Here is a 57,671-nt window from a genome sequence, read left to right as displayed (position 1 = left end):
ATGAGTACGTACACCTGGAAAATGCTCTTTAAGCATAGGAGGTAGTGTAGGTGGAACCCAGTCACCACTCATTAAAATATGGCGCAAAGACGCTGTGCTCTTTCGATTTTGGTATACCAATTGGTCGACGAGCATACCAGCAGATACTGGTACCGTATCCCAAATACTGATGCCGAACTTTTCTACACATGCTAACCAGTGGGCAGGCTCTTTCGCTTGATCTTGTTGCGGAAATACAACCCGGCCGCCACAGGCGAGTAAGCCAAAAATATCGTAAACTGAAAGATCAAAGCTTAATGCAGAGACAACCAACACACTATCGTGATTAGTAACGGCAAAACGGGCGTTAATGTCAAGAATGGTGTTTACAGCCATCCTATGCTCTATTGCCACACCTTTCGGTTTTCCTGTAGACCCTGAAGTAAAAATAACATAAGCCAAGCGTTTTGACTGAACATCATTTTGCCATTTTGAAGGTTCCTCTGGCACAACGACAAGCTTATCTATATCAATGAATTCCTTTATATGCGCTAATTGGCCCGATGCTTCCTGCCCTATAAGTATGCGGCACTGTGCTTGTTCAAATATGCCTTCACAGCGAGCACAGGGCCAGTCAACCTCTACGGGTAAATACGCCCCACCAGCCATAACAACAGCGAGTGTTGCGATCGCTTGTCCACGACCTTTTGGCAATCGAACAGCAACAAGCTCTTCTGCCGTAATCTTTGGTTTTATTATCTTAGCCAAGCTAGCTGCTGAGTCAAATAGCGAACGGTAGCTAATCTCCCCTTGTTCATCACACACTGCAATAGCCTCTGGCGTTCGAATCACAGAGTCAATAAATAGTTCATGGAGTGTTTTGTCACTATCGCAATCACTAATAAAGCTTTGTTCTGGCTTTGTCTTTTCCTGCAATGCTAAGGTTTGTGCATCATTCATCAAAGGATAAGATTCTATTGGTAACTCAGGGTTTGCAATGATGGCTTCAATTATATTTTTGTAATGTTGAGATAACGAAACGATTCTATCGTGTTGAAATAAATTTTTGTTATAAGTCCAAACTGCGTGAAATTCACCTTCCTTCTCAACAATCGCTAACTCTAAATCAAATCGACTTACTTTCGCCTTGATATTTAAGGGTTGAATTTGCAACCCTGGTAATTTAAGCGTTCTTCCATCGATATTCTCATAAGAAAATTGAATTTGAAATAATGGCTCATGACTACTACTTCGCTCTGGATTGACTCGCTCAACAACCTTTTCAAATGGTGCATCAGCGTGGCTCAACGCCTCACTCATCATAGCTCGACTATGCGCTAAAAATTGCGTAAAAGGTTCCTTTAAGTCTACTTTGAATCTTTGTACTACGCTGTTCACAAAGAGTCCTATCATATTTTGACATTGCAAGTTTCTGCCAGAAACAGGTGTACCAATAGCAATGTCCTGATGATTACTATACCTTGCTATTAACGCTGCAAACACCGAGTTTAACAACATAAAGGGGGTAACATTAAAAGCTGAACAAATGTCCTTTACACCTTTATATACTGTATGTTCGAAGGGCTGATCTAAAGACCTTCCCTCAAAAGTTCTTTGTATTGGCCGTTTATAACACAAATTTAAACTGTGAACTTGTGGTAATCCTTCAAGTTGTTTGTCCCAATACTCTAGCAAACTAGGCATAGCTTGAATGTTAGCCGGGTGCTTTTGCCAATGAGCGAAGTCAGCATATTGGAGAGTTAACTCTGGTAATTGTGGAGATGTACCTGTCACCTTAGCGCGATACAACTCTCCTAATTCTGCAACAAAAATATCGGCAGACCGACCATCTGATGTTATATGGTGTTGCACGATAATTAACGTATGATGCTCTTTATCATGTTTTGCTAGAATGCATTTCAGCAATAAGTCTTTCGATAGATCGAAATGAACGTCGGCCTCGGTTGCGATCAAGTTAAGCACTTCATTTTCATTAGATGCTATTTCAACCTGGCTTAATACTAATTTTCGTCCTGGCTGAACACTCTGGTATACCTCTCCTTCATGCTCACAGTAAACACTATGTAAAATTTCATGCCTTTCTATCAAATCATTTAATGACTGCTCTAGCGCTGCTGAATCAAGTGTACCTTTCAAGTCCAACGCGACGATATTGTGATAATGATTTGACTGTTGCTCTAGAGCATCTACAAAATATAAACGATTTTGAGCATATGAAGCTTTTAATAAGCCTTGCCTGTTAACAGCAGTGATATTACCCGAGTCGAAAACATGGCTTGATAAATAGCTAATCAGCTCTTCTTTCAACGCTCCTATGCGTTTAGCTATTTCTGGTGTTATTGCATCAGCTTTACTCTTACTTTTTAGTTTTCCATCTGCTAAAAATAGCTGTATTCCCAATTGATTTAATTCTGACAAGAAAACTTGTACATGTTCAAAATTATTATTAGTTTGCATTTTACCACTCCATCTCAACTGCATGCTCAACCTCTTCAACGCTATCGTTTAATGATTCAAGTAACTCTGCAAACTTAGTAGGGGTTGAATGTTCAAATAAATCTTTCACTTTAATATCAATCTTATACTTACTTTTTATTTGGTTAACCAAAACCATAGCCGTTAAGGAACTTCCCCCAACATTTAAAAAGTCATCGGACATCGACATATCTTCAAGTGATAGTATTTCACACCAAATATTTTTCACTTCCTGCTCTAATTGGCTTTTTGGCAGAACCATCTCTGTTTTTTCCAATAAAGGCTGAGGGAGCGCTTTGACATCTAATTTACCATTTATAGTCAGTGGCAATGCCTCTACATAAATGAACGATGACGGCAACATCCAATGTGGTAATTTCCCCTCTAGATGAGAATCAAAATCAAACATATTGCTGCCGTCACTTGAGCTATAATAGGCAACAAGTTGTGGTTCACCCTTTTCAGGCTTATGTACCACTACAGCTACCTCTTTAATTTCAGGTAGCGTCATTATTTGAGCCTCAACTTGTGCAGGCTCTATTCTGTAGCCATGTATTTTTAATTGTGAATCTATTCTTCCTTTATATTCGACATTTCCATCTTCATTTAGCAGTGCTAAGTCACCTGTTTTATAAACCTTTTCAGGGCCTCTAGGTGTTTGTATCACGGGGTATTTAACTTCATTTAACTCGTTATCTAAATACCTCGTCCCGACACTAGCTCCAAATATAACCAACTCGCCGACTTGACCAACATCAACAATCTGGCCGAGCTTGTTTATTATGTAGCATCCAGAGTGACTTATCGGTTTACCTATCGTCAACTTTTTGCCTGCAACATATTTATCACTTAACGCGTAAATAGTTGCTTCTGTAGGTCCGTATAGATTAAAAAACTCAAACTGATTTCCCCATTTTTGAGAGAGCGATGGAGAACAGGCCTCTCCCCCAGCGCTCACTACTTTGACATGTGGCCAATCTCCTACTGGCGTAGCTGCCGCAAGGGCTGTTGGGAAAATCAAGTGAGTTAGCTTGTGTTCTTCGATATAAGGAGCTAGTTCTTCATGTGTCGGGCATATATTAATTGAAGCCCCCGCAGTGAGCCCTGAAAAAATTACGCCTGAAGCGGGATCAAAACTGAAGGAGAACACATTAAGTAACCGGCTATGCTGATCCATTCCTAGTAATTTCTGGTCATGCTTAACAAAGTTACCGAGCGCATTGTGGCTGACTTCTACACCTTTAGGTTTACCTGTAGAACCTGAAGTATAAATCACATAAGCAGGTTGTACTGAGGTAGGTTGCAATTCTAGCTTTACATTGTCGGTAGAGTACTTGGCTAAAAGTACTTTTCTAAAAGCCATATCTGTTGGAATAACTCGTTTATACGACAGAAAATTAAACTTCTGTAACAAAGCCTGCTCCGTCAGAATAATGTCTATTTCGGCGTCTGACGCAATATTTTCCAAATAATCTTCTGGTAAATCTGGAACAAGAGGAACGTAAGCGCCACCAGCTTTTAGTACTGCAAGCATTGCTATAACAAAGTTAGTATTGCGCTCAGCACAGATTCCGACGTACTGTCCAGGTTTTACCCCTTTGTCGATCAAGCACGCAGCATATTGATTTGCCGTATCATTCAATGTTTTGTAGTCTAACTGAGCGTCTTGTGCAACGATTGCAACTTTGTCTGCAAACTTATCAGCCATCTTCTCTACCGCTTCATGAATATAGTTTGCACTTTCAGTAGGAAACAAAGACAAGCTATTTAACTTTTCATAATGTTTCCACGAAGAAGAAGGCCATTGAGCCAGTGGTTTTTCAGAATTATTTACAGTCACAGCGCTGAGCGCTGCTAATTTATCTGCCCAATTACAGATGGTATCATTTTTGAAAAGAGACTTTTTATATAGCCACCGAACCTCTAGCGCTTCTCCAGTATCTACAATAGTAAAATGCAGATCTAAATCTTGAATACCGTACTCTTGTGAAATATCAGTCCAGACTACCTCGTTGAGTTGGGGCTTTGGCGATGATTTTACTAAAAAGTTTAGAGCTACCTGACACAAAGGTGTAAATCCGTATTGACGCAGTGGAGCCACACTTTTGACAACCTCATCATGAGCGATGTTTAGGTGCTCAACAGCCCTTTTAAACCACGCGTGACTGTCTGATATCAATTCTGAAAAGCTAGCGTTAGCTGATAGGGTGGTACGATAAATAATGTTTTGGTTAAATAAACCGATCAGATTTTCCGTTTGATTATTACCTCTCCCTGCAAACGGACATAACATCAAGATATCATCTTCGTTGCTTAGTTGGGCTAATAGTAAAGCTATCAGTGGCTGAACGACATTAAACAAAGAGTGCGCTTCTCTTTGTGCCAACTCTTTTAATCCTCTATACACTTTACCGCCAATCACTTGTTTATGATAAGCGGCTTCATTATTGACCAACTTTTCCCTCGCAAAGTCCAAAGGTAAGCTATGAACCAAGGGTGCTCCTGCCAGTTCTTGCTGCCAAAACGATTTGCTTTTTCCTATATCTGCCGACGTATTTTTCTCGTTATACCACGCCGCGTAGTCACAATATTGTATATCTAATTTTGGTAGTTTTGGCGTATGACGATCGTGTGTCCAATTATATAATTGGCTAAATTCATCAAACAAAATATCGATTGACCATGCATCACAAGCCAGATGATGAACCGTTAACAATAAATAATACTCGAGTGGTTCAAATTTTAATAACCGACTTCTTATCAATGTATCTGAACTGAGATCGAAATTGCGCTCTCCTTCAATTCGTTTATGCTCAGCGAGCGCTTCAAACCTTAGGTTTGGACTTAGATCACTTAGATCTACAAACTCATGTTGTAAACTGATATCAGGGTTAACTTGAGTAATCAATTTGTCATCGCGTTTCAAAAACCGAGTTCTCAACGATTCATGACGCTCAACGATCGAGGTCAATGCATCAACAATAGCTTGTTGATCTACCGTACCCTCAAGTTTTAGCGTGACTGGAATATTATATTTGCTCGAATTTTCTTCTATCTGACATGCAAGCCACATTGAGCTTTGCATTGGAGTCGGTTCAACATCAACCTGTGCATTTACCTTGTCGATAATATGTTTCTCTGAATTGGCCGCATCAATTACACGAGCGAGATCTGCAAGTTGAGGGTTTTCGTAAACAGACGTCAATGAAAGCGATTTACCGAATTGGCGTTCTATTAACGCGATCAGTTTAGCAATAACGAGCGAATGTCCTCCTAGCGAAAAAAAGTTATCATCTGCAAATACTTGTGAAACACCAATCAACTCTTTCCATATATTTGCAAGTTCAACTTCTGTATTTGTAGATAAAGGTAGTCGTTCAACAAAAGCCGTATCTTGTAATGTATCCATTAGTCGCTGTTTGTCTACTTTACCATTGCGAGTAACAGGTATTTCTTCGATTACTTTAATGATGTTAGGAACCATATATGCAGGCAAAGACTGCTTCACTTTAGCGCTAATCACTTCGTTTATATTTTTTATTTTCGAAGAATTACACTTAACAAAGGCGACCAACTGCTCACCTGTAGAGCATGTTATTTTATCAACTACCGTTCCTGTGACTTCAGTTAAAGACAGTATTGCAGCTTCTACCTCTCCAGGCTCAATCCGATAGCCTCTAATTTTAATTTGCTGATCACGTCTACCTAAATAACGCAAACTTCCGTCAGGGCTCCAGCAGGCTAAATCTCCTGTTTTGTAAACTCGTTTAGAGTAGCCACCTAGATCAACCACTGAAAATTTATCACGATTTAACTGCTCACGATTTAAGTACCCTTTAGCAACTCCTTTACCCGCGATCCATAATTCTCCAACAGCATTGCAAGGTTGCAAGCTACCTTGCTCATTGACCACATACGCTTCATAACCATCTATTGGAACGCCGATAGAAGCGTCACTCGAATCAAGAGTTACCTCATGAAAAGTCACATGTACTGTAGTTTCGGTAATTCCGTACATATTAATCAAACGTACTTGTCCGTCATGCTGACTTTCAAGCCAAGGAAGAATTTTCTGTTTATCTAATGCTTCACCACCCAACACAACATAACGAAGCTTGTGAGCTTTACCTTGCTTCAGCATTTCATCTGCAAATAAGTAAAATACTGACGGGGTTAAGCTTAATAAGGTTATTTCATTGTCTGTAATATATTTAGTGAGCAAACGAATATCTAACTTAAGTGGCTCTGGTACTATGTATAACGTAGCGCCGTTGGTAAGCGCTGAGAAAATTTCCCACACTGAAAAATCGAATGATGTAGAGTGGAAATTAGTAACTCTGTCTTGTTCATTCAAACCATAGTGACGGTTACAGCCTTTGAGTAATGCAAATACATTACTATGACTTATCGCCGCCGCTTTAGGGTTACCAGTTGAGCCTGAAGTATATATAGCATATGCCGTACTTTCAGGGTGTATAACAATATTTGGATTGCAAGTCGCATACTCTCTTTGCAAGATGTCTGACAAACTGACCGATGTCCAAAAGTCTTCATTTAACTCACTCAAAACCAGTGAAATCTTAGCATCGTTCACAATGTATTGACGGCGAGCTTGAGGTAGTTTTGGATCAATTGGTAAATAGGCAATACCAGCTTTAAGAACCCCTAGAATAGCAATGACTGACGCAATACTTCGCTCAATACACACCCCAACAAATTCATCTGCACTTAACTTTTGCTTAATTAAGAAATGAGCAACTTGGTTTGCCTTTTCATTAAGAGCTTTGTAGCTGATATTTGAATCAGCACCTTCAATAGCGACTTTGTCTGGATAACGCTCTGCTTGATGCTCTATCAATTTATGTAAGAGCTCTCCTTCAGACTGATCTAGTGCTATAGGTATCACTCTGCTTCTGTCTAAATCCAGTTGTTCGCATTGAACTTCAACATTATCGAGTACTTCCTCCAACAACTGCAAATAACTTTGAGCAAAGGAAGCTATTGACGTCTCGGTAAATAACCTATGATCGTAATGCCAATTAACTAATGATTTCTTATCTCCCCTTTTTATCATTAGTTCTAGGTCAAATTTACTCGTGGTTTCACCAAGTGATACGGGAGTGAATGTTACTGAATCAAGCAAAATATCATTGATAGAGTAATTATCTAAGCTAAAAAATAATTGAAATAAAGGTGAGTGACTCATTGCTCTGTCTGGGTTAACACTTTCAACTACTTTTCTCAAAGGGACATCTTGATTCGACATCGCTTGTTGTATTTGCAATTTATTATTTTCGAGCTGTTCACGAAACGATATATTGCGACTTATTGAACTCTTAATCGCTACGCTATTTGCAAATAAACCAACCAAATTTTCGAGCTGCTTGTGGCTTCGGCATTCAACCGGCGTCCCAATAACCACCTCTTTTTCGCCGCTATAGCGACTAACTAACACAGCCATTAAAGTTTGCAGCAAAATAAACGGTGTCACAGCATTTACTTTGCAAAACGCATCAATGCGCTGGTTCATTTCTGCCGAGAGCTCTGTCGTGAACATCTTTCCATCGGTTGACTTTATTGCAGGTCGTTGAAAGTCACACTGAAGAGAATGAAGCGGTGGATACTCCTGTAAGTTATTTAACCAATAATGTAATTCATCGCTGTGTTTTTTCAACTGTTCTGGGCTGTTTTGCCACGCGACGTAATCGCTATACCTGATAGGCAGTGCTGGCAATGACGCTTCTCTACCTTGCGAGATCGCTTGGTATACTTCCACGAACTCTTGAGTAACAATTGATATTGATTTCCCATCAACCACACGGTGTGGCAAATTAAACAATAACCAACCACTTTTATCATCGATTGGAACATGAATAACACGAATCAGCGGTGTACCATCTAACGCAAACTGATGCTTCTGTTCATTCAATAAAATACTTTCTATATTTCCACTTTCACTGCGCACAGATACCGAAGCAAGATCGACAAACTGTTGTGAAACTTCCCCTTCATGTTCATCAAAGCGTAAGCTCAACATTGGATGTCTATTAACCAAATAATGAATAGTTTGGTTTGCTACATTAATATCCAGCTGCCCTTGATAAGAAAAAACCCGGCATAAATTGTACTGACTATGATCAGAATATAATTGTCCAATAAAGTGCAAACTTTGTTGTTGCATAGACAGCGGAAAGCCATTATCCACATTAACTACAGCAATCTCATCGGTTTGTTTGACATCACTTATATGTTTTTGCAAAAAGGCCACGATAGCCGGTTTATGCTGCTTGATCATCGCCAATAGCTCAGGTTCTGGCGGTGCATCACTGTGAATTTGAAGGTTTTGTTGGTTTAGCGTAATCCGTAATCCAGCCGCAACGCTTTTCTCTAATATTTCTTTAATTTCCATCTTTACTACCTTCAAATAATTACGATTTGCTGTTGTTTAAGCTCTTCAAGAACTAACATTGGTACAGCGCCGGTACCAACATTGATAACCCCTGTATCACATTTGCGCACTAACCTTGCCCAAGCACCACTGTAACGATCTCTCATACCATATACGGCCAAAACCATGTCATTCTCGATTAATTCTCCCCTATCAGGCAGATAAACTTTTGACGCTGGGCTATAGCGCTGCACAAGCCAATCATCCTCAACACACGCTCTTTCTATTGCCTCCAACCATTGGGTTTGCCCGCTGTACTTACCAACCACAACATCACTCCCCTTACTAGAAGCTGATTTTTTCAATACGTAATCTTGACGGTGTAGCTTAACCTGTTCCAATTTGTCGATATGACGTTCTTGCAGTAACGAATTCAACCTAGCCGACCAAGGAATGTACCGCTCAATAAATGCAATATCCTCGTTACTTGCTTCACCGGAGTTCTTGTAGTCATGGAGCAAAGGCATCACTAACTTGTTACCAAAGACTTGGTGTAACGGAGAGTCAGGGAAAACCAGGTTTTTAGCTAAATAGGCTGACATCAATTGTGCATTTAACAATCCTACCTTTTGATTTTCCAATCGAGGAGTTACCGTAAATACGGTATCAACTTCACTTTCTTGGTAAAAAACTTTCCCCTGTGAAGAAAAATCAAGTTCTTGCCATTCGTGGAAAAAAATAAGACGCCCATGGTCATATCCACCTTTTTTGACCGAACCAAATACCTGCTCAAGTGCACTTTCAAAGCTAAGCCATTCTTCACTTCTTTCAGCTTCAGTTCCAATCAAAATAATGCCCGTTGCATTTTCTCGCTTCATTTCGAGAATACAGTCAATTAAACTGCGGAACATCTGAGGCGTAACTTGACGGTAATATAGTTCGGGCTCGCTTTGCTCTTCAAATTCAGCAATACGTGCTCTCACCCTTGGCTCTAACCAGTCAGCCTCCCAACCACCTATCACTGTACCTAAGTTAGCTTCCAGCATAGTTAATTGTTCGCCATCACAATGAATATCGAATCTAAACATTAGTTCGGCAGGATTGGGGGCGTAATCCCTCATCACGTCAAAAAGCAAAGGTGACTCATCCAGCAATTCAATAAAAGTCTGTTCATCAGGTAACATGCTCTGAATTGCTCGCAGTACAACGCCTGGGTAACCCAAAATAAGACCTTCGAAATCTAAAACTAACTTTTGAGACACAACTAATGGTAAGTAATGTAACTCCTCATGAAATCCCATAAACTTAGGTAAGCCATCCAAAGTAAACGGTAATACATGACCGGTATGAGTTCCTTTTCTTGTATAAAAATCGCTCATAGCTGCAAATGTTTCAGAATAAAGCATATTGGTAGCGCTTTTTTTTGCATCGCTTGCAGTATTGGATATTTTAGCAAGAGGACTTTTGTCTTCCAAAACTACAAATACACTAGCTCCTTGATGCGTATTAACGACACCATGCCTATGATTTACGTCTTCAGCTCGAACTTGTGCCCCTGCATAATGTCCTTCAACTGAAAATAATCCCCATACAGGTAAAAACTCTGAAACATTGGATAAGTAATCTGCACCAATTACGCTATCAGGTTCACAATACTCTTGCGCTATCCACTCTGGACTTCCCAAAAGTTGTAAGACCAGCTTTTGCCATTCTGCCTTATCACAAAATCGTCCAATATAGACATCAACACCATGAGAAGAATCTGTTTTTTTGAGGACAAACCGATCTTGATAACATAATAATAAATCTTTTATAGAGCAGGCTTTTCCGTCAAAACTAACCGCGGGACTATCTAGTTTTACAGTATATGGAATGCTGGAATCAACAAAGTCTCGAAGTAAATCAGGAAGGGAGTTTTTAACATCCTCCTCGTGAAATAGCGCCATCATTGCTTTATTACCGAGTAACTCAAACATAGGGCTATCAGCACTTATAACATACCCTTCAATTACCGCTCGGGTGATATTAAAAGCTAACTCAGGGTAAGCACTTAAATTAGGCATAACTAGCGCATTAAACGCCCTTCCTTGATAAGTTAATGTATTGTCTTGTTCAAATGTAATTTGATGTGGGTCAGTTCCAAAAAGAACCTCGCCTCCCAAGTAATCATTTTGCGACTGATACATCTGCTGTAGTTGTTGTTGAAATAACTCTTCTAAGTGAGGCTCCATTGGCTTAGAAACAAACAACACATTGCGACTTTTGTTTGCCAACGATAATCTTTCTATCGCCGCAGAAAAGTGATTAAAAAGATTTTTTAAGAAAGGCCTCGCAGCAAAATTACTCCTGTCGATTGGTAAGAGCTTTTCGACAGCGTCTAAAGTAGACGCCTCAAATAAATCTATTTCCCAGCCACCAATTGAACAACCAACATTTGCTTCTAACATCTTAACCGTACCATTACTGATAAGGGTGTCGTGTCTAATAAGCAAGTTATCATAATTCACTTCTTGCTCTGAAAATAGAGAAAGTAAGAATTGCCCTTGACCGAAGTAATCTTTCCAACTTTGCAAGTTTTCAACAAAACAATAGTCAACAACATGGCGTATTAACGACTCAAAGTTTTGTACGAATGTTTCAAACTTAGAAGTAGTGTTTTGATCAATCAACAAGGGCCAATGGCTTAATGGATATGTATTTAATCCACGCTGAGCAAATTCTGGAAAGCGACGCTCTGACAAAGCAGAAACTAACGGTGCCAATTTCGATTTATTTTGAACAAGTTGATCGGTTAATTGACCATAAGAAGCAGCAAGCTTATAGCTGTTTTCTCTTGCTGCAATATCAATTGAGTGATGTTCTCCAACTTCTTCGGTCTGACTATTTTGTTCCTCTAATACCGCAAATTCCAACGCCCCAGTTGCAGAGTTAATCACTCCGTTCCCTTCCTCAGTTGAGTCAATACTAGCTCTTACAAAAGCGCCACAATAACTATTTTCAAAGCCAAAAACCCCCCAAACCGGCGTATACTTAACCACTTTACAGGATTTATCGGCGGCTAAGAATTTGTCCGCCTCACAATATTCTTGTGCGACCCAATGTGCATTACCACAGAGTATTTCTATTAATTCTTGCCACAATTCTGGCTCAGTAAAACAACCTACATATACATCCTTACCAGCTAGAGAACTGGACTTTTTAATGACAAAATCCGAACGTCGTGCGCTCAAAAGTGATGCTAAATCGCTAATTCGTCCCCGAAACTCTACTTTTTCTTCATCCATTGTGACGGTAAAAGGTATATGCCTATCAACAAATTCACGCTCATTACTAGCCAGTTTTGCTTTTACTTGAGGTTTATGAGGTAAAGCGAGTAATGCTTTTTGACCGAGTATTTTATAAATAAAACTATCAGGAAAAACTAAATGTCCGCTAACCTCAGCGAGCGTTAGAGAAACACCAAGACTAGCACCAGCCATCAGCAATCCGTTAATCACCGTACCATTAAACCGGACTTCACCCTCTTCCCCAAAACTAATCCCCAGGCTTCCGCTGGTTAAAATAACCTCTCCAGCCACATAATCTGAACTATTAACGTAATATTCTTGTAATTGTTTACCAATCAGTCTTAGTAGATCCTGCGGAGGCTCTCGTTCAAAAACAAAAAGAATATTACCTGTATGGTAAGGTGTTTTAAGTCTTTTAATTTGTGTTGCCAAGCTATTAAAGAGCTTTTCAAATATCAAGGCTGCTGCAACAGAATCAGAATCAAGACCAGTCATCAAGTGCAATGCATCCGCCATTCGCCGTTCAATTAAACTCAATTCCCAACCACCAATCGCAGTGCCTGCATTGACTTCCAATAATTTGATCTCATTGCCACTTACCATCACATCATGCCTAACAAATAAATTGTAAGGGTCCAGTGTTGCCTCCTTGAGAATATTTAGAACTACAACGGGGAGTCCAGTGTTATCAGCAAACTTTTCGGCATCATCACCAAAATATAGCAAGAGTGACTTCCACAATATTGGACCAATTCCTTTTATGAATTTATCAAAGCGTTCTTCCCACTTCTGCGAGATAACTAATGGCCACGGACTTATCTCAAATAATTCTAATTCGGCCAGAGCAAATTTTGGAAAAGGTCGTTGTTCAACTTCAGTCGCTACTTTTACAGCTTTATTTTTATCTTTAGCAAGCTCTGCAACTAATTTTTCATGACTTCTTGAGTAAAAATGACACTCTTCTTTTTCGATATCTTGGTTATTCATAGTGATAAATTCTGTTTATTTTTATTTTCAACACACTTCGTATCGCCGTCAAAACTGACTGAGTACAAAACATCTTTTTATTTCTGTTAGATCACAGTTATACTGCTATATTCGCTCGCGTCACTCGTCAAATTTTGATAGAAAGTACGTTCATCTAATAGCGAGGCTATCGTTGTTATCCGACTATCAGCCAAAAAATCTGCTACCGAAAACTCGATAAAGTCAAAGTGCTGATTAATCTTTCGTACTAACCTAACCACATGCATAGAATTTCCACCCAGCGAGTAAAAGTCTGTTTCTACGCATACATTTTTATTGATTCCATCAAGTTCACTGCACCATAGAGAAACAAGTATTTTCTGAGTCTTTCCTTGAGCCAAAGTTGGTTCAACAATCATTTGCCTGCTGAAGCTTGGTAACGCCTTAATATCAATTTTTCCGTTACTGGTAAGCGGCATCTCATCGAAAACCTCAAATCTAGAAGGGACTAAATAGTCGGGCAGTATTTTTAGTAGCGCATTTCGTATATCAACAAGAGAAGCTATTTCGTTTAGCACTAAATATGCAGCAAGCTCTTGCTCTCGCCCGTTATCAAATGCACAAACGAAAGCTTGGTTAACCTCTGGCAATGAACACAGCGCCCCTTGAACCTCTGTTGGCTCAACTAAAGTCCCTCTAATTTTAATTTGGTTGTCAATTCGGCCTATATAATTCAGACGACCCGAGCCGTCTAAACGAACCAAATCTCCAGTCAAATAAAAGCGCTTCCCTTGATATGGATGCTGTTGACAAACAAAAAAACGTGTTGCAGATAACTCAGGTAAGTTGTGATAATCGTTTGTAACACTGACACCGCTGATTACTAGTTCTCCGATAGCTCCCATGGGTAACAATCGATTATTTTCGTCAACTACAGCATGGATATAATTGCTTAAACTTTTCCCTAAGGCTAAGCGGCATCGTTCACTAGCCTGACTGTCGACTCTGTTTATACAGGACCAAATTGTTGCCTCTGTTGGTCCATAGCAATTGAATAATGTACCACTTCGCTCAGACAGTAATTGCTGCAAATGTGTATCTAGAGCCTCACCACCTGTTAATAGAGTTAAACGCTTACCTCCTTGCCAGCCTGATTCTATCATTTGCCGCCACCTTGATGGGGTAGCTTGAATAACATCGACTTCATGTTGTTCGATATACTCTTTTAATAATAAAGGGTCAGCAGCTTGCTCATCACTAACGAGTACACAACGATCTGCTCTAATTAGAGGCGCTAGCCATTCTAGAAGTGAAATATCAAAAGAATTAGTAGTTAAGGCCAACCAAGTTTTCGCATTACCTAAGTCTAACGCCAATAACATTGCGTTTAAAAAGTTGTTTAAAGCACCGTAGTGTATCGGCACCCCTTTGGGGCTTCCTGTCGAGCCCGACGTATATAAAATATAGGCCGTTGCATCTGGATGAAATTGACGGATTGGCAGCGCTTTTGTTGTTGAAGCGACTAAATCATAATTCTCAATATCACGCACTTGTATCAAAGTCGAACACGACAACTTGCTCGCTCGAACTTCATCTTTGGTAATAATATGACTAATGCCACTGTCTTTAATAATGTAAGCTAATCGCGTGTCATTAAAATTTATTGGCAAAGGAACAAATGTTACCCCCAGTAGCATCGTGGCAAGCATACTACATTGCAACACTTGACCACGCGGTAACATAATCCCAACCACATCTCCTTGAGTGACACCAGCCGCTAAAATTGACTTTGCAAAGTGGGTGCACAGCTCACCCACTTGCTTATATGACATCACATCCTTTCCCATTACGAACGCTATACTTGTCGAATCAAAATTTTGATAAATTGCTGCAAGGAAGTTTTTCTCAGCATTTTGTACACGACTGCTTTTGTTCCACTGGACCAGTTTGCTTGAATCTAATCTGCTAAGTAAGTTTAACTCGTGTAGGCTGGCTTCTGGGGTTGACACAAAGGTATTTAGCAACAGTTCAAAACTATTCTGCCATTGCTTGATTGTAGTGCTATCGAATATAGCTTGGTTGTATAACCAACTAAGTTCTAACCCATCCGACATGGTGTTTACATGAAGTTCTAGATCATACTTCACAGCACTATGTTCATGCACTAATCGTTCACTGCATACTTCCCGTAATGTCATATTATCGAAACTATATTCTTGATAATTAAACATGATCTGAAATATAGGTGCATAGCTCGAATCATGAGCCGTGGCTAATTGTTCAACTAATTGCTCAAACGGTGTCGACTGGTGAGGTAAAGCGTCGAAGAGTTCAGACTGTATAGAGCTCATCCAATTCACAAGTGACTCATTGTGCTTAGCCTGAACTCGGATTGGCAGCATATTAATAAATACACCGTACACTTTTTGCAAGCTAGTATGCTCTCTACCTAGCACAGGAATACCGATAATAATATCTTGCTGGCGGCTGTATACCATCAGCAGATAACTATACAAACTAAACAGTATGCTAGAAAGAGTCAGCTTGTGCTGTTCACACAGTTTGATCAACTGTTTAGTTGTTTGGTCATCGACAAATGTACGCGAGCATCGTCCATCAATGCGAGTATTATTTAATCTTGGATTATCCAAGGGCAACCCATGCAAATTTGGCGCCCCTTCAAGCTTAGTTTGCCAAAAATCTATATCAATTTGATGCTTATTTTCGTTTTGCCACGTCGCAAAATCGCCATACTCTGGCGCTTCTAGCGGTAAATCACAATCACGCCTATTGCCACTAAGATTGCAGTCATAAATATCAGACAACTCTTTAAGCAAGAGATTAATCGAATAACCATCCAACGCAATATGATGAGAGGAAAGAAATAGGTAACTAGTACTAGCATCTTCTGTGAACAGATGGGCCCGCAACATGGTATCTGACTCTAAGTCAAACTTGCTATTTAACCTCTGGGCATAAAGATCATTTAGGACATCTTTCATATCGCCTGCGGGCAGTTTATCAACAACGAACTCAACGGAAGCATTATGTCTTACCAACTGATAAGGCAACTCATGATCTAGATGATAAGTCGTTCTCAATATTGCATTATTCTTAACCACATCTGCAAGTGCTTGTCTTAGTTTTGCAACGTTGAGAGCACCTGATAACCTATAGGAAATCACCATGTTATTCATCGTTTGATTACCAGCCATTTGCTCAGTGAACCAAATACGTTTTTGAGCCAACGAAAGTGGAGCGCGGTTTGAGTCAATGCGCTTGATTACAACTTGATGCTTTTTGACGCAGTTTTGTTGAAGAAGTGTTGACTGCTTTGGCAAAGTATCATGTGAAAACAATTGTACAAGTGTAAATTGTGTCGCAAAAGTCTCATTGATTAAAGCCAACATTCTCATTGCCAACAGCGAGCTACCACCTAATTCAAATAAGCTCTGATCAATAGGAATTGATTGGACACCTAACAAATCTTGCCATAGAGTCAACAACATCCGTTCGACTTCGTTTTTGGCAACAAACGCCTCAGTTAAACTTTCTACTTTAATATCAGGTAATTTGGTTTTATCTATTTTACCATTTTTGTTCAGCGGAAACTCTGCTAAAAAACAAAAATGTTGAGGCACCATATACATTGGTAATATTTTACTAATATGCTCAAATAGCAACTTATTATCAATAGGTTGTGCTGCGCAGTAATAAGCTACCAAAAACTTATGCTCTGATTGAACTTTAGCAACGACAAGCGCATCATTAATACTGGGATATTGAGTCAATACAGTTGAAATTTCATTAGTCTCTATTCTAAAACCGTTCAGTTTGATCTGCTCATCGATTCTGCCAACATAATGCAAAATACCGTCATCATCCAATCGCACGAGGTCACCAGTGCGATACCATTTCATAGATTCATTGTCGCTTGCTTTAAGAAAAAGAAACCTTTCATCTGTTAATTGAGAAAGGTTTCGGTAACCTCTGGCTACGCCACTACCTCCAAGGTAAAGTTCTCCTATATGTCCAACAGGTAGCTCCTTCCCTCTCTGATCTAATATAAGGGCACAACTACCACTAATGACTTTACCAATGGCGGGGGAAATGTGTACCTTTTCGGTATAAGCCATACAAGTTGAATATGTCGTATCCTCAGAGGGCCCATACAAATTTCGCACAGTCTGACTTGAGTTTTGTTCGAAGATATCGTTTACAAGAGCCATTGGCAATGGCTCCCCTGCAAGATTTATAGCAACGACAGATTTAGGGATATTTCTGTGCTCCAACCATACTTTCATCGCGGAGGGAACGGTGTTTATCATAGACACCACAGGACACGTACTTATCGCTTCCAGCGCGTTTTCGACTACATATATACAATTTCCCGACGACAAAGGGACGAACAACTCAAATGCAGATAAATCGAAACTTAACGAAGTACTTGCAAGGACACAACGAAGCTCACTCTTGCTAAACTCTTCTAAAGACCAATTAATCAAAGCCATTAAGTTCTTATGACAGATCTCCACCCCTTTTGGTATACCAGTCGAACCAGACGTATAAATTAAGTAAGCAAGATCGTTAGGTGAATAAGTTAAATTAAGATTCTCTCCATTCAATTCAACGACCTTTTCCGAACTTAACTCAACAATTTGATAATTAGACAAACGCGGAAAAGTAACTTGCTCACTCACAGCGACATGTTTCAAGCCACTGTCGTTAACAATTGACGCAAGACGATGCTCTGGAATTGAAGGGTCAAGAGCAACATAAGCAGCCCCTAGTTTAAAAATAGCCAATAAAATTGCGGGTAAGTCCTTATCTCTCGTTAAAGAAACACCGACTATATCTGCGCAAACCACTCCACTGTTTTGTAATACTCTTGCGTATTGATTAGCCTTTATATTCAACTCAACAAAGCTTACTTCATGTTGACTATCAAGTACGGCTATCTTATCTGGGGTCTGTAAAACTTGGTGTTCAAAAGCGCTAATAATTGAGTCTTGGCCTAACTTATTTGGCAAAAGTGAAGGTGTTGAAAGGTGACTTAACAACGCCCGCTCTTGTTCACCAAAAGTATCAAGCCTGTCAATTGACATAACAGGGTTGACTAATACCTGCTCCAATATTTTAACAATGCCGTCAAGTACACGCCTTGCTGCCAATTGCGAGAGCCATTTTAAGCTGTGATCGAGTTGCAACTCAACATAGTCGGTTGCACCGTATTCCCAAACATTGAGCATCGCTGGTGTTTGTTCGTGACTGTGTGACCAATACACAAGATCAGCTGTTTGCCCTTCGATTTCTATATCACTATCCAGATGCAGAAAATTAAATGCAACATCATACAAAGGTGCTCTCTGTGCGGAACGACTAATACAACTATAAATGTCGCCAATAGGAAATTTTGTATGACGAAAATTTCGCTTTATTTGCGATGATATCTCCACCGCGATTGACTTAAAACTATTCGTACCATCTAGGTTTAATCGTAAAGGGCTCATACTAGTAAAAACACCTAGTTTAGACTTTTGTTTATGACCACTACGATTATGAACGGGAACACCTATCGTTAATTCTTTTTTTCGATATGACAATATCCAATATAGTGCGTAAGCTGAAAGTAACAATTGCGGGAAAGCGATGTTTAATTCGGCTGCTGCCTTTTTCAATGCAACAACTTTTTCTTTCGGTAAAACGCTAATTTCCCTACGACTTGGAATGCAGTCCTCGCCTTCATAAGACACATTCAAATCTGGCGAAAAAAGTGGCTCAGTAGATAAATCCTTAAGGTTTTCTTGCCAATATGCTTTATCGTTTTGGTATTTCGTACTACTTACATATGACTTATCCAGTTCGACGATATCAGGCCAGCTGATTTCCAACTCAGGTGCACTTTTGCCAGCCAAGTCTTGATTATAATAAACACCAATCAACCTAGCGAGATTTGCAAATCCCCAGCCGTCGACCGCTATATGGTGAGCTAATGATACATAACGGTAATGTCGCTTGGCCATTTTTATCAAGAAAGAACGAAACAAAGGTTCGTCATGGATTTCAAATGGTGTTTGAAACTGTTTATCTAACCATAAATCAATTTCGCTCTCAGACTTATCACTAAAATCTACTATCGGTAAACTTGTATCACGCACTTTAGTTAAATATTGCCCTAAACCGCTTTCTTCTGACAGAATACGTATGCCAAACGCGTCGTGATTTCGTACCATCTGAGCATGCGCTCGTTGCACACGCTTTGGGTCTATATTTTTAAAACGAATAAAGCCACCAATATTATACAATGGGTTGGCAGGATATCTAAGCTGGGCAAAGTAAATATCTCGTTGGGTTGAAGTCAAGGCTATTTTATTTGGGATCATATGGATGTTCACACAAATTCCTCTTGTTTTTCTTCTGGCGCCTCGGTAGGAATAGTCACACTGGACTCGTCTCTGCGCAGCCCCCTTTCCATTACAATGACCTGATCGGCAAGGTCGAAGTATCTATCATCGTGACTTATTACTATCACAGCTTTTCCAGCCTCTCTTAATTCCTTTAGCAATTCATAATAAAAAAAGTGTTTAAAGTCAGGGTCCTGATCCGCCGCCCACTCATCAAACAGATACAAATCCTTTTCTTCTAAATAAGCCACTAGGAGTGCTAATCTTTTTCTTTGTCCATCCGATAGCTTAAGTGTAGAAAAGCGGCCATTTTCTATTGTCACTTTGTCTTGCAGCTTTAATTTGGTTAAATACTTCTGTACTTTGTCTTCATCTAATTTGTTACCTAAGCCATGCAGGCTTTGAAATAGGTAATAGTCTGAATAAATAGATGAAATACATTGCCGGTAACTATTAATATTATCTTTTGTTACTTCGACATCATCAAAGCTAATGCTGCCCGCTGTTGGTAAATAGTGCATGGTAAGCATTTTGCCTAATGTAGATTTCCCCGAACCATTACCACCCACGATAAAAGTAACCTGCCCTTTCTTGAGTTGAAGTGAAACAGGTCCAACAGAGAATGATGTATCCTCTTCCTGACTAGGATAAATAAAACGCAAGTTTTTAACTGTAATTGACTGCCAAGGTTTTATCGGCTCGACTGACTCATTAAACGCTTCTTCTGCTAATAGCTTTCGTAAATGTGTTATTTTTCGCAATGAAACTTTTGCCATAGACAACTCTGGAAAAGTATTTAAAATCGACCCGACAGGGCCGGTAACATATAACATTGCCATTATGACGCCAATCAGCTCTTCGCTACTAATATCACTGTAATTAACAAATACGAACGTAATGACTCCAATAACAAAAAAGCCAATAAGGTCACCATAGTTCATCGCGCTACGAACAATTGCCAAAGCTGTCTTTTGTGTTTTAATCAAGCCAGACTCTGCATCATTTAACTCAACTTGATGATAATGCTCTTTTCGACTTGTATTGAGCTTTAATTCCTTAGCGCCATAAATTAAGCCTCGAATGCCCTCATGCAGATCATCAACCCTCTCTCTGGCTTTGATAAAGTAATTACGCCCAATTAACATTGGAATTTGATAAGTTAATGCACCAAATAGAATAGCCGCCAACACAAAACCAAAGGCTTCAGCATTTAATAGCAACAAAAAACTCAGCATACTAACAATAGTAACCATTGAAATAATCAAATCAGGCAACACTTTCACGCCTCTCATTATGTCTTCAACGTCCTTAGTGATTGTCGCTAGCAGCTTAGGCGAACCAACATTTTCTAAATTAATTAACGAAGCTTTTGCTATATTTTGATAAATGTCTTTGCGCAGATCAGAAGTCACATCAAGCGCTAACCTTGTTAACGTTATTTGGGAAAATGTTCTAGCAAAAAATATAAATAAGCAAATAATCAAGAACGCAGTGGCAAAACTCTGGTTAGCTACTTCAATACCGAATACGATAGCATTAGCTGTATCTTCGGCAACAAAACGACTATCTCCAGTGATACTGTTTAACACTATAGGGATAAGCAAGCTGTACGCAACACCAGCTAATGAACCAAAAACTATCGCAGCAAACAGTTTGTTTGGCGACCTATGGATAAATGCATCAAATAATTTCATTAACTAGGCCTTTATTTATTTTTGGGTAATAAACTTAACTTTTGATTTTTGCTTACTAACAACCAAGGAAGAGTTGCATATTCTAGATTATTAAAAGGCTCAACCATGTCATCATAATGTTTACTCAAAATATTGCCGGACTGCCCAGTACTATTCATAAACCAGTGTTCCCCGCTCGCACCACCCAATGATATTATCTGTCTAAAACCTGCACCAAAGCTTTGCTCATAGCCTTGAGATGGTTGATAAGATGCATTAGCAACATTTACACTATTCACACTGCCACCATTATTGATACTTCGCTCGAAAATCCCTTTAAGTAACTTTATTTGGCTAATTGGCTGGTGCTGGTAAACCGTTTTATGCAACTCCCCCCAAATCCAACCTTCCATATCATCTCCTGCCAGTTTGGTAAGCTCTTCGATAGCGCTATCCAAAGACGAAAGTAACACGCCATTACAATTTGAATGACTACTAGAGTTAGGTCCATCACACCAATGTTCTTGTCCTGTGCTAAGCATGTCCAACATTTGACTAATTGTTAGGTTACCTATGATCCTGCCTAAAAACATGTCAAGTTCTAGCTTATTGTATGGCGCTTGAAGATCTTCAAGCAATAAAGTCTGACGAAGATGATCAAGCCAGACGGTCACTATTGTCGGCGCTACGTGTGATTTAGTCATATTGCCGTCCCAATTTTTAATCACTTCTATTGCCTGGCATTGAGTGGTGGTTTCGCAGTGAACCTCTTTCAATAATGGCAGTATTGATGCTACAGCCAAATCTTTTATATCACCCTGAATCGTCGCATTGTCTATCATCGTCACCTTACTATTAGACTCTAACTTATTCGCTAGCAATTCACTAATTCGCTCAGCTCGAGCTGTTGGTGCCCATTTGGCACTGATAAAATAAGGGTAATCGTCACTAAAGGCTTTATCATTGGCTGATACGATGTACCCTGAATGAGGATCCTTAATTTCAGGTAACTGCTTTCTAGGTATAAAGCCTTGCCATTGAAACCTATCATCCCAACCGATAGATGGCAGTAACCCTTTACCTGTTTTACGTACCGGTATTTTACCTGCTGCGACAAGCCCTATTAGGCCATCGTTATCTGCATACAATAGATTTAACGCTGGAGCGACTAAACTATTTGCAGAGCTTTTAAAGTCGTCCCAGTCATTCGCATAATTCAACTCATAGAATGCTTGAAAACTCGTGTCATCAGGATCAAGAGCAGTCCAACGTAAAGCAACAGGGTTTTCGATCAAGCCATATACATCACTTATTATTGGGCCATTACGCGTACTTCTTACTTTTACTTTTAAGGGCTTAAGTGGTTTATTCATCGCAGCAGGAAAGTCTTGCTTCACTGAGATCAACTCAGTTCTTTCGGAAATGGCTTGCCACTTTCCATTGACTAAGTACTGTTCCGGATTATGAACGTTAACTTGTTCCACAAAAAGGTCTTGAACATCAGCTCCTAAATTAGTGCCTCCCCAAGCAATGTGCGTATTTTGTCCAAACAAAATCACGGGAAGCCCTACTAAAGCCGCACCTTTTGCATTAATTTCTTCTCCCTTTATGTTGGCAAAAAACCAGTACGATGGGATCTGTAATCCTAGGTGTGGATCATTTGCTAGTATGGTAGCTCCGCTACTGCTTACTTTCCCACTGACAGCCCACGCATTACTTCCTACAAATTTTCCACCTAGTTGTAGTTGCATGTTCTGTTTATTAAAAAGCTCATTTGCTAACGCTAAATAGCCACTTTCGATCGAAAAACTAGCTACCTCTGTCGGCGAAGTCTCCCCTTTGAGGTCGGGATAAATAAAATGTAGTTTGTCATTATCAAGTACTTGAGATGCAGCATAGTGCTCCAACTCATCGAGGTAGTTCCCCCCTAAATTTAGTGCAAAAACCTTTATCCATGCTAACGAATCAACTTCTTTCCAATATTGAGGCTGAATGTCAAACATCATAAATTCTGAAGGTAACGCATCTGATTCATCAATCCAAGCATTCACACCATTAGCATATGAGGTTAAAGCTATTTTTGCATCAGGTGATAAGCTGTCAAAAGCGGCTTCTGCTGCGGAATATAGACCCAAACTACGCATAAAAACATCTTGCTCAACCATACTTTTGCCAAACACTTCACTTAAACGGCCGCCTGCCATACGTTTTTGTATTTCAAGTTGCCATAATCGCTCTTGAGCTTGCAAATATCCCATAGTAAAAAAAGCATCTTTATCTGAGTTAGCTTCTATAAAAACAACGCCCCAGTCATCCCTCAATACTTCTACCGGAGCTTCTATACCAGACACTTCAAAACTGCCGTCTGTCTTTGGTAAACTACTAAGAGCAATAAAGCCTAGCCAAGTTAAGAATGCGACTAACGGCAATAGAATAAGAAAAATAAATCGACTAAGTAATGGTTTTTTTAACACTATAAATGTTCCTATAAAAAGAAGTAATCAACTAACTTCTATTCAATGTTTAGACTATATATTTCCATGTTCTACATAGCATTTTTTTGGTTAAGCACTGAAACTAATCATTTAACTAGCCTGCTTTTGAATTAAATACGTACAAAATGATTCACTATCAGGGTTTGTTTTTTGCCAATCTCTATATTTGATTATAAATGAAATTAAGCTCTCTTCTTTGTCATTACGCCACGTAAAAATTCCGCCACACATATCATTCCAATTACGATAGGCTTCTTCATTTAATAACGCTTGATGGGCTGCTTTGTATTTATAACAGGGAATATTAGGCGCTAAATGATGGATAAGATGATACCTGTCTCCGTGCCTTCCAATTATAAAGTTTTCTAGCCAAGTTCCATTTCGATTACGAGTTAAAAACAAACTCTCTTTTTCTAATTCCGGCAGCGGATAATGTTCTGCTAGCTCTGCCAGCCAGCCGATCGTTATTCCAGCGGTAAACATAGGCACAAGCCAAAACAAAATAAACTCAGTGATAACTCCAAAATATACAATTAAGGACGCCAATACGGCCCAATAAACGAAGAAGGCCCAGCGCTCTCGAACCGCTTCACGTTTTGTTTTATCTGACTGACCGGTCATATCAAAAAAGATTCTATCCTTAAATATGTATTTGATGTACTGAATGGATCTATACCCAATCATAGACAGTAAAATATTTTTGATAATAAACCAATGAACTGGCTGAGAATTATCATATAGCCCACAGCTAATATGAAACTCAAAGTCAGGATCTTCTTGTCTATCTCCTAGGTGACTGTGGTGCTTCATGTGAGAACATTTGTATGGAACAGCCATATGAAATACTAAATAACTAGAGAGGTAAGTGCCACCAATATGATTGAGTATTTTGTTTTCTGCGAATGTATTATGTGAGGTTTCATGCAACAAATTTGCGAAAACTCGATGCACAGAACCAATCAATATCACAGCCAGTGGATAAAATATGTAAGAAACTACGACACACACATATATAGAAACAGCAACTATTAAACAGTTAAAAAGAATTATTAATAGACAACTATAATTGTCACGTTTGAGTTTTGATATCTTCCTCAGTGTTTCTCTGGATATTTTCATATCCAGAGATGAATTGGCATTACTCATAAATATCCTTGAATCTAATGTAATAATTTTTATTTTTGCAAAATATTTGTCTTTAAAAAGCTGTATTAGAATACAGCCTTACGCTAATTGATTAGACAGAAGTGAGTATCTTATAATAACTCAGCTTAAAAACTTTAAAGGCTCACGACGCTACTATGTCAGTGATAGAACCAAATAAGTGCTCCTCTTTAACATCGGAAGAATCTCACGCATGAGATGTTTTTTTAGTGTTCACTATTTAGACATTCCTTATAGAATCTTGTAGTTAAAATGCTCCAATAAGAAAGAGTAACAATCAAAAATGCTACTTAAATGTGAGATTTCCGCTGATGATAGTCGGTTGATTTGTATATTATTTTTATTGACTATTTGATTGGTCATATAGTCTTTCACCTGAACTTTTGCATACGGATCAATACTCTCAGCTACTCCTTCAGGTAACTCCAACACCCTAGATAGAATCATTGGGTCTTCGCAAAAATTCTCATAAGTAACCAACGGGATATTGAGTGAAGTAACGAGTTCTAAAATGGTCATACTTCTTTTCAACCATGCTGCTGCCATGACCGAAAGTATCTCCAGCCTTTCGTTTTGAGAAAGCTCATCCGCTTCATGATGACGATACAGAGTACTCGCGCAATTTGCATAAGGGTCTCGGTTATTTGCCAAAAATGAACAAGAATCAAATTGACTAGCAAGCGTTTTTATCCTCACCATATTGGACGGGCTCTTTTCAACTACAACTTTTACACTTGGATTTTGAGCTTTTGTTTTTTGATATTGATTTAACCAAACAGATTTGACAGATGCATAATCTATAACCTTATTGCTATTCCATCTATCATCCTCACATAGGCCAGGAACAAGCCACTGACCTTCACCACTTTCATGCAAAAGCATCGTTTTATTGCTCGTATTTAAAATTTCTGCCAAAGCAGTACTACCCGAATAAGGCGGTGTAATTATAAAAAGAAAGTGAGGTTCATGCCCTTTTGTGTATTCGGCCATTGGCCAATGTAACTTTGGACTATCAATTATAATATCGTCGGTATAATCCACTTACTATTCCTTATTAATTAATAAGCAAAAAAAATAACTGTGCACGATTAAATAGCTACAAATAAGCTTGTAAAAACTATTAATATCAAACAAATAGGCATAACGTTAAACTACTTGCACCATTGCTTGAATTTTCTGGTCAACTCCAGCCGAACACTTTTCTTAAAACATTTTCATACTCAGCGTGTGGCTGATCATTATTAGCTGACTACAGTCTCTCTAAATTGTAATGTCTCACCTAGTCAGCAACAGCGCTATCACAACGAGCCCCCATGCTTGCTCGCATACCAAATTGCTTTAGCAACTTACGGTATCGCTTATTCGTATAGTCAGAATTAAGCATTAAATCCTAGACTGTCTTTCTCAGGTTAAAAGCCTAAATCACGTCTTTTATAACTAAACCAGTCATCATGCCTGCCAACAGTTCGACGATAATATAAATTCATTCCAACAGCAAGGTACATCCAACTTTCACTTGTCTTTAGTAGAGTAAAAAACCAAACGTAGTCGAACTATTTCTCACTCGGTGCTCCTTTAATGATAGCTAACAGCCAAAGCGACATAATTTTAACGTGAAGTAACAATATTTCTGGCTTCATACCTCATATACAGATTTGTTTCAGATGAACAACCACATGACTCATATGTCGGGACTACCCACTCATTGCAATAGTAAGCAGTCCTAATACGTTTCCATTATCGGATTTACCATCAACTACCCATGTTTTAGGTTGGTTAGGTCTCGCCACCTTATCTACTTCATCATTAAGAATCTTATATAGCAACGGTATTCTCAACTTAACCATTGGGCTAGTTTTCAAAAATCAATTCGGTCAATCCTTCTCTCTGTAGTAGTTGACCAATTCCACACAGTAAATTAAGTTTTTCTTCTGCTACAGCTGGAGCTTGAATCTCGTTATGAAACTATGCGACCTTCCCAGTTGTAATAGTTCACCAAGTAAATGCTAACATCTTGCTCACCTTATTTAAATGCAACATAGCTCCTCTAAGCTTGCCTCTTTGTTAATATGCTCTATCTAATAGCATCTGGCTTTTCTGAAATCGCCCACCCGACAACTCGCTTCGCGTATAAATCAATGTCTACTGCAATATCTCCACACCACATTTGATTTGGATTTTGCAGATCGAACTCTCGATTTAACAGGTTTGATATATCAGAACGTTCCTTCAGCGCTACTTTATTAGTGTGTGCTCCTGTTCTTTTTTGACACAAGTTGCACATCACGCGTTACCCTCCTGACCTTAATTAAACCAGCATCAATATCTAAATCCGCAAGCATTACTGAAAGTTTACGACTATCCGCAAAGCCTCGACTGAGGTTGAAGCAAGTATCTAGTTGTGCTCTAAGTTCAATCTCTTTGACGTTGATTCTGGTTTTAACCTCTTGAATCTCTTGTTGCTCGGGAGCAAAACTTTGTACTTAGGCGTTTCACCGTCGCGTTCAAGCCTAAGTTGTTGCCTCAGCACTTTAAAACGATTTCACCTACATCCAAAAAGTGACATGCATCTCGGAGAAAGTAGCCTTTATCCAAAAATAAACAAGCTGCTTCAAGTTTAACTTCTTTACTAAATGTTCGACACTTTTTTGCCATCCGATACCTTTAGTCGAATGCTAATGATATCCTCTAAAATAGTGTCCAAGTTCATTGAACTACAACAAAGTGTAAAAGGGCTGCTGCTTATTCATGATATTTACGAATTACAGCAACCTTGTCATCTTCAATTTCTAGCACTTCCATCATGGTTTGGCTATACTCAATTGGCCGTTTGGTTTCAGGGTGGATACCTTTCGCATAGTTTTTGTATCTAATTGCTATCGCTGAGCTGTTGAATACAAATACATCTAAGAGTTCGGCACTGTAATTCGTGTGCGCACCTAAATAAAACATCATGCCTTTTCGCTTAAGAGCTTTTCCATTCGGTTGCCGTGAATCGTCAGTTACCCAAGGTAAATGAGAATGACCCACATCATCTGTCAGTAACGCTAAGTAAGCCTCAATTTCTTTCTCGCTCGCTGTTGGTGCTTGAGTAGCGGTCATTTTATCAAAATACTGCTGTGCGAAATCTTTCAAATTAAGTTGTGATTCTTGAGCGGAGCATGTTGCAACAAATGCAAATGAAAGTATTATTGCGAGAGTTGCTTTCATTGTGTGATTCCTTCTTCTTGAAAATGTTAGATGATAGCTCCCTCTACTATGGACTTGTATATAAAATTTTCAATACATTATAAAATAATTTTTGTACTTTAATTGCAGCGATCATAGAAAGATGTGGAATAATCACGGCAGGATCGCACTTTGTAAAAAGGCTTTAACACCCGGTCTTTTTCTGATCTAATAACGCCCACATTATCACTATCTACTTGTTAATTATGTCGTTATTTAGCCACCTTGAACTTGTTGAAGATAAGTATCCTTCTATCAATCTACATCATGATCTTGCTGATGTTTTATTTCTTATCATCTCGGCAGTTTTATCTGGTTGTGAAGGCTGGAAAGATCTCGAGGTGTTCGGGCACAGTAAACTGCCCTCGCTCAGGCAGTTCCGAGCATTTAGAACACCAAATCGCTAACACCCACCATTAATTTGCACCTTCTAAAGATATCACCTAAGCTTTAACTCTGCACTCAAAGGATTGAAGAAACCAAACTATGGCAACTGCCCGTAAAAGACAAATCAGTTTAACCGACACCAAATACTACCACTGTATCTCCCGTTGCGTAAGGCGCGCCTTTCTGTGCGGTGAAGATAAATTTACCGGAAAATCATATGAGCACCGCCGAGATTGGGTTGAAGAAAAGCTCCTGATGTTGGGGTCTGTGTTTTGTATTGATATCTGTGCTTATGCTGTGATGAATAATCACACTCACATTGTTTTATATGTTGATGATAGAAAGGCTAACGCCTGTCGGATGAAGCGATTGTCATACGATGGCACAAGTTGTTTAAAGATAATTGGATAAGCCAAAAATTTATTGAAGGTGAGCCACTCAGCGAGTCGGAGATGTATGGACTCCTCCCCCTTATCGGGAGAGTACGGTATAAAGATATTGCAAAACACTTTTACCAAATAAGGAGTCCATACATGACACAGTCTAATTTAATTGCTATCGACTTGGCGAAAAACATTTTCCAAGTAGCACAGCTGAAAGGCAATAAACTCAAGTTTAATAAGCCAATGAAACGCGAACCTATGCTTGAGTTGCTAGCAAAAGCCGAGGGTTCAAAGGTCGTGATGGAAGCTTGTGGTAGCGCCCAGCATATTGCTCGAAAAGCACTGTCACTGGGGCATGATGTCATGTTGCTTCCCCCTAAGTTCGTAAAAGCGTTTAGGCAAGGCCAAAAAACCGATGCAAATGATGTCCTCGCTATTGCCAGTGCAAGCCAAGCATATAACGTGAAGCCCTGTAAAATCATGACAGTTGAAGAGCAAACGTTACAATCATTGAGTCAAGCGAGAGCCTTAATAGATAAACAAAAGACTCAGCTTTCAAATCAAATACGTGGCTTGCTATTAGAGTTTGGTATTGTCATTAATCAAGGCGATGCTGCGTTAACACAAGTCGTTCCAGATATTTTAGAAGATGCTGAAAATGCGCTACCTATCGCATTAAAACAAGCACTCGCGGTGAGTTATGACCTATATAAAACACAATGCGACGCTAAAGCACAGTTACATAAACAAGTTGAAGCGATAACCAAGCAAAATGACAGTTGCCAGCGCTTAATGGCATTAGAAGGCGTTGGCCCAATTACCGCGATAGAGCTGCTATCCTTTCTAGGCAATACTTCACAATTTAGTGATGCCAGAGGGGCGGCGGCATGTGCAGGTGTTACACCGACCCAGCACTCATCAGGCGGAAAAGCCAAGATAGGTCATATCCCCAAAAGACGAGGCAATACATTAAGGAAAAACCTGTTTCTCGGTGCAAGAACGGTAGTCAGTATGTTGTGGTTCAATAAACCCGGACACTATTTTAGGTGGTATCATTACCACTCAACTAGAGGTGCCCAATGGCAAGAAAACGTCGAACATTTAGTAAAGAATTCAAACTTGAAGCAGCTTGTTTAGTTTTAGATAAAGGCTACTCCCTCCAAGATGCATGTCACTCTTTGGATATTGGTGAAACCGCCTTAAGGCGCTGGGTACAACAGCTTGAGGGTGAACGAAACGGTGAAACGCCTACGTCTAAAGCGTTGACCCTTGAACAGCAAAAGATTCAAGAGCTTGAAGCCAGGATCAATCGCTTAGAGCGAGAAAAATCGATACTAAAAAAGGCTACAGCTCTCTTAATGTCAGAAGAAATGAACAATATTCGTTAATAGACCAATTAAGTGAGCACGAACCGGTAGAAATGGTCTGTAACGTCTTTGATATTGCTCGTTCAAGTTTTTATGACTATAAAAGACGTCGCAACATCATTGACGTCAATGAGATTAAGCTGAGAGCGCAACTAAACGCTTGCTTTAATTTCAGTCGAGGCGCTGCGGGTAGTCGTACACTCTTAGCAATGCTTGCAGATTTAGATATTGAGGCTGGTTTATTCAAGGTCAGGCGGATAATGCGTGATATGCACCTTGTGTCGAAACAACCAGGACCACACGTTTATAAAGTAGCGGTGAATGAACGCCCTGATATACCAAACTCGTTAAATCGAGAGTTCGATGTGCAAAATCCAAATCAAGTGTGGTGTGGAGATATCACGTATATTTGGACTGGTCAGAAGTGGTCATACTTAGCAGTAGTTATTGATTTATACGCGCGGCGAGTTGTCGGGTGGGCGATGTCAGAAAAGCCATATACTGCATTAACTATCAAAGCATTAGATAGAGCATATGAACAAAGAGGCAAACCTAGGGGAATTATGTTCCATTCTGACCAAGGCTGTCAGTACAGCTCAATCAAATTTAGGCAAAGACTATGGCGATATCAAATAACACAAAGTATGAGCCGCAGAGGAAATTGTTGGGACATAGATAATACACTTAGTCATACTGACAGTGAATATCTGACCCGTGCTGGGATTGATCAAATATCTTTGTGTTGACCTGTCGATATTCATTAGTCAGTAATTTCATTATATTCAGTATCAGTGACCTAATAGGAGCATTGTATTGCAACATCTGTGTCCAGTCCTGTTACTGAGACTGTGAGGGCTGAGGATATGAATCGCAATGACATTTCTAACAATTTAACATTAGGTGTCGATACTCATTTAGATAACCATGTTGCTGTACTCGTTAATGATATTGGTCAAGTTGTCGACACCCAAGAGTTTACTGTAAATTCAACCGGCTATAGCCAACTGTACAAATGGTGCAAGTCATTTGGAACGGTGAACCAAGCTGGATTAGAAGGAACTGGCACATATGGTGCTGGCTTATGTAAGTTCTTACAAGAGCAAAAGGTTACTGTTTTTGAAGTTAACCGCCCTAATCGCGCTATAAGAAGGTTAAGGGGGAAATCGGATCCAACGGATGCTGAAAGTGCGGCTCGTTCTGTATTAGCCAAAGAATCTACTGCAATCCCAAAATCTCATGATGGCATAGTTGAAGCAATGAGATTTTTAGTTGTCGCAAGGAAAAGCTCCGTAAAGTCTAAGACACAAGCTATTAATCAAATTCGAGCTTTACTTGTGACAGCACCAGAGCATATTCGTCAACAGTGCTATGTTCCTTCGAGCTATCGGTGCATTACTGCTTGTAAAGCATTAGAAATGAACTCCGTAAACGTACTTGAAGAAACATTAATATCAATGTTACAGCTGCTAGCAGAGCGATGGATGATGCTATCACAAGAGCTAAAAACAATTGATAAGAAACTTAAAGCTTTAACCAACTCAGCAGCTTCAACATTACTAGAGCAATATGGTGTTGGAAGCTATGTTGCAGCTACACTCCTTGTGGCTGCTGGTGACAACCCTGAGCGACTCAAGAAGGAATCATCATTTGCAGCCTTATGTGGAGTTAGTCCATTAGATGCATCTTCCGGTAAAAAGCAACGTCATAGGTTAAACAGAGGTGGAGCAAGAGATGCCAATAATGCACTTTGGACTGTAGCTTTGATTCGAATGCGTAATGATTTCAGAACAAGGAAATATGTAGAAAAGCGTTCATCAGAAGGGAAATCAAATAAAGAGATCCAGCGTTGTTTAAAACGCTATATTGCAAGAGAGTTATATCCAATAATAGTTTCTGATTTATCAAAGCTAACTTGACCTTGACATAGGAGCGTCAATGCCCCGATGGAGCGTTTATTTAGAAGTCTCAAAACGGAATGGCTTCCAAGTACAGGCTACAGTTCATTTAAAGAAGCTGAACAAGACGTTAGCTTTTACTTGATGACCTATTACAACTGGAGAAGGCCTCATAGTCATAACGATATGCAAGCTCCAGCAGTAGCAGAAGAAAAACTTAATTCACTGTCCGGAATTAGTTGACTACTACAAGCAGCTGAGCGTCCATATATGTCACTTATTTTTTCTTTTATTTTTTCCTTTCCAATCCCCCCATTCATTAATGTATTAAGTAATCTGAGCTGCGGGTGATTAAGGCAAATTTTAAATACAATAAGTTTGCTCATTCTTCATCCAATCTCAAGTTAAGTACTAGAATGCAGCCCAATACTAACAACACACCCACTCCAATACAGCGCATAAACTCAACTTGATTGGATAAGTTAAAATCAAAATACTACTCATTTATGCACCTAAATAGGAAAAAGTAGATATTTTTTTCGTTCTACCTTTGACAATTATTAATATACAGCTAATTTTGTTACCAGCCTGTTTCAAAGGTTAATTTTAAAATAATTATAAATAGGAACAATAAGATGAAAAAAACACTACTTACTTTGTCCATCATGTCGACGTTTGGTGCTACTACCGTTTTTGCACAAGATGCAACGTATCAAGGCGCAGCCGTGGATGCGGAAATTGCGAATACCTGCATCGTGCGTTTTAAAGATGATGTTTCAAAGTTTGATGTTGAAGGTAAAGCGCGTGGCATGGTCGCAAAAGCGAATGCACAAGCGAAACATGTCTATAAAAATACCATTAAAGGCATGGCCGTGAACATGAGCTGTGACAAAGCTAAATCCGCGTTTGCAGGAAATAGCGATGTGATGCGCTTTACTCCCGATGGTAAAGTGTATGCAAGCCCGGCAAAAGCAAAGGGAAAACCAGGTGGTGGTAGTAACCCACAAACAACACCTTGGAGCGTAACGCGTGTTGGCGGTCCTGTGAATGGCAACGGTTATACCGCTTGGGTGATTGATACTGGTATCGACTTAGATCATCAAGATTTAAACGTTGACGCAAGCCGCGGTTTCTCTGCTTTTTCTAGCGGTAGAAATGCAGGTATGGACGACGGCAACGGCCACGGCACACACGTAGCGGGTACGATTGGCGCGCTCGATAACGATATTGATGTAGTGGGTGTTGCAGCGGGCACCACTGTAGTTCCAGTAAAAGTGTTAGATGCTCGTGGCTCAGGCAGCTGGTCAGGTGTTTTAGCTGGTGTCGATCACGTTGCGGTCAATGCAAGTCCTGGCGACTGCGCAAATATGAGCTTGGGTGGCGGCTTCAACCAAGAGCTAAATGATGCTGTTGAAAGCGCAGCTCAACAATCTGGTGCTTTCTTTGTGGTAGCCGCTGGTAACGAAAGCCAGCACGCGGCAAATGTATCTCCAGCTAGTGCTTCACACAACCGTGTATTCACTATTTCAGCGACCGATTCAAATGACCGTTTTGCAAGCTTTTCAAACTATGGCAACCCACCTGTAGACTATGCAGCTCCTGGTGTTGGCATTTTATCACTGAAAAATGGTGGCGGAACAACAACGATGTCAGGCACTTCAATGGCTTCACCTGCGGCCTGTGCTGTGATCATGATGCGAAATGGTAACCCAGGTACTGATGGTAAAGCATCGAACGATCCTGATGGCAATGCAGATAGCATCGTTCATCTTTAATATGGCTAGAGAGCACCTAGTGGTGCTCTTCTCCTCTTCCGAATCCCCTTCCCTGCTCAATAAACTATTGTTACAAATAAACACGCCCTATTCTGGAGCTGATGCTTAGTATGTTGCTAAACTGAGGACAACAATAACAATCAAATTAACTGGAATCGCTATGTCATTACAAAAATGGGGAGGTGTCGCAGCACTCACAGAAGCCGCGACTTATTTATTTGGTTTTGTTTTATTTTTTGGGGTGCTGGACTCTAGTGAGCACAATACGCCAACGCTTTATCTAGATTTTTTTGTGCAAAATCGCGATACCTTTTTTCTTGGTTATATCGTGATTGGGATTATTTTCAGTTTTGCTCTGATTGTGTTGGTGCAAGCAATTCATCAACGCTTTCACACAATGTCACCTGACTGTATGAAGTTTGCTAGCGTTGTTGGCTATATTTGGGCGGCGATTGTCCTTGCCAGTACCATGGTTTTTTTAACCAGCATTGAAGCGATTGCAAAATTTCATGAGATGGATCCGGCGCTTGCATTAACGATCAATCGCACCGTTTCGATAGTGGTAGATGCACTTGGCGGTGGCATTGAATTGGTTGGCGCCATTTGGGTGCTTACAATCAGTTGCGTCGGTCTCAAACATAAAATATTTAGCCCACTGCTTCATTATTGGGGTTTGCTTGTAAGTTTAGCTGGGATTTTAACTTTATTTTCAGGTTTATCTTTCCTTGCCAAAAACCCATTTTTTGAGGTTACTACGGCTATATTTGGTCTCGGACAAATCCTATGGTTTATTGGAATAGGCGTGATGCTATTGAGGAATAAGACATCATCAGTGGTCGCTCCCGACTAAGTTAGGCACAACCACTGCTGGAATAATCCCCCCAAGAGGCGATTGAAAAGTTATCGCCAAAACCACGCGTTTACTCAGGTTCTGGCAGCACAGGAGGCGTACTATCCATATAAGTCAAAAAGTTAGCCCAAAGAGTATGAGTTCTGGTTTTAACTAACTCCTTACGACATTCGAGTGCCATCACACCACGAATAGTACCTTCTCGCCATTGGGTATATACCGCGCCACAGTGTGCATCGAGATAGCTTTGCCACGCCAACTGCGAGGCTTTAATCGCTTCTACCAGTTGCTCATCAAAAGCATTATGTTCAAGGCTTTTTTGGTAGTAACGTTCAAGTGTTTCAGTTCTGACGTTAAGCTCGCTCATTGCACACTCGTTGATGTCTATGGTTGAGATAGGGTTTTCACATACACCTCCTCCCGCCAACGCGATTTGGCAATTTAATAAAAACAATGCAGCCGCTATTAATCTCATGGTATTTCCTTTTGTGTTTAACCTTTAATGAGTTTCAACATGTTACCGATGGAATCGAGGTTAATTCCACCCATCAGCTCTGGATTATTCAACGCATAGAGGTAATCTTCTATCAGGGTGCAATCAATCTCGTCACGCAGTTCAACAAACCCAGCCCAATTTTCGAGGTCATCTTCGTCGATTTCACCGCTGAGATATTTTGCTAATACCACACTTAACATCGCCTTGCTGATAGCAAGCGATACTGCGCTGTTATCGCTCAATAGTATATTTAACGCCTGCGCTTTGTGTGGGCCGAATGTAACAAATTCAGCCAGTGCTTGTTGCTTATTCATGATTTTTCTCCAGCTCTGCGACCAAAGCAAATAACTCACTCAGCCCAGCTTGCTGTTGCTCGACTTCTTGCGCCGCAAAGCCTAAGCGAATATGACTTAAACTACTAGCCTTATCGAGGGTAAATTCAGGCTCACATTGTACGTAAATCCCTTTTTCAAGCGCTTTTTCAGATAATCTCGAGACGTCGCGTTTGCTGTTTACCCAATACGCCATACCGCCTTGTGGCATTTCAAAGTCAATATCTAATTTGGCTTTAAGCTCGCTTAGGTGCTGCGCCATCGCCTGATGGCGTACTTGATAGGCTTTGGTCATGCGGCGTAAATGGCGCTCAAGCCCGCCCTCTTCCATCCAGTAAGCCACAGCCAACTGGGTAAGGGCATCATTTTTGTGATTAAGTAGCTGCTTACGTGCCACCAATTGCGCAAGTACATCTGCCCGCGCACTCATATAACCCACACGAGCACCAGCAAACATGATTTTTGAGAAGGTAGAAATATAAATCACAATACCACTTGGGTCACTTGCCGCCATCGGCTGCAACGGCGGGCAGAGATAATGAAACTCATGATCGTAATCGTCTTCAATAATAAACACGCCATACTGCTGGCACAGCTGATAAATCGCCATGCGCCTTGGTACAGATAAAGTCACTGTAGTGGGATATTGATGTAGAGGAGTTAAATACAGCAGCTTCACCTTGTTTTGTTCAAGGCAGCGGGCCAAGGCCTCCACTTTAATGCCTTCTGCGTCTTGGGCTAATGCAAAAACTTCAGCGCCCGCATTGGTAAAGGCGTGTCGCGCAGGTGGATAACCAAGCATCTCGATGGCAACACCATCACCAGGGTTAATAAATGCATTTGCCACCAATGAGAGCGCTTCTTGGGAGCCATTACAAATCAGTAAATCATCACATACTAGTCCCCTCGCTCTGCGCAAATACGCCTGAATTTGGGATTTCAGTAACTCGCACCCCGCAATGTCTGAATAGTGAAAATGACTGACATTGGTTTTGCGACACGCCTTTACCAAAAACCGCTTAAACTCATCATAGGGAAAGGCATGAAGATCTGGTAAGCCCCCTGCAAAACTATAGCGGTAGGCCGTACGCTTAGTGCTGCTTACTGGGGTCAGTGTTTTAGCAAATTGCGGTACGATTTGTGGTGTAGAAGGCACCTCTGAAGTTATCTGTTGGCTACTGAAAATAGGCAGTTCAGTATTGACTCGATAACCGCTACGCTCTTTAACCACTAGCCAGCCTTCAGCTACCAAGTTTTGTAGGGCATTCATCACCGTGTGCCGGTTCATACCATGTAACTCAGCCAGCTTTCGGGCAGAAGGAAGTTTGTCACCGGGTGTGAGCTTACCCTCAGTAATGGCGCAGCGTAAAACATCTGCTAAGCGTTTATGCTTAGCATCTTGAGACTGTATTTCTGGGCTAATAGAAATCAAAACTGGTCTAATTAAATTATTAAATCTGGTTGTTTTATATCAACCAAAATCAGCGCAATATGCAAGCATTAAAACACAGAATGAATGAAATATTGATGTTTTCAAAACAAACGCTAGAATCCAATCGCGTTAAGCTCACCCCACTTGAAGCCGCGCATTTACCTGAGTTATTGGCTCGAGGCAAAAAAACTGAGATCTGGAAATGGGTATTTAATAATTATTGTCGCGATCAAAAAACCATAGAGCAATGGTTTTACGGCTCTGCGCAGTTTGACGAAAGCGAACAACTGGTTGTTGCAATCATTGATAAAGACTCAGGTAAACTGGCTGGTAATAGCCGCTTGTTTAGACTTGATAAACTCAACCTAAGTGCCGAAATCGGCCACACTTTTATTGGTACTGAATTTCAACGCACGCATGTTAATACCCACGCCAAATACCTGTTGCTCAAATATGCCTTTGAAGCGATTGGATTGGTACGTGTGCAATTTCAAACGCATGAATGTAATCATAAGTCTCGTAATGCCATCGCACGCCTAGGTGCCCATTTTGAAGGCTTGTCGTTAAAAGATAGGCGCCTGCCTGACGGAAGTTATCGTAATACGGCACGATTTGCCATCACCGACGAGATGTGGCCTGAAGTGAAAGCGAGGTTGGAGGAAAAGTTATGAGTTACCCAAGAAATTACTACGTTGAAAGCAATCCAAACATACTCAGATCTGTGATCACAAAACATCCGCTGGCTACGCTGACGGTGATACAGGAAGGCAAGATAAACACCGTTTTTGTACCGCTAACATTAAGTGAAGACCATGCTTATTTACTTGGACACGCTACAAAAGATAACCCAATTTTCCACGCGGACGGTGTTATTCAAGCAGTTTTCCACTGTGAAGATCATTACCTCTCACCCGCGGTTATCCCTGACATAAAGCTCCCCACGTGGTTGTACGCAAATGTGATAGTTGAAGGTGAGCTCGCGCTTATTGCTACTGATGATGAAAAATACGCGTCAATGCAAGCACAAATAACGCATTTTGAGCAGTTTTCAAATAGTGATTGGCAGCTTGATAGCGTGCCTGCCAATCAACGCCAATCGCTGTTTAACGCCATTAACTTTTTCAAGATTAAAATCAATACGATGCATGGCGCTTTTAAGTTAAGCCAAAACCAGTCGAGTGACATTCGCGCTAAAATCAAAACACATTTACAGCCGCTAAAACCTGCGATGTATAGCTTATTTGTATAAATATAGTGACAAAAATTTAATTTTTCGTTACCTTTCCTATCATGCAAATCTGCACGTCACGTTATCTTTCATTAAATAGGCTTTGGACAAGAGCAAATTATGGAAGGTTTTAACTACTTATTACAGACTTTATTTTAAGGAGAAAATAATGAAAGTATTACCTATTTTAGCATCACTGCTCATCCTCAGTGGTTGCGCAACGATAGATTATTCTAAAATAGAATTAAGCACTGCATCACTGTCCAATCTGGAAGTTGAAGAAATTGGCAACTTACAGCAACGAAAACATGAAATTAAGATTTCTTTCGATTACGCCATTGAGAATTTCAGTCCAGAAAACAAGCTATATATTTGCTCAGTTTTATTTGCCAACATCGATGGGACATCCGTAACTAGCTTCAAAGGTACAAGTCACCCTTGCATTCTTAACGATACGACTGGAAGCGTTTCTATTACTTGGCCTACGCCTGTAGATAAAAGCCTCAATGCACCTAAAATGGTACTTTCCAGGCTGAAATATCCAATCGAGTATTTCGTTACTATCCATCAAAAAACAGGTAAAGACTCAAGCGAATTGATTGGCAAGTCTGAAACGCTAATCAGTAAACTATAAACTGCTAGACTGGGGTCAAAGCGCAACATGTCAACTCTGTACTTCAGCCAACCAATGTTTGCGTCAACGAAAAACACAGGTTGATAGACTTTGCGCTCACACTAAATATCTCGCGTATCTAAAGTCAACAACTGAAAACCTCCTGTCCACTCCCCTTGCGAATGCTAAACGTACAAATCTTTAAAGTATTCAAGCTCATATTGCATTCATGGTTAAGATGCTTCAATGGTAAAATCAGCAAGCAATTTCGATTTCCATGCGTTATTTCAAAAACCTAATAACAAAATTTATTTTGATGATGCAGAAGTGGCCGGGCCTGATGGCAGCGCTGGCTTTTTGTAGCGGTATAGCGAGCTTTATTTTAGTTGAACGGAAAGAGTCGTTTTCACAGATCATCGCTCTGCTTTTACTCACCAGTTGGCTGTGGCTTATTATTGATAACTGGCTTCGCGACCAAGTGGAGCAACGTTTTGGTATTTTGTTGTCACCCAACTTTATGCGCTTTGCCCTACAAATGGTGCAACAGGAAAGTCTATTCTTCGCACTACCTTTTTTCTTGGCTGCCACAACATGGAATCATCCACAGGCTGCATTTACCTGCTTAATTGCACTCTGCGCGTTGATCTCCGTTGTGGACCCGATATATTACAAAAAGCTAGCCCGGCACAATGTGCTGTTTATGGTATTCCATAATTTTGCCTTATTTGTTGTGATTTCAGTTACGCTTCCTATTTTGCTTCACCTGACAACTGACCAAAGTATACAAATAGCGCTAGTCACCGCCATTATTCTTACCCTACCGAGTCTTGGTAATGTCATGCCACACGCAAGGTGGTGGCGTTTTCCCTTATTGGCTCTGCTACTAAGTGCACTTAGCGCTGGCTTGTGGCAGTTACGTAGCTGGGTTCCCCCTGCGGCCTTACGACTCACCGACATAGCACTGGCTTATGAGGTTGATAGGCAACAACGAAAGCCAATGAACAGTATCCAACACCTCGATACCCATTCGCTTCACGAACAAGGCTTATACAGTTGGAGTGCGGTAAAAGCACCTCGAGGACTAAACGAAAAAATCTTTCACGTATGGGTACACAACAAACAAGTGGTTGACCGAATCCCCTTAAATATTAGCGGTGGACGCGAGGAAGGCTATCGTGCTTGGAGCCATAAAACCAACTTTCCCGCCGACTCAACAGGTAAGTGGGAGGTGCACGTTGTCACCAATTCAGGACAACTGATTGGCCTAACAAAATTTACTGTCTCTCCTTAGGAAAGTTTTAAGGAATTACAATCAATTATCGACACCGAGGCGCGGTGATCGCTTTATTATGATATGGTTAAGCGCCTCTTTTTTAACTCAAGGAAGTCTATGACTGATTTTTCCGTTTTACCGGACGAAAACTCAAAGCGATTTGTTGCTGTGCTCAATAAAAAAGTTGAACTTGGTCGGCTTTTTAATGCGCTTGGCCATATGAGCGCTGGGCTCATTGACCAAATTGGTAATACCGATGAGCTCTGTTTTTTACCGTACCAAGACAAAGATGGCGGCATTCACCCATCGATTTCGCACTACCCTTTTATTGTGCTTAAAGCGGATAATAGTAATAAAATCAGAAAAGTGCGAGCAGAGCTTGAGGCTCGGAACATCCCCTTTACCGATTTTACAGATACCATGATTGTTGGCACATCCGAACAGCAAGTAAGCGCCACCGCAGAAACACCTGAACAAGACTTAGAGTACTTTGGCATTTGCATGTTTGGCGATAGCACAGAGCTTAAAGAATTTACTGGGAAATTCAGTTTGTTTAAATAGTAATAGGTTTATTTTCGGTCTTACTGATTTGGTTGTAATTTAGGTTTAATAGATGAAACTGCTTTCAAGTATTGCGCTGGTCATTGTTGTGTTACTAGTCACCCTAAATATGAGTAATTTGCCTTGGGAATTAAGATTTGCGGCTCCTCAGCATAATTACCTTTTCGTTATGATACTGGCTATCACCTTACCCGCTTCTGTGTTGCTGTGGTCGTTATTTCGACACACCAAGTTACTCAAAGTGTCTGGCTTCTTAGTCGCTTTGGCCGCAGCAGTGCCGAGTTTCATCGTATTCATCTTTGCCGCTGGTGATTATTCCGAGATCAAACGAAGCGGCGTTGACAACTCCTTTGCCGAACTTAATCGACTAAACATCAATGACGATAGCTATGTGCTTTACCGAACCAACGGTGGTGCCACCACCTCATATGGTTTAGTTTTACGCTTAGAGCGAGAAATCGGGTTTGGTCTTCATGCGGTAAAGGTCGTTCATAGCAAATACAAAGCCGCAGAAGGTCAGCTGGAGTTGCTTTCTGAGAGCCAAATAAAAATGCAGATCCAGCCTTATGATGCGCAAGACCAAATGGAAGTGGTGGTGTTAGATATTTAAAATGCTTTCAAGGCCGCAGCGTAAAGCACATGATAAAAGCGACAAGATCGCTGTGTAAAACAGCTCCTACTGCGTAGCGTAAATAGGCTTGTAGGAGGCGATTTACCCGCCGAGGGTTTATGTTTTTCGACAGATACTCGTTGAAGAAACCCTTTCACCTCACCAGCGAAAAATCCAATATAAAAACAACAAAATTGCTGTGTGAAACAGCTCCTACCCTGTAGTAAAGTCATGCTTGTAGGAGGCGATTCATTCGCCGAGCAGTTTATGTTTTCCAACGAATTTGTGATGAAGAAATCCCCTTATCTCACCGGCCAAAAATCCAATATAAAAACAACAAGATCGCTGTGTGAAACAGCTCCTCCCTGTAGTGAAGTCATGCTTGTAGGAGGCGATTCATTCGCCGAGCAGTTTATGTTTTCCAACGAATTTTTGATGAAGAAATTCCCTCATCTCACCGGCCAAAAATCCAATATAAAAACAACAAGATCGCTGTGTAAAACAGCTCCTACTCGGTAGTGAAGTCATACTTGTAGGAGGCGATTCACTCGCCGAGCAGTTTATGTTTTCCAACGAATTTTTAATGAAGAAATCCCCTCATCTCACCAGCCAAAAATCCAATATAAAAACAACAAGATCGCTGTGTAAAACAGCTCCTACTACGTAGCGTAAATAGGCGTGTAGGAGGCGATTCACTCGCCGAGCAGTTTATGTTTTCCAACGAATTTTTGATGAAGAAATCCCCTCATCTCACCAGCCAAAAATTCAATATAAAAACAACAAGATCGCTGTGTAAAACAGCTCCTACTGTGTAGCGTAAATAGGCTTGTAGGAGGCGATTTACCCGCCGAGGGTTTATGTTTTTCAACGAATTTTTGATGAAGAAATCCCCTCATCTCACCAGCCAAAAATTCAATATAAAAATAACAAAGTCGCTGTGTAAAACATCTCCTACCTCAAGGTGAAACCAAGCAAAAAGCCGATACTGGCTTTTTGCTCTTCGTATTTAACACTGTTAAATAATTGTCTTACGGGTTCTTAGGCGATTAAAGTTAACGTAAACCTTTTTACCACAGTCTAATTTAACTGTGAAACCCGAATGCTCCTCTTTGATTTCAATGAGTTTTTCATAATTCTCTTGGAAGTAGGTCTTCGTCGGGATGGATGCGTCTTTAAAGCTGATAAACGCGCCGTATGCCCCTTCAATAGTGGTGTCGCGGCTAACTTCAATCCAATCAAGTGCACGGTTTACATAGCGGTATACTGGATTTGCTTGACCAAGGCGTTTGCTGTCGTAACTGCCGTCGTATTTTAACTCGGTATTCCACCAAGTTTGGTATTGAATGGTGTACTGCGCAGTAGTATAAGGAAAGGCAACACGCTTCTTAGCATCATCACACGTATCATTGGCATAAAACTTACCCGAAATGGCTCCTAAAGTGACGTAACTAAATAGTCCAAGTGGGGCATTTTGTGCAAACAGTAAAGGCGATGTGAGTGAACGCAATAGCGCCAACTTGCCTTGTTCAGTAAGGCCAGACTCACGCACTAGCTTTGAGGTGATCTTGTGTGGCGCTGGGGCATCAAAATCTGGTGTAAATGGTTCCCCATCAAGGCTTGCAGCTAACGTTCCTTTTAATCCCAGTTTTTTGAGATTAGCCAAGGAGTTTCGTGACCAGTCAGACATCAATGCTTCACTATAATTCTGCTTGGTGTCCGTGCCCGTCACCTGCACTTTAGCAGCAGGAAAATACTGCTTAGCAAACTGAACCAGCGCCTTTTCGGAGCCTTGCCAATAGCCGTACATAGTGCTTGGGTGCGCTAACGCTTTTTCGTAACCAGATGATTTTTTACACTCGCTAACATCTGGTATGGCGTTGATTTTTAGGTTAGTACCAACTAAGTTCTCGGTATCCTTTCCCGTATCGTTAATCGCATCTTCCCACTGGCTGAGCAGCTGCCAAGTTGCTAAGTCTGTAGAGCCAACCGCCTCATTATTCCAGTTAATTTCAAAGCGGTGGATTTCATCGGGTAGCTCAAAAGCTTTAACTCTAAACTCCGTTACGATTCCATAACTTAACGCCCCGCCTCCGCGTAGCGCCCATAAGATATCTTCGTTTTCAGTTTCAGAGACTTCAACTCTCGAGCCATCTTGCAAAATAACAGTCGCACCAACGAGTGACTCACAGCACATCCCCTTTGCTCGCGTCCACGGGCCCCAACCACCGCCTTGAATATACCCAGCTAACCCAACCGTGGCGCAAGTGCCATGTGGAATGGTTAACGGTGGAATATCTTTATAACCAGATTCTGCAAGCTTTGGGACTAATTGATAAAAGCGATATCCAGAACCAATATGAGCGATATAGTCATCGCCTTCTTTCTCAATGGAGAAGTCTTTTAAACCGCTTAAATCCAGTAGCACCACATCTGTGCCGCTACACTCCCCTTCGTGATCATGGCCGCCAGAGCGCACCCGAATGGGTAAGTTAAACGCTATCGCCTCTTGATAGGCGCGCATTACATCATCGGTGTTATTACACATCACAATCACCGAGGGCGAAAACTGAAACCGTGTGTTAAAGATAAGCGCTTTAGCTTGATATTCTCTAAAGCGCTCCATCGAAGTCCCCCCCGTTGGCAATAAAGTAAGCAACTGCTTTGCAGAAAAGCCATGCTTGCTTTCTAACGCGAGTATAAATCCTTGTGTCGCGCGCCAATAGCGGTCGATACGCTTTTGTGCTTCTTCTAACTGAGATTCAGGAATTGGCTTATTGGATTGTTTAGGCATTGTTGTTTCCTTGCGCTGTGCTATTTCCACATGGACAGTCGTCCACTTTGTTACCCGTAATGGCTTCGGCGAGATCTTGTATCGCCGGTGCGAGATCTTTTTTATCAATATTGACTTTAATGAGATATGGCTTACTTGGGTTTTCATGAAGCGCAGCAAAAACCTCATTTAGATCCGCGACGGTCTCTACATTCAAATATTCAACAGAATACGCATTCGCTAATGATTTATAGTCCCAACGATGCAGATCATCAAATGGTGCAAATGCGCCCGCAGGAGTAAACGCACAGATATCAACGAACGACTGCTCAATTGCATACACTTGGTTACTCATTACAAACACTGCAGTATTGAGTTTGTTATGGCTAATGGTAGACAGTGTTTGACACATCATCATAAACCCACCGTCGCCGGCAACCACTACACTACGCCGATTGTCAGCCAAGGCTGTGCCGAGTGAACAACCGGTTTCATGACCTAACGACCCCCAAGCAGCGTCACTAATAAAGCGACTTTCATCAATACCAGTTAAACGAGCCGCCATATAAAGCGAAGAGCTTTCACCTAAAATAAGGTTGAAGTCACGCACCTTTTGGCATTGGGCTAGCTGCTTTTGGTATGTGCAAAAGAAGTTTTCGTAGCTGATGGTATCGCAATCTTGTACGGGACTTATCAAATAGGGGTTTTCCGGCAACGAGCAAAGCGCACGATGCTGCATCGGGTAATGCTCAATATACACCGTTAAATCATCAATAAACTGTGCTAAATCGATACCACTAAAACGCTCGCAGTTACCAATTCTTGCTTTGCCCATATTCACGCGGATCAATTCGTTACCTTGCGTTTTTAACATGGTCAGGTAATCGTCGGTGAATATCGCGCCCAACGCTAAAATGCAATCTCGTTTACTAACAAAATCAAACGTTTCAGGCCATGATGCTTCACCCGCATAGGTGCCAACAAACAACTCCTTCCCAAGCCCTTGCGCCTCACTTAATACTGATTTGGCTAGCGTGGTCGTGGTATACGGAATATTGAGAGTACAGAGCAAGCTCTCAACTTCCCTTTGTATGCCAAGTCGCGTGATCTCTATGCCTAATAATACCAACGGCTTCTCAGCTTCTTTGAGTCGGTTGATTACTTTATCGAGTAAATTTGCCATCATCGTAGGATTAGATGCAGGTCTTGGGATCACTAAATGGCCATCTGGTTTATCACAAGCTGCGCCCCACACGTTTTGCCATGCTTCTAGATAAATAGGCCGCTTTTCACTCATGGCAAGGCGTAACGCATTGTCAATAATGTCAGGAGCAGAAGCGGGATCCGAAAGAATTTCACTGGCGACAGTGACATTTTCAAACACCTTTTTATCTGCGCTATAGTCGCCGGTAGAGTGATGAAATAACACGCCTGTTTCTTCAATATCTACACGGTTTTCAGCCGACGGACTTGCCGATATAACGACAACAGGATTACGCTCGACATAAGCGCCGGCGATGGCGTTTAATACGCTGAACGTGCCAACGCCGTATTGCACAGACACCGCGCCAATACCTCGGTATCTTGCATATCCATCCGCCGCGTAGCCTGCCCCTAGCTCGGTTACATCACCTATTGCATCAATACCAGGAAAGTTATCAAGAGCAGTCATAAATTCTTGCACATAGTCACCAGGCACTTGAAACACCTTATCAAGGCCCAACTGCTTTAACCGCCACAGTAAATGGTCAGCAACCGTAAAATTAGCGGTACTCATGATTAATACCTCGATAAGCGAACTCAGTGACTTCGTCTAGCGTGTCCGAACTGGCATTTGGCTGTTGCTCAGAATGTTGACACGAGCAGCCACCTTTACGGCAATCTACTGGTAAGTAGTTGTAGTGTGACTCAAGCCACTGTTCATACTGGGCTTTGTCTTTGGATAACCAATTAGGCGTTGGTAAAGCAAAGAACTCAGCCAATGTTGATTCAGCCGTATTTAACGCTCCTTCAACCCAGCCTTGTTCATAGGAGTACGCTTCGCCAACAATATAGATTTCTTCACTCGCAACCGGGTGGCGCATTCTGCACATGATCTCATCGAGACGATAATTGGCTTTCCACTCATGCCAGCCACCGCCATAAGGGTCATCCCCCCATTCTTGGTAGATAGCAGAATATGGCATTGGGAGTGCTTTTTGATTATGTAACGCTTGAATTTGGCGATGTGCCGCTTCAACCATCCCGGTGGTAATTTGATACTGGTTTTTAGGTACTATCTCATTTTCGGTATAACCTTGTGCACCATAGGCTGGCATATAGCCTTGGTAATGCTCGCCCTTTTCTAAACCTTTCCAGTAAGGGATAGTGCCAATATCATTGTAAGAAGCCATTAGCAGCGAGTTGGTATTAGGCTCACCATAGGTATGCTCTACTTTACACACCTGTTCGCCTTTTTCGTTGGTCTCGTATTCAAGGCATTCTTTTTGATCGCATTCCGTGCCCATGTAATAAGTTTGACGGATTGGTAAGTCAGTGACAGAGCGCCCAGCAACAAGGCCTAAACTGCGCCACCAAGGTTGCTCGTAAGCCATAAACATCTTAATCGCTTTTTGGATAAGTACAGACGGAATGTTTTCTTTTAACCAAGGGTCGTCAAAGAACGGCGATTCAATCAGCTCAAGCGAGCGCCTTGGCATAGCCAAAATAAGCCGCTTCACTTTAACGCTGTACGCTGGAGCCTCTTTATCAACCACTTTCCCACTGCTATTCACTTGTGTTGGTTGAAAAGTGAGTTCATAACGATACTCGCCACAATGGTGCAGCTCAATTTTTGCAAGTCGATGCAACATGTTAACGCGCTTACAGCGGTCAAGGCAGCCCGGTGCCGCTGCAAACTCTTCACATAACTTCAGCGGTAACGCCTGGAAACCATCTTTTAGGGTCTTAAATACCGTATCATCGCTATATTCAGTGGCAGGCAGCTGAGTAACCGCGCTGGCATTCGCCACATTAGCATCGTAGCCCCCTGCTTCTTTCATAAACAGGTATGCTTCGTTACTCAACACATGCTCAAGCAAGTTCCAAAAGCCAAAGCGCCAGATTTCCTTGCCAAACACTTTGACTTTCATCTGCTCTGCAAGAGACATATCGGCAAATCCCGGGCAGATGAGGTTCATGACCTTAACTTGAAGATCTTCCGGTCCATAGCCTCGCTCTGTTTCTTCAAGCTTGTATGGGATTTTGTCTGGGCATTCTGCGAAATCACGATATCTAAAATATTGTCCGCGCAGGTAAAAGAGGTTGTTTTCACTGCCTGCTTCAGGAGAGCTTTCTGCATTTGAAGGGTATAACGGCAGCTTTGAGCCCATTGGGAAGTCTTTGGTTTGGAGTTTTAGCTCATCCACCAGCGTACTCACCATCACATGATCGTCAGGAATAAAGCGCATTCCACCAAGCTCAGCCACAACGTTGGGCAACCCCGGAAGCGTGCGACTGTACAAACGACCACCGATACGATCGCTATACTCAAATAAGCCTATGCGATGTGTATCACCAAGCTCTTGTTGAAGACGCCATGCACTATAGACACCTGATACACCGCCACCCACAATGGCAATATCTAGTTCTTTATTCATTTTAATATGCTCCTTTAAGCTATTACTTTAAAAGCATATTTAAGGGTCGTGATTTTATCTATTACACCGAGTTACAAGAGATTACAGAGACATTACAGAGACATTACAGCAACTACAAAAACCACTTTTCACTAAATCAACATAGATATGTAACCCAATGTTTTAGCTTAGCTAATCGCATTTATTTTGATTAACGCAAATGCCGTGCAAACGGCAATGACTCAACTCGGTGAAGAAATCCGCATAGTCCTACTTACTTCTTATTCCGCCTAAAAGATGTTTATTAATTAAACAAGTCACTTAGCATGATCTTGGTTTTCTTTTTCACCAATTAGCGCTGACTCGATTAAAACAATTGAAATGAAAGTTTCACAAAAAAACTTCTAAAAAACTCAATTTTTACGCAAACAAACATTGACCTTACCACCGTGGCAATCTTTACAGTTATTTAACTTGGCAGATTCATCCTTAAGGTGAAGTTGACTTTTTATTAACCTCACTTTGTTAGTAGGGCATGGAAATTAATTACTTCGTGCGTTACCGCTTTGGCACATGCTTGTCGGTAAACAAACTAATTAGGCCGTTACTCAAAGGTATTAAACACCTTTAACACAACTACAGATAGAGACTAACGAAATGAAATTAAAAGAAAAAATGGTTGGAAAAGTAGAGCAAAAACTCCTAGAGATGATCCGTATGGATGTCGCTGAACACTACCCGACTGTCTCCGCCTTTTATCTAGAAGGTGGGCATTTTGATCCGCGTTATTCCGCTACCGAATTCTCAATAGATTCAATGGTAAAGGTGTTAAATGTTGCTAACAACGCGATTCTAGAGCACAAGAAAAAACTTAAAGTGGTGCTTGGCGTGTTGATAGACGATCTGGGCTTACAGTGCGGTAGTGAGTCTTGTGATATTTCTGCATCCCCAGCAATGACCACCGACAGCCAAGGGCTTGCGCCATTACCTGACGAGCTAGAAGCCATATTAAGTGATTACAGTATTGTAAAACGCGACCGCTTAGTACTTCAGGGTGAGCGCAATTGTAAAAACCGTGGGATCCAATCTTTACGTAAAATCATCGCGCAAGATTTAGCAAGTTTCCCACAATTGTCACTCGCAACGAGCAACGGTGTAACTAAAATTATATTCGAAAACAGTAAGGGAGTAGACATCGTTTTAGCTGAATCAAAAGATAAGGATATATGGACTGCAAAATGCCCGCTTATCATGGCGCAGCACTATAAAGATACATACCAAAAAGCACTGAAAATGAACCCTCAGGCAGGGGTATTCCACATTATGGACTTCTCTGAAATGGATGACTTTCACAAAGTCGTGAACGGTACTGAAGTAGCATTAGGACTTTTCCTACAAGACGAAAGCCTTGGCGACAATATCGTTAAGATCTCCAATATCTTCTTGTCTGACTTTGATATGGAAGATTATTCCATTAACACCCAAACCAGCACCCTAGCCGAAGCTTGCGAAGCGTAACGCACGCATTTATCCGCTTCAATTTGACTGTTGCCCCAATTTTATACGGAGATTTTTTATGTCACTCATTACAGCACTAGAGAGTAAGTCCACCACGGAAGCGTCGCTACGCTTTCCTATCTATTTAGATCATAACGCCACAACACCGTGCGACGAAGCAGTGTTACAAGCCATGTTACCTTACTTTTGTAACGACTTTGGTAATGCTGCGAGCATGTATGGTTTACATGGTTGGAACGCCCATAAAGCGGTCGAACAAGCGCGTGAAAAAATTGCTGATGCCCTTGGCGCACAACCTGAAAATTTTATCTTTACTTCTGGCGCGACTGAAAGCAACAACTTGGGGATCCGCGGCGTGTTTCGTGCTTGTAATCACAAAGGCAAGCACATTATTACCTCCTCGATTGAGCACCCTGCAACGCTTGCAACACTTAGAGATCTAGAACATGAAGGCGCTCGCGTTTCTTATCTTGAGCCGCTACCAGATGGCAGCTTTGATATCGATGCGATGAAGGCTGCAATCACACCTGAAACGATTTTAATCACCGTGATGTACGCAAATAACGAAATTGGCACCATTAATCCAATCGACGACATTGCCTTTATCGCTAAGCAACATGACATTCTATTTATGTCTGACGCCACACAAGCGCTAGGCAAGGTCGATATCAATCTGACCACTTGCCCTATTGATATTTTAACTTGCTCGGCACACAAAATTTATGGCCCTAAAGGGGTTGGCGGCCTGTATTTAAGACATCAGCATGGCAATAGAGTGGTTGATATTAGACCGCAGATCACCGGTGGTGGAAGCGAGCAAGGGCTACGTGGTGGCACGTTAAATGTGCCTGGCATTGTTGGTTTTGCCAAGGCTGTGGAACTTGCCCAGCGAGAACTGAGCAATGGCGCAATTGACAAAGTTGAGCAGCTAAGAGACAAGCTAGAAGATGGTTTACTGGAACTGCAACAGGTGCAAGTCAATGGCATGAGCGAGGAAAGACTCCCCCATGTTTGTAATGTCTCTTTTCAAGACACCGACGGTAAAAAAATGCTGAGCTTATTAAAGAAAAGCATTTCAGTCAGTACTGGCTCAGCTTGTTCGTCAAGCAATCTATCGCCAAGCCACGTATTAACCGCACTTGGGCTATCGGATGAACTGGCACAGGCAACCATCCGCTTTAGCCTAGGCAGACATACTACAGAAGCCGAAATTGACTTCGCACTCAACAAGGTTAGAGAAGTCGCAGCGCTAACTTTGCGTGTCTAAATAAAACTAAATTATTCCGCAACAAATACTTAAGGAGAAAAATATAACAATGGAAAACTTATCGAATTTAGCCAATGCACTTGATTACTCGGACATTATTCACCTTGAATTTTACGTGCAGGAGCAGCTTGCAAAGGGGAAGGAAATTTGTGATTTGATCATTGGAGATTTTGACACGCAACAATTTCCGATGCCCGACTACCTTACCGCACAGATCCAGCAAGCTTACGAGAACAAGCATAACGATTATCCCCCGCTTGAGGGGGTATTATCACTTCGCGATGAGGTAGCAAAACAAACTAAAAAGCGCTTTAACGTCAGCTACAACCCAGATACGGAGATGCTGATCTCTGGCGGTGCAAGGCCTTTGCTGTATTCTGCAATGCTCGCTACGGTAAGCGCAGATGACAAGGTGATCTACCCTGTGCCTTCTTGGAATAACATGTTTTACACCACCATGTGTGGTGGCAAGCACGTGCCAATTGAAACCAGCGAAGCAAATCAGTTTTTACCTACAGCGGAACAGCTTAATGCGCATATATCTGACGCGCGCCTTATCACCTTATGCTCACCGCAAAACCCGAACGGCTCCATGTTTTCAAAGCAACAGCTCAGTGAAATCTGCAACATGGTTGTCGCAGAAAACGCGCGCCGCAGAGCGATAAACGCCAAACCGCTCTACGTTATCTACGACCAAGTATACTGGATGCTGACAATGCAAGAGGTTGAGCATTATCATCCAGCGTCGCTTTGCCCAGATATCAAGCCTTACTTAATTGTGGTTGATGCTGGCACCAAAGCTTTTGCCGCAACAGGCATTCGAGTTGGGTGGGCGACAGGCCCACACCAAGTGATAGCAAAAATGCAGGTGATCCAAGAACATATAGGTGCAATGGCCCCGACGGCAGAGCAACTTGCCACCGCGGTGTTATTTCAAAATGAAGCCTATCTACAAAGTTATTTAGCCGGCTTTAAAGAAAAAATACTAGCCTCAATGGCGGTACTGCATCAGGGTGTTCAGGATATGAAAGGCGCAGGCATAGCAATCGATTCATTTATGCCAAACGCCGGTATTTATATGACCTTGAAGATAGACGCCATCAATATGGAAACGCCCGACGGAAACGTACTCGAAAATGCAGATCAAGTCAGTCGGTATTTAATTGATAGCGCAGGATTAGCACTGGTGCCATTCGCCAGTTTCGGCTGTCGTTCTAAAGCGTCACAGCTTTGGTATCGCGCTGCCGTTTGTACTATTTCACCGAGTGAAATTGAAGCGGCGCTGCCAAGGTTACAAAGTGCACTGCTCGCACTTACCCAATCAAGACTATTACTCGAAGCTTAGCGCTATTCTGCACAACAAAAAAGCCAGTCTTCATCATTGAAGACTGGCTTTTTAACGTTTGGCTATTCTAACCTTCGGCTACTTTAGGCTATTTTGGCAAAGCCCATCTAAAATTGGACAGTTTGCATTTTCGTCACCACTACAGTTGTCCGACAGCTGTTTCAAGGTCTCACGCATTTGCTGAAGTTCATTGATTTTATGCTCAATCTCATTCAAATGATGCTGCGCTATCGATTTGACTTCACGGCTAGTACGGTCTGGGTTTTGTAATAAATCGAGTAAAGATTGGATCTGCGCAATAGGAAATCCCAATTTTCGTGCTTGCTTTATCACACCTAGCAATTGTAATTGTTGCGAGTCGTACAGCCGGTAACCCGCTTCACTTCGTTTGCTGCACTTTAGTAGCCCGCTTGCTTCATAATGGCGGATCATCTTTGCCGAGAGCCCAGTACGCTGCGCGGCTTCGCCGATTGTGATCAGTTTTTCCATGACGTTTACTCCTTTGGTTGCCAACGTTGTAATAACAACGCATTGCTAATGACTAGTAAACTACTGGCCGCCATCGCCGCACCTGCAAAAATAGGGTTAAGGTAACCCAGTGCTGCCAATGGAATGCCAATGACATTAAAGATAAATGCCCAAAATAGATTTTGCTTGATTTTGCGATAGGTTAATTTTGCCATCACTAAAGCAGATGCCACTAAGCTTGGCTCGCCACGCATCAGCGTCATTGCCGACGCGCTTACCGCCACTTCCGTACCGGTAGCCATTGCGATACCCAGATCAGCCTGTGCCAGCGCTGGGGCGTCATTGATCCCATCGCCGACCATTGCCACACAGTAACCTTGCTGTTGAGCATTAGCAATATACTCAGCTTTGTGCTCTGGCAGTACTTGCGCTTTATAATCGTCCAGTTCCAGCAATTTAGCATTGTACTGTGCACTACTTTGGCTGTCTCCAGTCAACATTGCAACTTTGATCCCTTGCTGCTTAAGCTGTTTGACCGCGGTATAGGCATGAGCTTTAAGCTCGTCAGTAAAGTAGAATAGCGCCAAAAACTCGCAGCTCAGTTCACTATTTTGGCTTACTAACCAAGATAAAGAAGCACCGGGTATTTCTTCTGGTAGCGCAGGTAAAGTTAAGCCTAACTCTTGCATCCAAAAACCGCTCCCCAAATAGACTGTTTTATCTTGGTATTGTGCTTTAACGCCTCTACCCGCTACCACTTTAAAGTCGCTTACAGGGAGTAATGACAATTGCTTTTCTTGTGCTTTGTTTACCACCGCCTTGGCAAGCGGGTGTTCGCTGTATTGCTGTAACGATGCCGCCAGCTGTAACACATCGTCTTGATGATACGTAAAAGTGTGCATATTGCTAAGCTCAGGTTTGCCCACCGTAAGCGTGCCCGTTTTATCAAAAATCACCATATCGATGGCAGTTGCTTGCTCCAATGCACCAGCATCTTTTACTAAGATCCCATAGCGCGCGGCGGTGCCAGTACCTGCCATAATCGCGGCAGGTGTTGCTAAACCAAGCGCACAGGGGCAAGCAATAACAAGAACAGCCACCGCATTCAGAATACCTGTTGGCCAATCTCCTGTACTGAGCCCCCATGCAAAAAATGTAATGAGTGCAATCACCAATACCGCTGGTACAAATACCGCACTCACTTTATCCACCAACGCTTGCACTGGTGCTTTCGCACCTTGTGCTTGTTCTACCAAACGAATAATTTTTGCCAACGTTGATTCCGCGCCAACACTGGTTGCATCCACTTCAAGCACGCCATCAAGATTCACCGAACCACCAGTAACTTTATCTGTTTGTGCTTTATAAATAGGCACGCTTTCACCGCTGATAAGCGCTTCATCTACCTGTGAGTGGCCTTCAACCACAACGCCGTCAACCGGTATACGCTCACCAGGTTTGATCAAAAGTCGTTCGCCGCTTTTTACTGCCGCAGCTGGGACTTCTTGCCAACTGTTATCACGCCAGACCATAGCCGATGTTGGCCTTAAGCTTTCAAGCGCTTTAAGGGCGCTGGTTGTACGTCGCTTGGCTCGATGTTCAAGATACTTGCCCAACAGCACCAAACTCAACACAGCACTGCTGCTTTCGAAGTATAAATGTGGAGCGCCATGCTCACCGCTGAATGTCCACCACAAATACAGCGACAGACCATACGCCGCACTGGTGCCGATGGCCACCAGCAAATCCATATTCCCCGTTCCCGCTTTTATTGCTCCCCATCCGGCACGATAAAAACGCGCACCAAAATAAAACTGAACAGGCGTGGCCAATGCCCATTGCATCCACGCCGGGAGCATCCAGTTTTGGTTAAACAACATGGCAAACATGGGGAACACCATAGGTAAGGTGAGCGTCAGTGACGCCACTGCCGGGAACCAATCAGCGCGATAAAAGGGAGTTGCTGCCACTTGTTCGCTTGACTCGTCCGAGTCAGCTTGTGGCTGTACCACAGTGTAACCAGCGTTGTTAAGCTTGGCTTCTATTTCAGCGAACGGTAACTCTGCCACTAAAGTTAAGGTTAGCTTTTCAGTCGCTAAATTGACCTCGGCTTTAATTACCTGTGGTAATGCTTGCGTCGCCTTTTCCACTCGGCTCACACAAGACGCGCAAGTCATGCCTTTAACTTGATATTGCACTTCATTGGTATTGACCTTGTAGCCTGCATCTTTAACCGCACTCACCAACGCCGACACTTCCGCGCTGCCCTCAACAGACACCGCTTCCAAGGCTAAGTTAACACTGGCACTGACAACGCCAGACACTTTCTCTAAGGCTTTCTCAACTCGGCCAACGCATGAGGCGCATGTCATGCCTGATACATTAAATTTTATTACCTTGTCCATTTCTATCTCCGCAAACGCGTTCATTCTCATTGTTGGACACTAACCCTTACCCTCATGGTAAGGTCAAACAAAATTGTTCATTCATCTAATAGAAGAAAAAGGAATTCTTATTGTTAAATAGTAGTTGACCTTACCATCAAGGGAAGCTTCACAGTGCAAACACTTTAATCCACAAAGGAAATAATGATGTTAAGACTAAGAGTAGAAAAAATGGTCTGTGGTCACTGCGTAAAAGCAATCACAGAAGCAATGCAAACGGCTGATAGCCAAGCGCAAGTGAATGTCCGCCTAGATGATAAAATCGTTGAAATTTCAAGCACAAAAGGAGAAGACGAGATTATCACTATTATTGCAGACGCAGGCTATAGCGCAGAACTCATCAACGAAAGCTTTGCCTAGCTGACTAAATCTCCTGAAGTTATCCTTTCAAGTCGAGCCAAACCACTTTGCATGAGTAAGGTGGTTTATCCTCACATTTCCTTTCCATTACTACTCTCACTTGTTTTATACAGCTTACGTTAATAAATGCTCACAATAATGCCCTCTTTGACAAAGCGCAGACAATGCGGAACAATTACGCCGTTTGTATTGGATAAATACAAAAAACTGCGACTAAAGGAATAATTTAAGGACAACACAATGAGCTTTATCGGCGCCAGTGCAGGCAACGAAGCCCAGAGCGTGCAATACAATGTCGACGCGCAAACTGCCAAATTACGAACCTCAGGTTCTGCTTCTTGGCGGCACAACAATCCAGCCTTACTACCATTAAATATTAGTGCCAAACGTAATCAAGCGCTTGGACAAGCTTATCGTATCGCGATATTTCCCGACCGTGCTGCGGGAGAGCAAGCCTTTTTAGAAGAAATCGAAAGAGCCAAATACGGCGATTTTACCTTAGGCCAAATGGTCAATGCGTTTATTCCTGACTACATCATCGACCCACCACAATGGGATGAACAAAACCAAACGGCTGTTCTACCGCATATTGAGCCAATAACGGGAATGGATGTGAGTCTGCCAATTAGCGACCCACAAGCATTCTTAGACTTGGTAACCCTTAAACTGGGTTGGCAAGTAGGAACTGAGAGTGATGTTGCCAGAGATTTTGAAGCCGAAGCCAGACAAGCGTCTATCGTGTCAAACGCGAACGTTCTCATTAACGGCAGAACCGCTGTGCATAGCGGCAGCGGCGGTGTGTTAAGCACAATAGACGTTTGTTTGACTAAGATAGGCAAAGTGGTTGTGCCTATTCCTTATGGCAACATCGCCCGCTCATCAGACGCCGCAAGCGTTGCCAGCTCAGTAAAAATTCAAGGTAACGGTGCCGCCAATATCAAGTCTAACTTTTCAAAAAGTACGGGAGACCAGCCCGGTAATAAAAAAGGTATTGCTAGTCGAACATTGGGTAAAAAAGCGGAGTTTCTGCAAGGCAGCTTTGATGTTTACATCGAGGGAAAGCCTGCGGTTAGGCAGGGAGATTTAATGGTATCTAATAATAAAAATACGCCCCCCGCACCATTGAACCAACCCGGTGGTGCCACTCCTGCAGGCCTTGATGTAGTGCTTGGCGCAGAGCCACTAAGCCAAGACGGTACCAATAAGATCAATATAAAAGTGTCCGGTAGTAGTAAACCTAGCGATGAAGAGGTGAAGATAGGATGAGCCACACTTTACCAACCAAAACCAATGCTAACGGTAATTTTAGAGAACTTGTTTTTGAGGGCTATGCAAGCGACAAAGAAGTGGTCTCTTTGATGCTCAAAGACACCTCGGTTGATGGCACAAAAGAAGGCTATTATAAGGTCCCTCTTTACACTTCAAACACGGTAGATCAACAAAGCAGCGATGCCGACATTGAGCTGGTGCACATTTATCCATTTTTATACGACACGCCAGAACAACAACTACAATCGGCCTCTCCGGTAACCAGCGGATTTATCTATATTTATGTCGATGGCTATTTATGGCGTGAACTACAAGTTATCGAACCTGAAGACTTTGACGCTCCGGCGCTATTCTCAGATGTAAATTTGTATTGGCAAAAAGGTTTTTTACGTTGGAAAAAGTCGGCCAATAAGCCAAACACTCGACCGCAAGGCACGCGTGCAGCAACCTGTAAGCCAACCAGCAGTATTCTCGTTCCGCATAAACTAAATGGTAACGAAGTAAGCGTAGAAATCGCGTGGTCCGAAGTGCAGTGGTCGTGGGAGCAAATCTTGTTGTTTGGCGGTTTGAATGAGCAGGATCCACGCTTAAATACCGGCACACCACTCGCTGACGAAGAGAGACATTGCCCCGCCCCAGGAAATGCAGCAGCGCTCAGAGCACAGCGCATGATTAAGCTAGATAATTTGGGACAATTTGCCACAGGCTATAACGACCAAGGCAAAGTAGTTAACACCCCCACACTTCATCAAAAGCTGCACCTTCCAGAGCGCGATAAAATCGCCCAAGTGCCGATTTTTGACGGGATCCATGTGGCTCGATATTTCATTTCACAAATTCAAGATCTCACCACGGATATTCAGCACTTACTCAATAAATTATCAGGGTTAGATAGTGCAACCGGTGAAATTGATCTGCAACAACAAGCTAAATATGAGCTCGCCAGCTTTATGGTGCAGGTTTTTTACCATCAAGCCAATTCGATTTTAGATAAAGACATTGAAATTCAAAGCAGTGGAGAGAAGCTTGTAGAGTCAGATGAAGACGCAGTCGACTTTGCCAATAAATTAAAAGACTGGCGCACTTCTCATTTAGAGGAAGATAAATTCTTTAAGTTTTTGGAAGAAAAGGCCTTCCAAAAACTTGCTCGCCGCATTGCAGAAATCTCTGACGAACTAGTCGAGTTCTTAAACCAAGAATCTCTTAGTGCCGGTTTTACTGAGTGCTTTAAAGACTATGCCTACCAATCAGATCTGAGGTTCTTTGAAGCATACGACTTGGTCACCGATGTATTTCTCGCTTTAAAGCCTCACCCAGCCGCACCGCTTGCA

Annotated in this window: 34 protein-coding genes and 4 pseudogenes (2 of these 38 running past the window's edge); 20 read left to right on the top strand and 18 right to left on the bottom strand. The window is 41.6% G+C overall.

The genetic code is table 11. The annotated features are described in order from the left end of the window. The 9 genes from EXT47_RS23045 to EXT47_RS23005 all read right to left on the bottom strand — a co-directional run. Positions 1–2,457, bottom strand: partial view of a non-ribosomal peptide synthetase gene (locus EXT47_RS23045; RefSeq protein WP_165383838.1) — the 5' end (the start) only. Its footprint begins 5,457 nt before the window's first position; only the first 2,457 of its 7,914 coding nucleotides appear in the window; the start codon lies at positions 2,455–2,457; the stop codon falls past the left edge of the window. 1 nt (position 2,458) lies between these two features. Beyond that, a complete protein-coding gene (locus EXT47_RS23040) occupies positions 2,459–8,884 on the bottom strand; it encodes a non-ribosomal peptide synthetase (protein ID WP_130127683.1) in 6,426 nt (2,141 codons plus the stop codon). 11 nt (positions 8,885–8,895) lie between these two features. Beyond that, positions 8,896–13,137 (bottom strand): hypothetical protein, encoded by a 4,242-nt coding sequence (locus EXT47_RS23035; RefSeq protein ID WP_130127682.1) that lies wholly within the window; start codon positions 13,135–13,137, stop codon positions 8,896–8,898. A gap of 86 nt (positions 13,138–13,223) precedes the next feature. After that, a complete protein-coding gene (locus EXT47_RS23030) occupies positions 13,224–19,511 on the bottom strand; it encodes a non-ribosomal peptide synthetase (RefSeq protein WP_130127681.1) in 6,288 nt (2,095 codons plus the stop codon). Further along, positions 19,508–21,214, bottom strand: a complete 1,707-nt coding sequence (locus EXT47_RS23025; RefSeq protein WP_039496669.1) for a cyclic peptide export ABC transporter — start codon at positions 21,212–21,214, stop codon at positions 19,508–19,510. The genes EXT47_RS23030 and EXT47_RS23025 overlap by 4 nt, the downstream gene beginning before the upstream one ends. A gap of 11 nt (positions 21,215–21,225) precedes the next feature. Then, positions 21,226–23,667 (bottom strand): penicillin acylase family protein, encoded by a 2,442-nt coding sequence (locus tag EXT47_RS23020; RefSeq protein ID WP_165383837.1) that lies wholly within the window; start codon positions 23,665–23,667, stop codon positions 21,226–21,228. 111 nt (positions 23,668–23,778) lie between these two features. Continuing rightward, a complete protein-coding gene (locus tag EXT47_RS23015) occupies positions 23,779–24,834 on the bottom strand; it encodes a fatty acid desaturase family protein (RefSeq protein WP_130127679.1) in 1,056 nt (351 codons plus the stop codon). Positions 24,835–25,083: 249 nt separating this feature from the next. After that, on the bottom strand, positions 25,084–25,893 hold the full coding sequence (locus EXT47_RS23010) for a sulfotransferase (protein WP_205991275.1): 810 nt from the start codon (positions 25,891–25,893) through the stop codon (positions 25,084–25,086). 1,701 nt (positions 25,894–27,594) lie between these two features. Continuing rightward, positions 27,595–28,062: a hypothetical protein gene (locus EXT47_RS23005; protein WP_039496664.1), complete on the bottom strand. Its 468-nt coding sequence runs from the start codon at positions 28,060–28,062 to the stop codon at positions 27,595–27,597. Between the two features lie 224 nt (positions 28,063–28,286). Between EXT47_RS23005 and EXT47_RS23000 the strand changes: the two are divergent. The 6 genes and pseudogenes from EXT47_RS23000 to EXT47_RS22970 form a co-directional block, all read left to right on the top strand. Next, positions 28,287–28,472: pseudogene (locus tag EXT47_RS23000) on the top strand (transposase family protein); the annotation flags it as partial. A gap of 94 nt (positions 28,473–28,566) precedes the next feature. Beyond that, positions 28,567–28,919 (top strand): annotated as a pseudogene (locus tag EXT47_RS22995) (transposase); the annotation flags it as partial. Positions 28,920–29,000: 81 nt separating this feature from the next. After that, positions 29,001–29,987: an IS110 family transposase gene (locus EXT47_RS22990; protein WP_052258337.1), complete on the top strand. Its 987-nt coding sequence runs from the start codon at positions 29,001–29,003 to the stop codon at positions 29,985–29,987. Next, a pseudogene (locus tag EXT47_RS22980) lies at positions 29,930–30,888 on the top strand (IS3 family transposase); the annotation flags it as partial. The gene EXT47_RS22990 and the pseudogene EXT47_RS22980, both read left to right, overlap by 58 nt. A 192-nt stretch (positions 30,889–31,080) precedes the next feature. Beyond that, positions 31,081–32,133 carry an IS110 family transposase gene (locus EXT47_RS22975; protein WP_130127677.1) on the top strand — a complete coding sequence of 351 codons (1,053 nt, stop codon included), beginning with the start codon at positions 31,081–31,083 and terminating at the stop codon, positions 32,131–32,133. An 18-nt stretch (positions 32,134–32,151) separates the two neighbouring features. Then, positions 32,152–32,355: pseudogene (locus EXT47_RS22970) on the top strand (integrase core domain-containing protein); the annotation flags it as partial. Here EXT47_RS22970 and EXT47_RS23915 read toward each other — a convergent pair. Then, positions 32,289–32,498 (bottom strand): hypothetical protein, encoded by a 210-nt coding sequence (locus EXT47_RS23915; protein ID WP_165383835.1) that lies wholly within the window; start codon positions 32,496–32,498, stop codon positions 32,289–32,291. The pseudogene EXT47_RS22970 and the gene EXT47_RS23915 overlap by 67 nt on opposite strands. Positions 32,499–32,747: 249 nt before the next feature. Between EXT47_RS23915 and EXT47_RS22965 the strand changes: the two genes are divergently transcribed. Further along, on the top strand, positions 32,748–33,887 hold the full coding sequence (locus EXT47_RS22965; protein WP_069022850.1) for a S8 family serine peptidase: 1,140 nt from the start codon (positions 32,748–32,750) through the stop codon (positions 33,885–33,887). A gap of 160 nt (positions 33,888–34,047) precedes the next feature. After that, entirely contained in the window at positions 34,048–34,737 is a 690-nt protein-coding gene (locus EXT47_RS22960; RefSeq protein WP_130127675.1) for a DUF4386 family protein, read from the top strand. Positions 34,738–34,807: 70 nt separating this feature from the next. Here EXT47_RS22960 and EXT47_RS22955 read toward each other — a convergent pair whose 3' ends face one another. The 3 genes from EXT47_RS22955 to EXT47_RS22945 are packed head-to-tail and all read right to left on the bottom strand — an operon-like array spanning position 34,808 to position 36,997. Next, the gene (locus EXT47_RS22955; RefSeq protein WP_039496655.1) at positions 34,808–35,212 is read right to left on the bottom strand and encodes a lysozyme inhibitor LprI family protein; all 405 of its coding nucleotides are present in this window, start codon (positions 35,210–35,212) and stop codon (positions 34,808–34,810) included. Between the two features lie 17 nt (positions 35,213–35,229). Continuing rightward, on the bottom strand, positions 35,230–35,547 hold the full coding sequence (locus EXT47_RS22950; protein WP_039496652.1) for a hypothetical protein: 318 nt from the start codon (positions 35,545–35,547) through the stop codon (positions 35,230–35,232). Beyond that, positions 35,540–36,997, bottom strand: a complete 1,458-nt coding sequence (locus EXT47_RS22945; RefSeq protein WP_039496650.1) for a PLP-dependent aminotransferase family protein — start codon at positions 36,995–36,997, stop codon at positions 35,540–35,542. Before EXT47_RS22945 ends, EXT47_RS22950 begins: the two co-directional genes overlap by 8 nt. A 95-nt stretch (positions 36,998–37,092) precedes the next feature. On the opposite strand from EXT47_RS22945, the gene EXT47_RS22940 reads away from it, so the two are divergent. The 6 genes from EXT47_RS22940 to EXT47_RS22915 all read left to right on the top strand — a co-directional run bounded on the left by EXT47_RS22940 (position 37,093) and on the right by EXT47_RS22915 (position 41,282). Continuing rightward, the gene (locus tag EXT47_RS22940) at positions 37,093–37,668 is read left to right on the top strand and encodes a GNAT family N-acetyltransferase (RefSeq protein ID WP_039496647.1); all 576 of its coding nucleotides are present in this window, start codon (positions 37,093–37,095) and stop codon (positions 37,666–37,668) included. Then, positions 37,665–38,246, top strand: coding sequence for an FMN-binding negative transcriptional regulator (locus EXT47_RS22935; RefSeq protein ID WP_039496645.1), 582 nt, complete (start codon positions 37,665–37,667; stop codon positions 38,244–38,246). The genes EXT47_RS22940 and EXT47_RS22935 overlap by 4 nt, the downstream gene beginning before the upstream one ends. Positions 38,247–38,394: 148 nt before the next feature. After that, positions 38,395–38,859, top strand: coding sequence for a hypothetical protein (locus EXT47_RS22930; protein WP_010369714.1), 465 nt, complete (start codon positions 38,395–38,397; stop codon positions 38,857–38,859). A gap of 256 nt (positions 38,860–39,115) precedes the next feature. Then, positions 39,116–40,129 carry a DUF5924 family protein gene (locus EXT47_RS22925; protein ID WP_188249484.1) on the top strand — a complete coding sequence of 338 codons (1,014 nt, stop codon included), beginning with the start codon at positions 39,116–39,118 and terminating at the stop codon, positions 40,127–40,129. A gap of 99 nt (positions 40,130–40,228) precedes the next feature. Then, complete coding sequence (locus EXT47_RS22920; RefSeq protein ID WP_039496641.1) at positions 40,229–40,672, top strand: DUF2000 domain-containing protein; 444 nt, start codon at positions 40,229–40,231, stop codon at positions 40,670–40,672. Positions 40,673–40,724: 52 nt separating this feature from the next. Then, positions 40,725–41,282, top strand: a complete 558-nt coding sequence (locus tag EXT47_RS22915; RefSeq protein ID WP_039496639.1) for a hypothetical protein — start codon at positions 40,725–40,727, stop codon at positions 41,280–41,282. A gap of 1,015 nt (positions 41,283–42,297) precedes the next feature. Here the strand turns inward: EXT47_RS22915 and EXT47_RS22910 are convergent. The 3 genes from EXT47_RS22910 to EXT47_RS22900 are packed head-to-tail and all read right to left on the bottom strand — an operon-like array spanning position 42,298 to position 47,690. Continuing rightward, positions 42,298–44,073, bottom strand: coding sequence for an FAD-dependent oxidoreductase (locus tag EXT47_RS22910; RefSeq protein ID WP_039496634.1), 1,776 nt, complete (start codon positions 44,071–44,073; stop codon positions 42,298–42,300). Then, positions 44,066–45,829, bottom strand: a complete 1,764-nt coding sequence (locus EXT47_RS22905; RefSeq protein WP_130127674.1) for an alpha-keto acid decarboxylase family protein — start codon at positions 45,827–45,829, stop codon at positions 44,066–44,068. Before EXT47_RS22905 ends, EXT47_RS22910 begins: the two co-directional genes overlap by 8 nt. Next, positions 45,816–47,690 carry an FAD-dependent oxidoreductase gene (locus EXT47_RS22900; protein WP_039496630.1) on the bottom strand — a complete coding sequence of 625 codons (1,875 nt, stop codon included), beginning with the start codon at positions 47,688–47,690 and terminating at the stop codon, positions 45,816–45,818. Before EXT47_RS22900 ends, EXT47_RS22905 begins: the two co-directional genes overlap by 14 nt. Positions 47,691–48,326: 636 nt before the next feature. Between EXT47_RS22900 and EXT47_RS22895 the strand changes: the two genes are divergently transcribed. The 3 genes from EXT47_RS22895 to EXT47_RS22885 are packed head-to-tail and all read left to right on the top strand — an operon-like array spanning position 48,327 to position 51,799. After that, on the top strand, positions 48,327–49,187 hold the full coding sequence (locus EXT47_RS22895; protein ID WP_039496629.1) for a hypothetical protein: 861 nt from the start codon (positions 48,327–48,329) through the stop codon (positions 49,185–49,187). Between the two features lie 58 nt (positions 49,188–49,245). Next, positions 49,246–50,454: a cysteine desulfurase family protein gene (locus EXT47_RS22890; protein ID WP_039496623.1), complete on the top strand. Its 1,209-nt coding sequence runs from the start codon at positions 49,246–49,248 to the stop codon at positions 50,452–50,454. Positions 50,455–50,503: 49 nt separating this feature from the next. Next, on the top strand, positions 50,504–51,799 hold the full coding sequence (locus EXT47_RS22885) for a pyridoxal phosphate-dependent aminotransferase (RefSeq protein WP_039496621.1): 1,296 nt from the start codon (positions 50,504–50,506) through the stop codon (positions 51,797–51,799). 78 nt (positions 51,800–51,877) lie between these two features. Here the strand turns inward: EXT47_RS22885 and cueR are convergent, their stop codons facing one another. Beyond that, entirely contained in the window at positions 51,878–52,288 is a 411-nt protein-coding gene (gene cueR / locus EXT47_RS22880; protein WP_010369762.1) for a Cu(I)-responsive transcriptional regulator, read from the bottom strand. 5 nt (positions 52,289–52,293) lie between these two features. Beyond that, positions 52,294–54,672 carry a heavy metal translocating P-type ATPase gene (locus EXT47_RS22875; protein WP_084204334.1) on the bottom strand — a complete coding sequence of 793 codons (2,379 nt, stop codon included), beginning with the start codon at positions 54,670–54,672 and terminating at the stop codon, positions 52,294–52,296. A 183-nt stretch (positions 54,673–54,855) separates the two neighbouring features. On the opposite strand from EXT47_RS22875, the gene EXT47_RS22870 reads away from it, so the two are divergent. The 3 genes from EXT47_RS22870 to EXT47_RS22860 all read left to right on the top strand — a co-directional run. Beyond that, positions 54,856–55,071, top strand: coding sequence for a heavy-metal-associated domain-containing protein (locus tag EXT47_RS22870; protein WP_223193649.1), 216 nt, complete (start codon positions 54,856–54,858; stop codon positions 55,069–55,071). A gap of 240 nt (positions 55,072–55,311) precedes the next feature. Continuing rightward, a complete protein-coding gene (locus tag EXT47_RS22865; RefSeq protein ID WP_039496617.1) occupies positions 55,312–56,337 on the top strand; it encodes a DUF4150 domain-containing protein in 1,026 nt (341 codons plus the stop codon). Then, a protein-coding gene (locus EXT47_RS22860; protein WP_130127673.1) for a hypothetical protein crosses the window boundary here: on the top strand, positions 56,334–57,671 show its 5' portion. The gene runs 2,571 nt beyond the window's last position; only the first 1,338 of its 3,909 coding nucleotides appear in the window; the start codon lies at positions 56,334–56,336; its stop codon lies beyond the right edge, outside the window. The genes EXT47_RS22865 and EXT47_RS22860 overlap by 4 nt, the downstream gene beginning before the upstream one ends.

This window comes from Pseudoalteromonas sp. CO342X (assembly GCF_004208915.1).
Lineage (GTDB): Bacteria > Pseudomonadota > Gammaproteobacteria > Enterobacterales > Alteromonadaceae > Pseudoalteromonas > Pseudoalteromonas maricaloris.
The sequence above is the reverse complement of the archived record's forward strand: the minus strand, read 5'-3'. Positions and strand labels throughout refer to the sequence as shown.

Bases quoted from the DNA above. Each gene is read 5' to 3' on its own strand.
- EXT47_RS23040 (WP_130127683.1), bottom strand. From the start codon at position 8,884: ATGGAAATTAAAGAAATATTAGAGAAAAGCGTTGCGGCTGGATTACGG.
- EXT47_RS23035 (WP_130127682.1), bottom strand. From the start codon at position 13,137: ATGAATAACCAAGATATCGAAAAAGAAGAGTGTCATTTTTACTCAAGA.
- EXT47_RS23025 (WP_039496669.1), bottom strand. From the start codon at position 21,214: ATGAAATTATTTGATGCATTTATCCATAGGTCGCCAAACAAACTGTTT.
- EXT47_RS23015 (WP_130127679.1), bottom strand. From the start codon at position 24,834: ATGAGTAATGCCAATTCATCTCTGGATATGAAAATATCCAGAGAAACA.
- EXT47_RS23005 (WP_039496664.1), bottom strand. From the start codon at position 28,062: ATGAAAGCAACTCTCGCAATAATACTTTCATTTGCATTTGTTGCAACA.
- EXT47_RS22990 (WP_052258337.1), top strand. From the start codon at position 29,001: ATGACACAGTCTAATTTAATTGCTATCGACTTGGCGAAAAACATTTTC.
- EXT47_RS22975 (WP_130127677.1), top strand. From the start codon at position 31,081: ATGAATCGCAATGACATTTCTAACAATTTAACATTAGGTGTCGATACT.
- EXT47_RS23915 (WP_165383835.1), bottom strand. From the start codon at position 32,498: ATGAGCAAACTTATTGTATTTAAAATTTGCCTTAATCACCCGCAGCTC.
- EXT47_RS22965 (WP_069022850.1), top strand. From the start codon at position 32,748: ATGAAAAAAACACTACTTACTTTGTCCATCATGTCGACGTTTGGTGCT.
- EXT47_RS22960 (WP_130127675.1), top strand. From the start codon at position 34,048: ATGTCATTACAAAAATGGGGAGGTGTCGCAGCACTCACAGAAGCCGCG.
- EXT47_RS22955 (WP_039496655.1), bottom strand. From the start codon at position 35,212: ATGAGATTAATAGCGGCTGCATTGTTTTTATTAAATTGCCAAATCGCG.
- EXT47_RS22950 (WP_039496652.1), bottom strand. From the start codon at position 35,547: ATGAATAAGCAACAAGCACTGGCTGAATTTGTTACATTCGGCCCACAC.
- EXT47_RS22940 (WP_039496647.1), top strand. From the start codon at position 37,093: ATGTTTTCAAAACAAACGCTAGAATCCAATCGCGTTAAGCTCACCCCA.
- EXT47_RS22935 (WP_039496645.1), top strand. From the start codon at position 37,665: ATGAGTTACCCAAGAAATTACTACGTTGAAAGCAATCCAAACATACTC.
- EXT47_RS22930 (WP_010369714.1), top strand. From the start codon at position 38,395: ATGAAAGTATTACCTATTTTAGCATCACTGCTCATCCTCAGTGGTTGC.
- EXT47_RS22925 (WP_188249484.1), top strand. From the start codon at position 39,116: ATGCGTTATTTCAAAAACCTAATAACAAAATTTATTTTGATGATGCAG.
- EXT47_RS22920 (WP_039496641.1), top strand. From the start codon at position 40,229: ATGACTGATTTTTCCGTTTTACCGGACGAAAACTCAAAGCGATTTGTT.
- EXT47_RS22915 (WP_039496639.1), top strand. From the start codon at position 40,725: ATGAAACTGCTTTCAAGTATTGCGCTGGTCATTGTTGTGTTACTAGTC.
- EXT47_RS22910 (WP_039496634.1), bottom strand. From the start codon at position 44,073: ATGCCTAAACAATCCAATAAGCCAATTCCTGAATCTCAGTTAGAAGAA.
- EXT47_RS22905 (WP_130127674.1), bottom strand. From the start codon at position 45,829: ATGAGTACCGCTAATTTTACGGTTGCTGACCATTTACTGTGGCGGTTA.
- EXT47_RS22900 (WP_039496630.1), bottom strand. From the start codon at position 47,690: ATGAATAAAGAACTAGATATTGCCATTGTGGGTGGCGGTGTATCAGGT.
- EXT47_RS22895 (WP_039496629.1), top strand. From the start codon at position 48,327: ATGAAATTAAAAGAAAAAATGGTTGGAAAAGTAGAGCAAAAACTCCTA.
- EXT47_RS22890 (WP_039496623.1), top strand. From the start codon at position 49,246: ATGTCACTCATTACAGCACTAGAGAGTAAGTCCACCACGGAAGCGTCG.
- EXT47_RS22885 (WP_039496621.1), top strand. From the start codon at position 50,504: ATGGAAAACTTATCGAATTTAGCCAATGCACTTGATTACTCGGACATT.
- cueR (WP_010369762.1), bottom strand. From the start codon at position 52,288: ATGGAAAAACTGATCACAATCGGCGAAGCCGCGCAGCGTACTGGGCTC.
- EXT47_RS22875 (WP_084204334.1), bottom strand. From the start codon at position 54,672: ATGGACAAGGTAATAAAATTTAATGTATCAGGCATGACATGCGCCTCA.
- EXT47_RS22870 (WP_223193649.1), top strand. From the start codon at position 54,856: ATGATGTTAAGACTAAGAGTAGAAAAAATGGTCTGTGGTCACTGCGTA.
- EXT47_RS22865 (WP_039496617.1), top strand. From the start codon at position 55,312: ATGAGCTTTATCGGCGCCAGTGCAGGCAACGAAGCCCAGAGCGTGCAA.